The organism is Yersinia alsatica (assembly GCF_902170305.1).
Lineage (GTDB): Bacteria > Pseudomonadota > Gammaproteobacteria > Enterobacterales > Enterobacteriaceae > Yersinia > Yersinia alsatica.
On sequence record NZ_CABHWW010000009.1, the window covers coordinates 56,901 to 113,771 of the forward strand.

Consider the following 56,871-nt stretch of genomic DNA (forward strand, 5'->3'; position numbering starts at 1 on the left):
ATGTTTTTTTATAGCAAATCCTTGATTTATAGTCATCTCTGCTACAAAAAAACATACCGAAATCTCGCTTTGAATAAAGGGACTCGCTAGCTATGACATTAGCTATAGAAGACAAACGATTAATCGGTTTATCCCTATATTTATTACTGCTTAAAAATGCAGTAATGCTTTTCTGTTTTAGTAAAAAATTATTAACAAGCACGATTTTAGTATTGCTTGCGATAACTAAAAGCGGTAGAAAATACCTACCAAGAAAAATCATCATACAAATAAATCTAACTGGATAACGTTGTTACCCACTATTGCAGTTATCTGCTATGTGATGGGGGGCATGTCGTTTTCAGTCGGTTGTACGGCATTAAAGGTTACAGGATAAATATCTGGCAGCAGATTGATGGTAATTAAAATGTAAAATCAGAATTCGAATGAAGAATCTGGCAGGAATACAGGAGGATGCACTTAAATTCTGAAACACGCTAATTAACAGGCCAATGCCTATTTTTATCAGCAATAACAAGGGATAACGCTTTATAGACAAGTTATAGGGCTTATAGGTTGTTTTTCTTAATCTCACTTTCACTTTCTTAACCAGATACAGGAGGGCTTATGCAGCTCACCCCAAGAGAAGTTGAAAAGCTCATGATCTACACGCTGTCTGATGTGGCGTTCAAACGCAAAGCGCGTGGCTTGAAACTCAATTATCCGGAAGCCGTTTCTATTATTACAGTGACAGCAATGGAAGGGGCCAGAGATGGCAAATCCGTAGAAGATGTCATGAAAGAAGCCAGCAAAGTTCTCACTAAAGATGATGTGATGGACGGGGTAGCTGATCTGATTCCGAATGTTCAGGTTGAAGCAATTTTTACTGACGGTAGCCGTTTGGTCACGGTGCACGATCCCATTAAATAATTAATGGTAAGAGCAACGGCAGCATGCGAGTAAAACCTGAATTGAATATTGCAGAGGATTAAAGCATGAGCGCAAAGAAAGGCACTAGCACTAACCACACTAAAGGCATTAATACTGAAGGCACAACAGAAAAAAACACGCCCCTTGGGGGCTGCATTTTAGCTGATGCGCCGATTACCTTTAATGAGAATAAACCTGTTACCAAAGTGAAGGTCCGCAATACCGGTGACCGGCCCATTCAGATAGGTTCTCATTTTCACTTCTTTGAAGTTAACCGCGCACTTGAGTTTGATCGTACCGCAGCTTTTGGCAAAAGGCTGAATATCTCTTCGACGACGGCAATCCGTTTTGAACCCGGTGACGAAACTGAAGTTTCGCTAATTCCTTTCGGTGGTAAGCAAACACTGTATGGCTTTAACAATCTGGTCGATGGCTGGACCGGTGAAGGTGTGGTGCCAAATAGTGAGCGCCCGGATAAGCTAGAGGCTATCCGCCGTGCGGCTGCACGTGGTTTCAAGTCATCATCTAAATAACACCTTATCTCAATGAAACATCATCGAAATTCGCATACGTGTAATTAGGTAATCCATTACACGCACCGGAAAAAGAAAGGAGCGACAGATGCCTCAAATTTCTCGGCAAGAATACGCGGGTCTATTTGGCCCAACGACTGGCGATAAAATACGTTTGGGTGATACCAATCTGTTTATCGAAATCGAAAAAGACCTGCGTGGATATGGTGAAGAGTCGGTTTACGGTGGCGGTAAGTCACTGCGTGACGGGATGGGGGCGAATAACCATCTGACCCGCGACAACGGTGTACTGGATTTAGTGATAACCAACGTCACTATTGTTGATGCCCGCCTCGGGGTTATCAAAGCAGACGTGGGTATCCGTGATGGTAAAATTGCCGGTATCGGTAAAAGTGGTAACCCGGGCGTGATGGATGGTGTGACTCCGGGAATGGTGGTCGGGGTGAGTACCGATGCTATTTCAGGCGAGCATTTGATTCTCACCGCCGCCGGTATTGATACCCACATTCATTTGATCTCTCCGCAACAGGCATATCATGCTCTCTCCAATGGGGTTGCCACCTTCTTCGGTGGGGGGATTGGCCCAACGGATGGCACTAACGGCACAACCGTAACCCCTGGCCCATGGAACATCCGCCAGATGCTGCGTTCAATCGAAGGTTTACCGGTTAACGTGGGTATTCTGGGTAAAGGTAACTCTTACGGACGTGGCCCTCTGTTAGAACAGGCGATAGCCGGTGTTGTGGGCTATAAAGTCCACGAAGACTGGGGTGCGACTGCCAACGCCTTGCGCCATTCACTACGAATGGCGGATGAAATGGATATTCAGGTTTCCGTGCATACCGACAGTTTGAACGAATGCGGGTATGTGGAAGATACCATTGATGCATTTGAAGGCCGCACTATTCATACCTTCCATACCGAAGGTGCGGGTGGGGGTCATGCGCCGGATATCATCCGAGTCGCCAGCCAACCTAACGTGCTACCAAGTTCCACTAACCCAACCCTGCCATACGGTGTTAACAGTCAGGCTGAACTGTTCGACATGATTATGGTGTGCCATAACCTTAACCCGAATGTGCCAGCTGACGTCTCCTTCGCTGAAAGCCGCGTCCGTCCAGAAACCATTGCGGCAGAAAACGTACTGCACGATATGGGGGTTATCTCCATGTTCTCCAGTGACTCACAAGCCATGGGACGTGTTGGGGAAAACTGGCTGCGGGTGATGCAAACAGCGAATGCGATGAAAGCATCGCGCGGTAAATTGCCAGAAGATGCCGCGGGTAACGATAACTTCCGCGTCCTGCGCTATGTGGCAAAAATCACCATTAACCCAGCTATCGCACAAGGTGTCAGCCATGTTATTGGCTCCGTCGAAGTGGGTAAAATGGCCGACCTGGTGCTGTGGGATCCGCGCTTCTTCGGCGCTAAACCTAAGCTGGTTATCAAAGGCGGCATGATCAACTGGGCTGCGATGGGTGACCCTAACGCATCACTGCCAACGCCACAGCCAGTGTTCTATCGTCCAATGTTTGGGGCGATGGGCAAAACCATGCAAGACACTTGCGTCACCTTCGTTTCTCAGGCTGCACTTGATGATGGTGTGAAAGAGAAAGCTGGGTTGGATCGTCAGGTTATTGCGGTTAAAAACTGCCGTACCATTTCTAAACATGATTTGGTGCGTAATGACCAAACACCACACATTGAAGTGGACCCAGAAACCTTTGCGGTGAAAGTGGATGGCGTACATGCCACCTGTGAGCCAATTGAAACAGCGTCAATGAACCAGCGCTACTTCTTTGGCTAATGGATGAGTCTGGACGCAAATCCAGTTTATATAAGCATTCAGCTTGCCCATGGTAACTGTCATCTGGCTCTTGGATGGGGCGATCAACAATTGCTGGGATGAATGACACAGAAAGGGATTTCATTACTGTGGGCAACTGACAGACGCAAGGAGTCAATAACATGATTTTGATAGAGCACATTCTTGGCAATGTGAAAAAAGATCCGGTTTGGCAGGCGAAGCTCAAAGATGCCACTTTCGATCTTTTGGTCTTGGATCAGCGGGAAGCGCAAAAAAGCCGCTGCCGTAAACTCAGTACCCAAGGTCTGGATCTCGGTATTTCTCTCGACCGACACGTTGTTCTTGCTGATGGTGATGTGCTGGCATGGGATGAAAAAACCAATGTCGCGGTAGTGGTACAAATCAATTTGCGCGATGTGATGGTGATTGACTTAAGCGAGTTGAAAAGCCGTTCACCGGATGAGCTGATTAAAACCTGTTTTGAGCTTGGACACGCGCTGGGTAACCAGCACTGGAAAGCGGTCACTAAAAATAATGAGGTTTATGTGCCTCTGACTGTTGCCACCACCATGATGGACTCTGTCATGAGAACTCATGGCTTCCAACATTTGCCTTTCCGTTTTGTCAAAGGGGCGGAGATTCTGCCATTGCTCAGTAATTCTGAGGCCCGACTACTGTTTGGCGGCGCAGAAGACACCGACACCCATGTTCATGTCGCCAGTCCTCTGGATGAACCACATGGTTCCGGTTTACATATTCACGGCATTCATTCTCACGGTGATGGGCATTCGCATAGCCATGATAGCCATTCGCATAGCCATGATAGTGACCACGGTCATAGCCATAGCCACGGCGATCACGACCACGATCATAAACACTGATCCGGCAGGGAGGCACCGCAATGAATGCATCAGATCTCATTCGTATCATGCAATTTGGTGATTCCGTACTGCCGGTCGGGGCCTTTACGTTTTCCAATGGTGTGGAATCGGCTATCCAGACCGGTGTCGTGCATGACGTGCCGACACTAAAAGGCTTTGTGCTGACGGCGTTAAAGCAGGCCGCGAGCTGTGATGGTATGGGGGTGGTTGCTGCTCATCGAGCCGTAGTCGCCGATGATCGTGACGGCATTATCCGAGCTGATTGGGCGGTGAATAACCGCAAGTTAAATGAAGAAAGCCGCTTGATGGCAACCCGAATGGGGAAAAAATTGGCTGAGATGTCCATTCATGTGGTGGAGCATCCACTGATTAGCTGGTGGCTGGAGCAGATAAAAAGTGGCAATACCGCCGGGACTTACCCCGTGACGCAGGCGGTGGTCATGGCAGCGCAAGGGATTGGGCAGCGGGAAGTGGTCGTGATGCATCAATATGGCGTGGCGATGACGATATTAAGTGCGGCTATGCGCTTGATGCGCGTGACCCATTTCGACACTCAGCATATTTTATTTGAATTAAATCATGATATTGAGAAGTTCTGTGATATTGCCGAAATTGGCGATATTGACCAGATGTCTTCTTATGTCCCTATTGTGGATGTTTTGGCGGCGGTGCATGTGAAAGCGCACGTTCGCTTATTTAGTAATTAACCAGAATGAATTCTGAGTACTGGGTTTTTCTGCCGACCGAGTACAGACCAACATCAGATTAAAATAAAGAGGATTATCCCGTGAATAGCCATTCAACCGACAAACGCAAAAAGATAACCCGTATTGGTATTGGTGGCCCGGTAGGTTCAGGTAAAACCGCCATTATTGAAGTGATTACCCCTATTTTGATTAAACGGGGTATTAAGCCACTGATTATTACCAATGACATCGTGACGACTGAAGATGCCAAACAGGTGAAACGTACACTGAAAGGTATTCTGGATGAAGAGAAGATCCTTGGGGTGGAAACGGGCGCTTGCCCGCATACTGCGGTGCGTGAAGACCCGAGCATGAATATTGCTGCGGTTGAAGAGATGGAAGAGCGCTTCCCTGAAAGCGACCTGATTATGATTGAAAGTGGCGGCGATAACCTGACACTGACCTTCAGCCCGGCACTGGCCGACTTCTATATCTATGTTATTGACGTGGCTGAAGGTGAAAAAATTCCGCGTAAAAATGGCCCAGGTTTGGTGCAAGCCGACATTCTGGTCATCAATAAAATTGACCTCGCCCCTTATGTCGGTGCCAGTCTGGATGTGATGGAGAGTGACACTAAAGTGGTGCGCGGCGAACGTCCTTATATCCTCACCAACTGCAAAACCGGACAAGGTATTGAAGAGTTGGTGGATATGATTATGCGCGACTTCCTGTTTACTCACGTACAGCCGCAAGGAGAGCACGCATGACATCGCAGAGCCAGAATATCGTGGAAACTCCTTCACGGGTTCGTGCTCACGCATTAGGTGTTAACGCGCCGGAATTAGCGAAATATCAGGACGAACCGGCGCAAATGCGTAGCGGGGCAGTAGGGAAAAGCGGCTATCTCAAACTGAGATTTGCCAAACGTGAACATCGCAGTATTTTGGCGGAAATGGAAAGACGCGTGCCGTCGTTGGTGCAAAAGGCGTTGTACTGGGATGAAGAGATGCCGGAATTACCTTGTGTCACCATGATTTCCACGTCGGGCTGTATTTTGCAAGGCGACCGGCTGGCCACGGATGTGCTGGTGGAGGCGGGGGCTTGTGCTCATGTCACTACCCAGTCGGCAACCAAAGTTCACATGATGAATGCGAATTATGCTTCACAGATACAGAATTTCACGGTGGAAGAGGGGGGGTATCTGGAGTTTATGCCGGACCCACTCATCCCTCATCGTAATTCTCGCTTTATTACGGAGACCACGATTCATATTCATCCTACGGCGACAGCGATTTATTCAGAAGTGCTGATGTCCGGGCGTAAATATCATCATGAGGATGAGCGCTTTGGCTTTGATGTTTATTCATCGCGAGTCGCCGCACACAATCCGGCAGGTAAAGAGCTGTTTGTTGAGAAGTATGTATTGGAACCGAAGTCAGAAAGCCTTGATGCCATTGGCGTAATGCAATCATTTGATGCATTTGGCAATGTGATTTTATTAACACCTAAAGAGCACCATGACCGCATTCTGGCGCGAGTCCCGGCCCATTTCGATATCAAGGGTGGGATTGCCAGTGGGGCGACTCGCTTACCCAATGACTGCGGCATTGTGTTTAAAGCACTGGGTATCGACAGTGCCGGGGTTAAGGCTGAAATACGGCAGTTCTGGAAAATAGCGCGTGAGGAAATTCTCGGCATTACATTGCCGGAAAAATTCTTATGGCGCTAAGGTGCCACCTAATATCACTTACTGTTGTAGTAAACCATCGCGACATCAGTAAGTGATTCGGGGAACGAGAGCAGCGAACACCGCTGCGGCTTCAAGTAAGAAGGGGTTACCCAAAGTAATTGAAGTTGCAGCAAGGCAGCAAACGAGAGACTCCCGATGAGCTTACATCAGTAAGTGATTCGGGGAACGAGAGCAGCGAACACCGCTGCGGCTTCAAGTAAGAAGGGTAAAATAATGAATGCGAAAACGGGCAATCAAACCGGCTGGGCACAACTCAGTGCTTCAAATGTTTTCATTGAATTTATCGATACAACGCTGCGCGGCTGTGCTCAGGTTATGTTCCAGAATAACCCGCTGACGGGGCTATTCTTCTTCATTGCGATATTTGTCGGCGCTTATGGCGAGGGTAATCCGGCGGTGGCCTATGGCTGTGTGCTGGGGACGGTGGTTGCAACATTTACCGGGCTAACTATGCGCGACCGTAAATCATGGCGCTCGGGGCTATATGGTTATAACGGGTGCCTGGTCGGCGCGGCATTACCTACATTTTTGGTTGCCACACCGGTTGTTTGGGCTTGTATTGTCTTGGGCAGTATCGTGTCAGTGATTGTAATGGCTTGTATCGCTGATATTTTAAAAACCTGGAAAGTAGCGGCGTTAACTGCACCTTTTGTTCTCACCACCTGGATAATATTACTGGCCAGCTACGCCTTTGCCGGTCTCCATAGTAGTGGGTTGCCGACACCAGCGCTGCCGCATGAATTTGTTTTAGATGCTGGAGCACCCGCGGCGGGCAATATTTTCGTCAGTATGTTTAATGGCATCTCTGAAGTCTTCTTATTAAGTAGTTTGATTGGCGGCATTATTTTTGTCATCGGGTTGGCTGTCGAATCACTCTGGGCCGCAGTGTTTGCTCTAGGTGGATCACTACTGGCACTCTTCACCGCCATATTCCTTGGTGCCGATCCCGCCAGTATTGATACCGGGCTTTATGCTTTCAGTGCCGTGTTAACGGCTATCGCGTTAGGTTCGACTTTTAATAAACCCAGTTGGCGAGTTTTGGCTTATACCATTATCGGCGTTATTTTTACGGTGATCGTGCAGGGCGCTCTAAACATCTTATTGTCACCTATCGGTATTCCTACCTTGACGATGCCTTTTGTTCTGGCTTCGTGGTTATTCCTGGTACCGAATAAAGATGTTATGCCAGCACATAGACAATAGCGTTTTATTCTGGAGTACGTATATGACGACTGGAATAGAGAAACGTAGTGCCTTCGGTGATCCGCAAACTAAACGGCGTGCAATCTATTTGCTGATCGGCTTATTAGTAGTTAACGGGTTGGCATGGATTTGGGCCTTTACGGAATTTAATAATAACGCGGTATTGATGGGCATGGCATTTCTGGCTTATAGCTTTGGCTTGCGCCATGCAGTCGATGCTGATCATATCGCTGCTATTGATAACGTGACTCGCAAACTGATGCAGCAGGGGAAAACACCGATTGCGGTCGGGACGTTTTTCTCTCTCGGTCATTCAACTATCGTGATATTAGCATCATTGGCCATTGCTGCGACGGCGATGGCATTTAAGAATAATATGGAGTGGTTCCATGAAACTGGGGGATTGATCGGCACCCTGGTTTCATCGGTATTCTTGTTACTGTTTGCCTTTCTGAATTTAACCATCCTGATTTCAGTGTATAAAAAGTTCAAACAGGTCAAAGCGGGCCATGTGTATAAAGATGACGAACTTGACCTACTGGTGACCAACAATGGTGGTTTGCTCGCCCGTATTTTCAGGCGAGTGTTTAATATGGTCAATAAAAGCTGGCATATGTATCCGGTTGGTTTTTTATTTGGCTTAGGTTTTGATACGGCTACGGAAATTGGTGTATTAGGGCTCTCCGCCGCGAGCGCAAGTCACGGCATAAATTTGTGGTCAATAATGGTTTTCCCGATTTTATTTGCTGCTGGCATGGCTTTAATCGACTCACTCGATAATTTTGTGATGATTGGTGCTTATGGTTGGGCTTTTTCTAAACCGGTACGAAAACTGTATTACAATATTACTATCACGGCAGCCTCGGTTATCATTGCTTTCTTTATCGGCGGTATTGAAGCTTTGGGATTAATTGCAGACAAACTTAATTTAACCGGAGGAATTTGGACGCCAATTAATAATATCAGTGATAATTTAGGTGAAATAGGTTACTGGATTATTGGGATGTTTATACTGTGTTGGTTAATTTCCGCCATTAATTACTATGTTCGTGGTTATGATAAGCTGAGTATTAGTGGTTAATTTTTCATTGCAAAAAATAAGGCACTCATTAATGAGTGCCTTATTCGTCATATCTAATTTTTCAGATTACATATGATGTTTCTTAGCGAAATTTAAAATATCTTGTTTCATTTCGGACAGTTTACTTTCAGGGGACTTTTTACACACTTCGACTACTTTCGGTGTCACGATAGTGTCTGTCTCGTGAAAATCAACATAATCGCCTTTCTTATATTGAGTATCATCATTTAGTACCCAATAGACTACCGGAGTAAATGACTTAGGATTCAGATCCAGGAATTCTTTGCAGGTCATATCACTCGGGGTAGTAGCCGTTGCGCTAGTAGTTGTCGGAGTTGCTGCAAAAGTAGTGGCGGCAGCGGAAAGCAATAAACCAGTCAATGCAATATTACGAAGTGATTTGTAGGACATGCTTACTTCCTTATTTGTCTGTTAGAAATCCACAGAATTAAACTAAGGGTGATAAATATCACTCAGATATGATGACTCCGGCGTTATTATTTGCTGGAGTGCAGATATATTATTAGTTATAAGTGGATATAATGCCAATAATTAAATTCATTATCTGACTCATGATTCAGTATGCATAACTTTACAGGCTGTAAAAATAGCTTTAAACAGTATCTTTTTACGATAATAATTATAACCTTTCAGTTTAATTACGTTACGTTAATATTAGATGACTATAAGTGTAAATATCCCTATATATTCGATGAGTTTATCATTTGATTTTTATCAAAAATAACTGAGTTTGACCATGAATTATCTGAATTTTTATCTATACTTGATTTACCTATAACAATTTTAGTCACTCTATTGATGAAAATATTACAGGAAATTAAATCTAGGTTCTCGATACCACATTGCCTGGCTATCCTGGTGGCAATTAATGGATATCTGGTTTTAAGCCCAGTACTTTTCCGGGCTATCGCCCATTTTTCTGGAGTAACAAATGAGTTCAGTACTTGGAAGGAGGCGCTGAGTTTTCTTGAATTGTTTGAAATTCCAAGATTTATGATTGGTTTGGTACTGATATTGATGGCTATTGCTTTATCCATGAAAACCCGTATCGCCTGGTTTTTCACTGTATTGCTGTTATTTACCATTGTTTCTATCAATATCTTTATTCTAAAAGATCAAAATACACTGACGACTTATTCCATTGTGATTATTGTCGGCTTGCTCTTTTATTGGCGGAAGTTTAATTATCACAGCCTCGCCAGTGGGACGTTTTTTGCTATTGTGAGTATCGCTTCACTGATCGTTTATAGCATGCTGGGCACACTCTACATGGGCGATGAATTTGCGCCAGTAGTCACTGATTTACCGACAGCATTCTATTTCGCGATTGTTTGTATGTCTACGGTGGGGTTCGGGGATATTATCCCGCATACCACGTTGGCACGGATGTTTACGCTTACGGTGATTATTTCCGGTATTACTGTCTTTGCTGCTTCAGTTTCTTCTATTGCCGGGCCGATGATCAGTAATAATATCAAACGCATAGTTAAAGGTAGGGTTTCTGACGTGGAACGTAAAAATCATTTTATTATCGTGGGCACCAGCTCTCTGGCACTGAATGTGTATAACGGTCTACGAGATCGCGGTGATGAAGTTACGGTGGTGTGTGCTGTAGGTAGCCAACATAATTATCCATCTGATGCGGATATTATCGAGGGCGACCCTTCTTCAGTTGCAACATTGAAATTAGCCGGGGCCGACAAAGCAAAATATATTATCGCGCTGTGTGATAGTGATGCCGATAATGCCTTTACCATTCTGGCTGCTAAAGAAATCGCCGGTGAATCCACCAAAACCTTGGCATTGGTGAATGAAACCGAGAATATGAAGAAAGTTAAACGGGTTGAACCTAGCATGGTCTTCTCTCTGCCATTATTAGGCAGTGAGCTGCTGGTGAGAACCCTGAATGGCGATACCATTAATAATGAACTGATTACCGAGATGTTCTTTGGTAACTGCCAGAAGTTAGATTAATTTTATACTGACTGAGCCGCATCAGTATTCTTGTCATAATGTATAAAACACCCTCTATATGAGGGTGTTTTCATCTCTATTTCTCGCTAGGATAAAGCTATTCAGCCGCGGTTTGCGGCGCTTTTGGCTTCTCTTTTGGCCCCACCATCAAGCCCAATTCGACAGCGATAAAACCAACAATCAGACTGGCGACTAAATAGCAGATTGAGACAAAAACTTCACTCGGGGTTTTCATCATTTCGACGGCACCAAATACAAAACTGGAAAATGTCGAAAGTCCGCCCATTATCCCTGTTCCCACCATTAAGTGTACGTATTGGTTAATTTTACCGTTTTTAAAGCACGAGGTGGTTAGCCCTAATAAAAATGCAGCGATGATATTGGCGACAAAGATATCCATGGGGAAACCATCGGCCAGTCTTGGTACTGACATCATGATTAATTCACGACACATGGCGCCAAAAGCGCCACCAACAAAAACTAAAATAATAAGATTCGGCATAATCATTATCTCCGATTAATAAATCGTTTCTGCTCAATAAGCCAGCCAGGCACCGAATGCCGCTGCGGCCAGACCGACCAATACAGAAATAATCAGATATCCGGCAGCCATTGCTCTGCCGCGCGCTGTAGCAAGTTTTGCCGCATCTAATTGCATGCTACTAAAGGTGGTATAGCCCCCTAAAATACCGGTCAACACTGCAGCATTCATTAAATCGCCATAACGATCACGCCAGTCAATACTGAAAAGAATACTCAGATAGCCAATAACAAATGCTCCTGAAATATTGATGAGAAAAGTACCGAGGGGGAGATTACCTTTATATATCTTGCCAACACCGAGTCCTAGCCACCATCGTAAAAGTGAACCGATGCCGCCACCAAACCCTACCCACATTATGTCAATTGCAGTCATAACAAAGCCCTCAATGGCTATTCGTCAGAGTAGATATAATTGTAGTACAAATAATTTTAGAAATGTTCGAAGAGATCACTTTCATGGGCTGAAGATGGCGCTAAAATAGAAATGCCGTTTCAAAAATACGATAAATGGAGACAGAAGCCATCATGCCTTACAACGCAGATCCTTCCCGCTACAACCAAATGCAATATCGTTTTTGTGGAAAAAGTGGCTTGCAACTTCCCGCATTATCGCTTGGGCTTTGGCATAACTTTAGTTTTAACAATACATTAGAATCGCAACGAACGTTACTGCGCAAAGCTTTTGATCTGGGAATTACCCACTTCGATTTAGCCAATAACTATGGTCCACCGCCGGGTTCAGCTGAGCAGAATTTTGGTAAGTTGTTGCAAGACGACTTTAAGCCTTATCGTGACGAATTAATCATCTCGACCAAAGCTGGTTATAACATGTGGCCTGGCCCTTATGGTGCCGGGAGCTCACGAAAATATCTGCTGGCTAGCTTAGATCAAAGCCTAAAACGTATGGGGCTGGATTATGTGGATATTTTCTATTCCCACCGCGTTGATGAAAACACGCCAATGGAAGAAACTGCATCGGCTTTAGCTCAGGCAGTGCAAAGCGGCAAAGCACTGTATGTCGGCATTTCATCCTACTCTACTGAGCGCACCGCCAAAATGGTGGAATTATTGCAAGAGTGGAAAATCCCATTACTGATCCATCAGCCTTCCTACAATATTCTTAACCGTTGGGTTGAGCAGACGAATCTATTAGATACCCTGGATAAGCACGGTGTGGGGTGTATTGCCTTCACACCACTGGCGCAAGGGTTGTTAACTGGGAAATACCTCAATGGTATCCCGGATGATTCGCGGATGAAAAAAGAAGCCGGCGGCTCGCTGAAAGAAAACATGCTGTCCGCAGCAAATCTGCACAGCATCAAGTTGTTGAATGAATTAGCTGAACAGCGTGGGCAATCATTGGCACAAATGGCATTGAGCTGGTTACTGAAAGATAGCCGCGTGACGTCCGTTTTGATTGGTGCCAGTCGGCCTGAACAACTTGAGGAAAATTGTGCTGCACTGAATAATCTTACATTCACAGCGGCAGAGTTAACCGCTATTGATCAGCATGTTACCGACGGTCAGCTAAATCTGTGGCAAGCTTCATCAGACCGGTAATTTGAGGTTACAGAGTCTGTATTGGGAGTAATGCAAAAGCCGGAAAGTTTCTCCGGCTTTTTGTTGTCAGCAGCAGACTTACTATGGGGTCGTTGCGAGACCGACTTGCAGAAGTTTACCGTTGCTCTCATCGGTTAACAGATAAACATAACCGTCGGGCCCGACGCGCACGTCACGGATGCGTTCACCACGATCTCCTAGCAGGCGCTCCTCGGAAATCACTTTATCGTCATCGAGTTGCAAGCGAATTAACTCTTTCTGAGCCAATGCGCCAATAAACAACGAATGTTGCCAACTGGGGAAGCGAGCGGCATCATAAAATGCCATGCCACTGATACCTGGAGATTTTTCCCAATAGTATGCGGGCTGTTCGGTGCCATCGACATGAGTGCCTTTGGCCTCAGGGATGGCGAGGCCGGAATAGTTCACTCCGTGAGTTGCCAATGGCCAGCCATAGTTTTTCCCGGCTATCAGGATATTAATCTCATCACCGCCTTTAGGCCCATGTTCATTGGACCACATCACTCCACTCCATGGGTTAAGCGCCAACCCTTGCGGATTACGATGACCATAGGACCAGATCTCTGGCCTTGCGGGAGACTTATTAGCAAATGGATTATCTTTTGGTACCTTACCGTCAAGGGTTAGACGCACAGCTTTACCCTGATGTAAGCTCAGATCCTGGGCGGTAGGGCGCTGATTATTCTCACCCAAGGTAATAAAAATATGCTCTTGCTCATCAAAGGCCAATTTTCCACCGAAGTGATTGCCCGTCGATAATTTGGGCTGTTGGCGGAAAAATACCTTGAAGTTTTCAATCGCTGTGCCTTGAGGATTAAGGCGGCCATAGCCCACTGCGGTACCGGCTTTTCCCTCTTTCCCCTCCTCAGCGAAACTGAGGTATACGCGGCGATCTTGAGTAAATTTCGGTGATAAGGCCACTTCGAATAGGCCGCCTTGCCCCTTGGCATAAACTGCGGGCACCCCTTGCAACGGGGCTGATAATGGCTTTCCTGGCTGCCATAAACGCAATTGCCCGGCGCGTTCAGTAATGAGAATTCCGCCGTTATCAGGCAAGAATGCCAGTGACCAGGGATGATCAAGCCCATCTTGTAATTCAGTGACTGTTACTGTGGGAGAAGGGGCGGCTAACACGGGCGTCGAGATAAACACACTGAGCAAGAGCAATCTAACTAATTGCCAGCTCAGGCGATAGGTCGGTGTTCTATTTCCAAATAACGTCATCACTCACTCCATAAATGTGCAAACACCTGTTAACTTTAGAGTATTAATAGAAAATCGGCTATTTCGAATCAAAAACCTGTGATGCTGAACAGCAGATTAGCGGCGCAGTGATAGTTAAAATAGTGGCATGGACTTCGCTTCACGAATAAAGCCGTCAGCAAAAACTGCGATAAAAAGTGGAAAAGTTTGGATGAAACGATTATCAAACCAATAAGATTCCCTAATTTATCCTTTCAGATGTTTCAATTCATTTTTACTGTTTTATTTTGTTGCTTATCAATAGGCAAATAAAAACTAACCATATGAAATACAAATGAATTAAACTTAATTCGCCGAGCAAAAAAATAATCATTTTGCGATGAGCATCACATTGTAATCGCTGAGAAATGTGAAGAGCATCAATATGAAAAGTCAATTAGAGACGATTATAGTGATGCTCGAATTACTGGCTTGTATGTCAACTCCGTATACTGCCGACAACCAGAAACAATGGAGCTGGGCAAGGGGCACGATAGAGTACAGATAAAGGGAATTCACCATTGCACTGGCATATGAATAACTTGTGTCTTTTGAACCTCAAAAGGTGTTGGGTATGGAAAAGAAAAAAATTTATCTATTTTGCTCAGCCGGTATGTCGACCTCGCTACTGGTTTCCAAAATGAAAGTACAAGCAGAGAAGTATGAAGTGCCAGTGGTTATCAATGCTTACCCGGAAGCGCTGGCAGCACAACATGGTAAAGAAGCAGATGTCATCCTATTAGGGCCGCAGATTGCTTACATGTTGCCAGAAGTCACCAAAATGTTCCCTAACAAACCCGTTGAAGTGATTGACTCGATCCTTTACGGCAAAGTCGATGGTTTAGGGGTATTAAAAGCTGCTGTTGCCGCAATAAAAAAAGCAAAACAATAAGGGGAGCACTGTGAGCGCATTTATTAATTCTCTGGAAAGGGTCATATTGCCCTTCGCCATTAAGATTGGCAAACAGCAACATATTAATGCTATCAAGAATGGGTTTATTCGGCTGATGCCATTAACTCTGACGGGTGCAATGTTCGTTCTTATCAATAACGTGTTCTTAAGCTTTGGCGAAGGGTCGTTTTTCTTCTCGATGGGCATCCGTTTGGATGCCGATACCATTACCACCCTCAATGGTTTTAAAGCAATTGGCGGCAACGTCTATAACGGTACGCTCGGCATCATGTCATTAATGACGCCATTCTTTATCAGTATGGCCTTGGCCGAAGAGAAAAGAGTCGATCCGCTGGCTTCGGCTCTGTTGGCCATCGCGGCCTTTATGACCGTAACACCTTACAGTGTTGGCGATGCTTATGCCGTCGGTGCCAACTGGTTGGGTGGCGCGAATATTATCTCGGGTATCATCATCGGCTTGGTAGTGGCAGAGGTCTTTGCCTTTATCGTGCGACGTAACTGGGTTATCCGCTTGCCAGACAGTGTGCCGACTTCTGTTGCCCGCTCGTTCTCTGCGCTGATTCCTGGCTTTATCATTCTTTCCATTATGGGCGTCATTGCTTATTCCCTTGGATTGCATGGCACTAACTTCCACCAGATCATCATGGACACCATTTCAGCGCCGCTGTCGAAAATGGGCAGTGTGGTAGGTTGGGTGTATGTCATGTGCTCTTCACTGTTGTGGTTCTTCGGCATACACGGTGCGATGGCCTTATCGGCACTGGAAAGTGGCATCATGATGCCGTTTGCCTTGGAAAACGTAGCGACTTATACCCAATATGGTTCGGTCGCAGCGGCAGTAGCGGCGGGTAAAGAGTTCCATATGTGGGCCAAACCTTTCGTTGACTCCTATATCTTCCTGGGCGGCACCGGGGCAACACTTGGGCTGGTTATTGCTATCTTTATCGGCTCCCGCCGTGAAGATTATCGTCAGGTAGCAAAACTGGGTGCGCCAGCGAGTGTGTTCCAGATTAACGAACCTATCTTGTTCGGCTTGCCAGTCATTATGAACCCGCTGTTCTTTATTCCGTTTATCTTGGTTCAGCCGGTCTTGGCAATTATTACCTCAATCGCGTATTACACAGGTTTTATTCCGCCAATCACCAACATTGCACCTTGGACCATGCCGGTCGGCTTGGGAGCATTCTTTAATACCAACGGCAGTATTGCTGCGATGCTGTTAAGTCTGTTCAACCTCGGGGTTGCCACCATGATTTATCTGCCGTTTGTGATTATTGCTAACAAAGCACAGAACGAGATAGACCGTGAAGTTCAAAGCGAAGAAGAGATAGCTGATAGCTTGAAATTTTAATCAGTAACCCTATTGAATGTACAAGGCTGGAGGCTGGAATGAAATATCAATTTCCCGATGATTTCTGGTGGGGTAGTGCCACTTCTGCAACCCAATCTGAAGGGGCGTCATTGCAGGATGGCAAGAGCAAGAATATCTTCGATTATTGGTATGACATTGCACCAGAACGTTTTCATGACCAGATTGGCCCGGAAAACACCTCCAGCTTTTACGATAATTATCAGCAGGATATCCTGTTGTTAAAACAGCTGGGACATAATACTTTCAGGACATCGATTTCATGGTCGAGGCTGATCCCGAACGGTGACGGCGAGCTTAACCCTAAAGCCGTCACCTTCTATAACGCGGTAATTGATTCCTTATTGGCGCAGGGCATCACGCCCTTTATCAACCTCTACCATTTTGATATGCCACTGTGTATGCAAGAGAAGGGAGGCTGGGAAAGCCGCGCAGTAGTTGATGCTTATGCACGCTATGCCAAAATCTGTTTTACTCTGTTTGGTGATCGGGTAAAACACTGGTTTACCTTCAATGAGCCGATTGTGCCGGTTGAAGCGGGTTATCTCAATGACCTACATTACCCTTGTGTGGTTGATTTTAAACGGGCCGTAACTGTGGCCTATCACACGCTACTGGCGCATGCCAAAGCGGTGGAAAACTACCGGGAACTGAAGCAAGGTGGTGAGATTGGTATCATTTTGAACCTTACTCCCACATACCCTCGTTCCGACAGTGAACCAGACTTGGTTGCCGCCAACTATGCAGATTTACTGCTTAATCGCAGTTTCCTCGACCCGGTGACTAAAGGTGTTTATCCCGAGGAGCTTATCGCGCTACTGCGCGAGCATGACTTGCTCCCACAGATTGAATCCGCTGATTGCCAACTTATTGCCGCTGGCGTCATCGACTTATTAGGGGTTAACTATTACCAACCAAGAAGGGTTCAGGCGCAAGATATTCCAACCCCGCGGGATCAGGTAAAAACACCAGAAGATTTATTTAGTTTCTACTCAATGCCCGGGCGGAAAATTAACCCCCACCGCGGCTGGGAAATCTATGAGAAAGGGCTGTATGACATCCTGATCAATCTGAAACAGAACTATGGCAATATCCCCTGTTATATCTCCGAGAATGGCATGGGTGTTGAGGGGGAAGAGCAATTTCTCACCCCATCTGGCCGAGTTGACGATGATTACCGCATTGAGTTTATTCGCGACCACCTGCAATGGTTACATCAGGCATTGCAAGAGGGCAGTAACTGCAAAGGCTATCATTTGTGGACCTTTATTGATTGCTGGTCCTGGCTCAATGCTTATAAAAATCGTTATGGATTAGTCCGGTTGAATATTGCGGATCAGTCGCGAGTGATAAAGAAAAGTGGCTATTGGTTTGCGGATGTCGCAAGGCAAAAAGGCTTTAATTAATTGGAGCAATAGTATGTTTGATTTAGATAAAATCGTTGATGATGTGCAGCCGACTGATGAGCTGGAAGATGTGGTTATGGGGCTGATCATTAATGCCGGGCAAGCACGAAGCTTGGCTTACAAAGCATTAAAGCATGCCAAAACGGGCGACTTTGTCCAAGCCAGTGAGCTGATGGCACAATCACGCCTGGCACTGAATGAGGCGCATCTGGTTCAAACTAAGCTTATTGAAGCAGACCAAGGCGAGGGCAAAACCAGAGTCACTTTAGTTTTGGTCCATGCGCAGGATCATTTAATGAACGCAATGTTAGCCCGAGAGTTAATTGCCGAGTTGATCGAATTGCACCAGAAGATAGACTGATTCCCCAGCATTAATATTCGTTGTTTTAAATGAGTGAAGGTAAATAAGATGGAAGTCAGATTAGTACGTGAAAAAGACTTTTTTAACGGAAAAGAGTTCCATCTGTTTATTTATAACAAAACGGAGAGTGCGACCGGATTACATCAGCATGACTATTATGAGTATACCCTGATATTAACCGGTATGTGTTATCAGGAAATTAACGGTAAGCGGGTGTTTTTAGAACGCGGCGATTTCGTTTTTATTCCTATGGGTTCTCATCATAAAAGTTTCTATGACTTTGGTGCGACACGAATTTTAAACGTTGGGATCAGAAAGAGCTTCTTTGAAGAGCACTTTTCCCATCTGCTCTCAAGGCCTATTGTCGCCTCGCAAGCTTATCGCCTAAAAGGTGATTTTCTCTCTTATATTGAATCGGCTATTTCTGCACCGCACTTTAGAGAAGATGAACTTGCTGAGTTGGTTGAGCTGCTGACATTTTATGTCACTAACCGCATCAGCCATTACAAAGAGAGTGACGTCAACGACGATATTCCACAGTGGCTGAAAAATAGCATCGACAAAATGCATGATAAGTCGATGTTTGGTGAGAAAGCGCTGGTGAATATGATTGAGCTGTCCGGTAAAACACAAGAATATCTTACCCGTGCCACCCGGCGTTATTACCAAAAAACCCCGATGCAGATTATCAATGCAATCAGAATCAACTTCGCTAAAACCCAGCTTGAAATGACGAACTATTTTGTTTCCGACATTGCCTTTGAAGCAGGATACAGCGATACCACCTTATTTATCAAAAACTTCAAAAAACTGACCTCTTTCACACCTGGGAATTACCGCAAGAAATTCAACTGTGTCAGAGAGGGATTATCCGATTAGTTCTGGCTGAATATTCTCTGCCGGAATAGGCTTATAAGGCATCCTCGATGGAAAAGTTACTTATTGTTAATGCTGACGATTTTGGTTTATGCAAAGGCCAAAGTTTTGGCATTATTGAAGCATTCCGCAATGGTATTGTCTCCTCGACCACAGCAATGATGAATTGCGCGGCTATTTATCATGCGGCAGAACTCAGCAAACAAAATCCTGACTTACCGGTAGGAATGCATTTTGTTCTGACCTATGGCAAACCATTAACGGCCATGCCCTCTTTGGTTGATGCCAACGGGAAATTGGGTAAATGGCTGTGGCAGCGTGCCGAGGCTGGGGAGCTGAATTTAAATGAAATAGCTCAAGAATTGGCGGCGCAGTTTGATAAATTTGTTGCTGTGTTTGGCCGTTTGCCCACCCATATCGACAGCCATCACCATGTTCATATGTTGCCACAGATTTATCCGCTGATTGAGTCTTTCGCCCGCGAGAAAGGGGTTGCGCTGCGCATTGACCGCAACGAAGCACAACAGCAGGGAATTTTGCTCAATAAGCCGCGCAGTACCGAATGGTTTGATGCCGGTTTTTATGGTGAGCAACTCTCGGAGCAATCATTTTTACAACTACTGGATCATGCAGACCAACAGGGGATTAATTCACTTGAAGTTATGTGTCATCCGGCGTTTGTCGATAAAATCCTAATGACCAGTGGCTATTGTTACCCACGACTAACCGAATTAGATATTCTCACCTCGCCGACGTTAAAACAGACTATTGAACAGCGCGGCTATAGATTGGGATCGTATTTAGATTGTTGATTTGGGTTGGGTCATCCGCCAACTGAAATAGTAAATATCAGCTACATTATTAATGTCATGTCTGCTGATGCCGATAACCATGGTGCGTACTTAACGTTGTGATAAGGATTGGTCCAATGGTTATAAATGCAAGCTTGCCAACATCGGCCGCTGCAACAAATGGCAGTAAAAATACAGCAAGTGCAGGTAACTCTCTGGCATCTCAGATAAAAGATGTTATGGCAAAAATCGTTGAGGTAACTCAAAAACTCAAGGATGGCATCAACATGTCTGAAGACCAGCGGAAAAGCATCCAGACACAATTAACGATGCTACAGCAGCAATTAGCGGAATTACTGCGCCGTCAGGCACAGCAAGAGGAAGCAGAGAGCAGCAATATGGTCGATAAAACAGATAAGAACAAAGTAAAGGAATCAAATATAGATATTTATATTTGATTAGCCGACGATAGATAAATTAGACGCAATCTCCTAATTTCTGGGCCTCTTTTAAGAGGCCTTTTCTATAGAATAATCATGTCTCTTAAGCTTGGATTACTTTTCTTATTACATAGCGACTAAACCAACTTGCTCGGACTACTACAGACACAAAAAAGCCCGCGACCTAGGATGGATGCGGGCTTTTTGTACTCTAACCGGACTTATCTGGTAATAACCGGTTTAACATTTGGTGGAGCTGGGGGGATTTGAACCCCCGTCCGAAATTACTACACCGTCGGCACTACATGCTTAGTCCAATCATTACATTCGCCGGCCAGCTGCGGATGGACACGCTACTGACAAACTATCCTGATTAGTTTTAATGCTTCCACCCCAGGCAAGGTTTCCACACGAGCTCTTTTAGGTTTGACCTCTCTTGATCCCCGTCCTAAGAGCGGAGGCTAGGGAGAGAGGGCTCTAAGCAGGGTATTAAGCTGCTAGTGCGTAGTTTTCGTCGTTTGCGACTATTTTTTTGCGGTTTTTTACGAGGCCACCGCACCTCGGCATGCACCTTGGGTTTCGCGAATCCCGTCGAATCCAGAATCAGCCCCAAAGAACTTCGCTAGTATAACAGAACTATGTCCTGCTAAGCCAGTGACTTAACGATTTGCGTGCTTCATGATGCGCGCTTTGTCCAACTTCCACTCGCGATCACGAATATCATCGCGTTTGTCGTTGTCTTTCTTACCTTTGGCCACACCGATTTTAATCTTCGTCCATGCATTTTTCCAATACATGGAGAGTGCGACCACAGTATAACCTTCACGATTGACCCGCCCAAACAGGGAGTCCAATTCGCGCTTGTTTAGTAGCAGTTTACGAGTACGCATTGGCTCGCAGACAACATGAGTCGACGCCACGTTCAACGGCGTAATAGTGGCACCAAACAAGAATGCCTCACCGTTTTTAAACATAACATAGCTGTCACTGATGTTAGCTTTGCCCGCACGCAGTGATTTTACTTCCCAACCTTGCAATGCAAGACCCGCTTCGAATTCCTCTTCAATGAAGTATTCATGGCGGGCACGTTTATTTTGCGCAATGGTTGCGGAACCGGGTTTGTATGCTTTTTTCTTTGTCATAGTGTTGATCATTATACTGTATGCGCGGGCGAATGAAATCCTTTACCGCAGGATGCCAGTGCATTTTGTCTCATTTGTTGCATGGAATGCCTAGCAGATTTTTTGTATGGCGGTGGATAAATGGTATTATCAGTGCGTTTTATGTCTCACAGGAAATGTTATGCCACAGATTAGCCGCTCTGCGTTGGTCCCATTTAGCGTAGAACAGATGTATCAACTGGTTAATGATGTTCGCTCTTACCCAGAATTTTTACCTGGTTGTACCGGAAGCCGGGTTCTTGATGCCACTGAAAATGAAATGACGGCCGCCGTCGATGTTGCTAAGGCCGGGATCAGTAAAACGTTCACAACACGCAATACATTAACTGATAACCAGAGTATTGATATGCAACTGGTTGATGGGCCGTTTCGTAAATTGATGGGGGGATGGCACTTTACCCCATTGAGTGCAGATGCCTGTAAAGTTGAGTTGCACCTCGATTTTGAATTTACCAATAAGCTGATTGAGTTAGCTTTTGGTAAGATCTTCAAAGAATTAGCTGGGAATATGGTGCAAGCGTTCACCCAGCGAGCTAAAGAGGTTTACAGTGCCTGATATTCGCGTTGAGGTAGTTTATGCCTTACCTGAACGCCAATACTTGCGCACGGTTTCCCTTGCTGCGGGAAGTACGGTTGAGGATGCTATCAATGCATCTGGTTTGCTTGAATTGCGGTCAGATATTGATCTGACAGAGAATAAAGTGGGTGTTTACAGCCGTCCGGTAAAGCTTGGCGATAAAGTTAATGATGGTGATCGCGTTGAAATATACCGTCCATTAATTGCAGATCCCAAGGAATTGCGTCGGCAGCGCGCTGAACAAGCAAAAAAATAAGGCACAATCTGCGCCTTATTTTTTGTTGTAGCCCTGGACTGCTATTGAAGAAAAATGAGCGCCATCACGTGGCGATATAAACAGTAATAGACTTAGCGCCTAAAACCATCATTAACATTCATTTCCTCAATCTGCTCTGCAATCTTCGGATAAATTAACTTCCTGCTAATGTTGGATCATTTTTGATATCAGTCAGCACACCACTGCTATCGAAGGTCAACGTTAGTGTTTGTTGGGTGACTTTCTCGTGGCCAGGTTGCTGGCGGAATACATAGAACCAGGTTTTTGTACCAAACGGGTCCTGTAACATTGGGGTGCCTAAGGTATATGCCACTTGTTGCTGAGTCATACCCTTATGAATTTTGGACGCGTCATTAGGTGATAAATAGTTACCCTGATTAATATCAGGCCGGTAGACCACCTTCTCCAGCGTTGAACAACCCGCAGTAAGCATTGCAAGCATCACAGCGGCGGCAGTCAGCATTTTACAGCGCATAGTAATCACATTCCTTTAGGGCGTAGGATGACGATGATAATAGACCTTGCAGCAGTTGGAAACCTTTACAGGGCACCTGTATGACCTCTGGAAAGGAAAAAAGTTAATCTTTTCTACGCTGCGAGCAATTCTTTTGCATTTGCCAAGGTGTTTTTCGTCACTTCACTACCGCCCAGAAGGCGCGCCAACTCTTGCAAGCGGGCTTTTTTATCCAGTCGATGCATATGTGTTTCGGTTTCAGTGCCATCAGTTTGTTTACTCACAAAGAAATGTTGATGACCACAACCTGCAACTTGTGGAAGGTGAGTCACACACATAACTTGAGTTGATTCACCTAGCTGGCGCAATAGGCGGCCCACTATGGCTGCCGTTGGTCCACTGATACCCACATCAACTTCATCAAAGATAAGTGCAGGAGTGTCCATTTTACGCGCTGTAATGACCTGAATAGCCAATGCGATGCGAGAAAGCTCACCACCTGAGGCCACTTTAGCTAGCGGTTGCAATGGCTGACCCGGGTTGGTCGTCACACAGAATTCTATGCGAGTTGCCCCTTCAGCACTGAGGTGCTCAGGTTCAAATTGAGTTTCTATTGTAAATCTACCGTGTGGCATAGACAGCTCATGCATGCTTTCGGTAATCAGTGCCGCCAATTCATTAGCATAATGTTGACGTTCTTCATGCAGCCGTTTAGCTATGGCTAATGCATGCTGATAGTGAGTATTGACCGCATGGCTGAGTTGCTCATGATCATTTTCTTGCTGTGAGAGTTGTTCTTGCTCATCCAGCAGTTGTTGGTGGAACTGTGGCAGCTCTTCCGGTGCAACATGATGCTTGCGGGCCAAGTTTAGTTGGCGAGATAACCGCTGTTCCAGTTCATACAGACGATTAGGGTCCATATCAAATTGTTCAGCATAGTGGCGCAATTCATCACTAGCCTCACTGATTTGGATGGAAGCCTCTTCCAGCATATTCAGCAGATTGTTAAATTGCTCGTCCATTCCCACCAGTTCAGTTAATTGATGTTTGGCTGAGTAAAGTTGACTGAGAATATTATTTTGCTCATCGTCTGATAGTAGCTGCAATGTCTGTTGGCTGAGTGACAACAACTGCCCGCTGTTTGCCAGGCGCTTATACTCAACATCAATTTGTTCATACTCCCCAGCTTGTGGGGCAAATGAATTGAGCTCTTTCAACTGATATTGTAGGAGTTCACGGCGAGCATTACGCTCCAGTGACTGTTGCTGATGCAGTGCTAGCGCGCGGCAGCTTTGATGCCAGATTTGATAGGCAGCTTTCATTTCAGCGAGCAAAGTAGATTGGTCTGCATAGGCATCTAACAGTTGCTTCTGATGGTCGGGTCTTAGCAATAACTGGTGGGCATGTTGGCCGTGAATTTGAATCAGATGCTGGCCCAGCTCTCGTAATTGGGACAGAGGAACGGCGGTTCCATTAATAAATCCTCTTGAGCGGCCATCGGTGCCAATAGCGCGCCGCAGCAGGCATTCATTGCTGTCGTCAAGATGATTATTTTCTAACCACTGGCGAGCTGATGGAGTGTCTGCCAGTGAGAAGCGCGCGCAGATATCGGCACGAGTTGCTCCTAAACGAACCATACTGCCATCTGATCGGCTGCCAAGACACAACCCCAATGCATCTATAGCGATGGATTTACCCGCCCCCGTTTCACCAGTAATTGCCGTCATTCCGGGTTGAAAATCAATTTCTAACTCACGCACAATAGCAAAATTACTGATAGTTAATTGGGCCAGCATGGTAAATCTCCTGTACATAAACACATGGCTGTATTCGAATACAGTATAAACTGGTTTTATATACAGTAAAGTCCTTGAGTCACTTTTTAGAATAATTTTTTTGACCAGCCCAGTTTTGTACTTAACGTATTGAAATAGCTGTAGTCCTTAGGGTGAATAAGATTTAGGTGAAAATCACTGCGGCGGATTAAAACCTCTTCCCCTTCCTGAATTGGCAGGGCTATTTGGCTGTCACAGCTGATTTCCAGGTCGCTGGTAATTTGAGAAAACTTTAAGCGGATGGTGCTGCTACTATTAATAACCAGTGGGCGAGCTGTCAGCGTATGAGGGAACATGGGAACCAAGACGATGGCATCCAATGTTGGTGTTAAAATTGGGCCGCCCGCGGAAAGTGAATAAGCCGTTGAGCCGGTGGGAGTGGCGATAATCAGGCCATCGGAACGCTGTGAGAATGCGAAGCGGTCATCAATATATACTTCGAATTCAATCATATGGGCCACTTTGCCAGGGTGCAAAACAACTTCATTGATTGCTGTGCTGATACGACTTTGCTGATGGGTTCGTGTCACTTGGGCTTCCAGCAAAAAACGTTGCTCGCTAAGGTATTCGCCCTCCAGCACGTCCGAAAGTTGTTGCTGAGCATTATCCGGGTCTAAATCGGTCAAAAAGCCGAGATTGCCTCGGTTGACACCAATGACTTTGATATCATAACGGGCAAGTACCCGAGCGGCACCGAGCATATTGCCATCGCCGCCGACCACCACAGCTAAATCGGCTTTTTGGCCGATATCAGCCAAACTACCGGTAACGGCGTCGGTTAAATTGAGATCTTTGGCAATCTGTTGTTCGACCATGACGTCATAGCCTCTGGCGTTTAGCCAGTGGTAGAGCATTTCATGGGTGGCAAGTGCGGCCGGGTGCCGTGGGTGACCGACAATACCAATACAATTGAATCTTTTATTATTCATTGCCGTGATTTTCCTCACTGGGGCATCTTTTACCCCACATTATGACCGGTTCCCTTGAATCCCCGGTTTTGATCCCCATAATAAGCCAAGTAGCGAGATTAATGCTAAAACGCGGAGATATCCATGAGTAGTAAAGAACAGAAAACACCAAACGAGCAAGTCTCGGAAGAAATGGAAAATGCAGCAGAGCAGCAAGTGGAAGCAACACAAGAGACGGGTGAAGGTGTAGAACCGCGTGTTGCCGAGCTTGAAGCGCAGTTGGCTGCAGCCATACAGCGTGAGCGCGAAAGCTTGCTACGCGCCAAGGCTGAAGTTGAGAATATCCGTCGTCGTACTGAATTGGATATAGAAAAAGCGCATAAGTTTGCTTTGGAACGATTCTCAGCTGAATTATTGCCAGTGATCGACAACTTAGAACGTGCGCTGGATACAGCCGATAAGAGCAATGCTGAGTTGACGTCGATGATTGAAGGTGTCGAGCTGACCCTAAAATCATTGCTTGATGCAGTCGGTAAATATGGTATTGAGGTGGTTGGTGACACTAATGTGCCGTTTAATCCCGAAGTTCATCAGGCGATGACAATGCTTGAATCTGCTGATCATGAGCCAAATCAGGTCATGATGGTTATGCAGAAAGGCTATACATTGAATGGTCGTCTATTACGCCCAGCAATGGTTGCGGTATCTAAAGCGAAAGCTTAAGGTGTCCTGACAGTAAAAAGGCACCTTTGTGGTGCCTTTTTTTATCTATTTTTTTGAGTAAACGGCGCTCTATTCTGACGCCGGCAGTTTAGGTTGCCAGTCAATCGGCGGCAAACCTTGCTGCTGTAATAGGTGATTAGCTTGTGAAAAGTGCTTACAGCCAAGAAAACCGCGGTGTGCGGACAGTGGTGACGGATGTGGGGCTTTCAAAATAAAGTGGCGCTGGGCATCAATGATGCGGCCTTTTTTCTGGGCATGAGCCCCCCACAGCATAAAAATCACACCATCACGATGCTCATTCAGCGCCGCAATAACTTTATCGGTGAAGGTCTCCCAGCCAAGATTGGCGTGAGAATGCGCGTTACCCGCTTCAACCGTAAGCACCGTATTCAACAGCAACACCCCTTGCTCGGCCCAGCTTTGTAAAAAGCCATGGTTGGGGCGCTGGAAGCCGGGAATGTCGGTCGCTAACTCTTTGTACATATTCACCAAAGAGGGCGGCGCGGGTACTCCGGGTAATACGGAAAATGATAGTCCGTGGGCTTGGTTAGGGCCGTGGTATGGGTCTTGCCCCAAAATAACCACTTTTACCTGATCTAATTCAGTTAGGCGAAATGCATTAAAGACATCCTTTTGTGCCGGATAGATGATTTTGCCAGCACTGCGTTCTGCGGCTACATAGGCCAGCGTATCTTTAAAGTATGGCTGTTCTTTTTCCTGGCCGATGACATCGTGCCAGCTAAGGGAGGCGGGCATAATCACTCTCCTTGTTTCTGTAAAGTATTGATGTGCGTTAGCTTACCGGTTCAATCCGGTGAGTGAAACTGTTAAACCTGACAGTGTGACTCTGATGATGTTTTTTTGACCACTTCATGTAAAGAATGTTGAAAATTTACAAAAATAATTGCTATAAGACAGATTGATAAAATTGATATAAAACATAAATTTGCCAGTGAGGTGATTGCCGTGGTGGTGAAAAGATTGATTTAAATCAAAGAATCGCGGCAGTCTGACTGGTATATAGAACAATAAGACAACAATGGTTTTACCAAATAACCAAGATAGTTTTTCTCCTTGGAATTTATAGCCGTATTATGGAGGCACCAAATGATTACTGGTATTCAAATTACTAAAGCTAACAATGAAGCCTTGCTGAACTCTTTCTGGCTGTTGGATGATGAAAAAGCTGAATTGCGCTGTGTTTGCGCTAAATCCGGCTATGCAGAAGATCAAATCGTTCCAGCAAGTGAGTTAGGCCAGATCGAATATCGTGAAGTTCCACTGGAACTGCAACCGACTGTGCGCGTTGAAGGTGGTCAGCATTTGAACGTAAACGTTCTGCGCCGTGAAACCTTGGAAGATGCAGTTAAGAATCCAGAGAAATATCCTCAGTTGACGATTCGTGTATCCGGCTATGCCGTACGTTTCAACTCACTGACACCTGAACAGCAACGTGATGTGATTACTCGTACTTTCACTGAAAGTCTGTAATTCTTGTCATAACAATTAAGTCTCAAAATGTTAAGGGAGCCGCTTTGGCTCCCTTTTTTGTATCTGTCATTTACTAAGCTAAAAGTTAGACTGCGATCACACCTTTCAATTTATATAAATAAATCTTACCTATTTTATTTAAGAACTCATCCGATGTGTCGATAAATAAGCCATTGAGCCTGACTCAATACTGGAATTATCTATCGACAAGGAGTTGGCATGAGTGTTTCTGTCAGTTTGGCCGGGCCTGTTTCATTAGCAGGATTGATGAGCCAAGTAAAACCATCGGAACAGGTACAGAAAGAGGATGCCCCGCCGCTCGCCACAGTAGCTAAGCCTAAAGTGGACATCGCTGCAGCCACTTTGGCAGGTAATGAACTTTATTACAGTATGTTGGCTAGCCTTAATTTACCCCGTAGCGAAGGTGCTACAGCGGCTAGTGGCCACCCCCCAATATCAAGTGGACAAGGATCACAGCAAGCAGACTATTCATTAGCATTGCTCGCTAAAGATGTTTACGCTCCAGTAACTGGCAGTATTGCTGGGTTTACTCGCCTGAATGACGCTGCATTACTCAGCGCCGGGATTGACCCTGCAAGTTTATCCGACAGTGCTTCTGGTTTTCAGGCGGGGATTTACAGCGATAACCAGCAGTATGTTTTATCCTTTGCTGGAACTAATGATATGCGCGATTGGCTCAGCAATATCCGACAAGCAACGGGTTATGAAGATATGCAATATAATCAGGCGGTTGCTTTGGCGAAAACGGCCAAGATGGCATTTGGTGATGCTATGGTGATTACCGGGCACTCACTCGGAGGTGGGTTGGCAACCACTGCGGCATTAGCCAGTGGAACCTTTGCCGTGACATTTAATGCTGCTGGAGTTTCGGATCACACCTTAAACCGGCTTGGCTTGGATCCAGCTCAGGCGCGACAGTCGGCTGAAAGTGGCGGTGTGCGGCGTTACAGTGAACAATATGACTTGCTGACAGAAACTCAGGAGTCTACCTCACTCATTCCTGATGCTATCGGTCATAAAATCACACTGGCAAATAACGATAAGCTCTCTGGGATAAGTGATTGGCTCCCACACAAGCACCTCGAGCGCAGCCTGGCGGCGCATGGTATTGATAAAGTGCTCAGTTCTATGAGTGAACAACAACCTTGGGAGCGGCAGTATGCCTGAGTCAACACTGGTTATGAGGGTAAAACGCCATTTGCGTTACGCCATCTACGGTGTTTTGATGCCATTAATAAGCTTTGAGGGGCAGGCAATGACAGATATTACTACTGCTTTTACTGATCCATCGGTAATGCCGATCGCTGATGCGATTGTTCATGGCGATGTGCAACAGATCCATCAGTTGGCAAACCCAGCATTGTTACAACAGCAAGGCGAGCAGTCAGTCACGTTGATGCAGTGGGCTATTCTCAATCAGCAACCCGAGAGTCTGGCGGCTTTATTGCAAGAGAATGCAGATCCTTTCCAGCCGGGGCTGCAGGGTGATACCGCATGGCATACTGCTGCTAGTGTGCAAGATGCGCATTACATGCAGATTCTACTGGAAAGTCGTACCCGACCAGATGCCCGCAACAGTGTGACATTAGCTACGCCCTTGGCTGCTGCGGTCATGGCTGGGCGCGAGATCCAACTGATCTTGTTGCTGGTTAGTGGCGTTGATCCCAATCTTGCGGATCGAATGGGGGATACACCGTTACATCTGGCGGGTAAAACTAATGCGCCGGATTTGGCATTGCGTTTACTTAAAGCTGGTGCCGATCCCGAGCTACGTAACAAGCAGGGGGCGACATTCCAGCAGTATTTAGCAATGACGCCATTAAATGTGCAAAGTGCTGAAATGCAGCAAAAATATCAGCAATTGAATGCTTGGCTTCGTGGCAAAAAATTGGCGGAGATTTATCAGTAACAGTTTTAAATTTGCCTGATAAATAAAAAAGCCGCTATTTATTAGCGGCTTTTCTTGTTGGTGTACTGAATGAGTCAGCACACTATTTGGTATCAGGTTTATCCTTTGGTTGGCGGCGTTTGCCAACATTCTTGGCATCACGATGACGAACCTTAACCTTTGCTTTCTCTTTACTGGTTTCTTTTAGCTCTTTGCGCTTCGCTAAAACTTTCTTCGACGGCTTACCCGTGGTTTTTTCGCTTGGTGCTTTGCTGGTTGGGCGTAACTCATCAACAACACGCGGCTTCAGTGGCTCTTTCAGATAACGGCCAATTTTGCCCAGCAACAAATGGTCATGCGCTTCAACCAGTGAGATAGCGACACCTTTACGCCCCGCACGGCCTGTACGACCAATACGGTGCAGATAGACGTCAGCGGTCAGCGGCAAATCAAAGTTGAATACGTGGCTGATATCATCGATATCCAAACCGCGTGACGCGACATCGGTCGCCACCAGGACGTTCACCCGGCCATCACTTAAACGTATAACGGCTTCGGTACGTTTAGCCTGGACCATCTCGCCTTCAAGGAACCAGGCGTTAATTCCGGCTTCACGTAGCCAACTGACCAGTTGGTGTACCTTTTCACGGGTACGGACAAAAATAATGGATTTTTGCACTTCTGGTTGCTTGAGCAGATGCACCAGCAAGGCGGTTTTGTGTTCAATATTGTCCGCGCGGTAATACCATTGCAAAATCTTTTTGCGTTCGCGGCGCGATGGGTCGGCTTCCAGCTCTACCGGCTCATTCAGAATGCGCTCGGCAAATTCACGGATAGCTTCACCTTCCAGCGTGGCAGAGAACAATAATGTCTGCTTACGCCAGCGAGTTTCTGCTGCAATGGTTTCAATATCCTGTGCGAAGCCCATATCCAGCATGCGGTCAGCTTCGTCCAGAATCAGGGTTTCTACAGCACGGCAGTCAAAGTTTTCTTCTTTGATGTATTGCAGTAAACGGCCAGTGGTCGCCACGACAATATCTTGATTCTCACTAAAGACTTCCGCGTGGTTCATATAAGCCACACCACCGGTAATCGTCGCGATATCCAGTTGCGTATGCTTAGCCAGTTCACGCGCCTGATCCGCAACCTGCATCGCCAATTCACGAGTTGGCGTCAGGATCAGAATACGTGGCGGGCCAGATTTTTTGCGTGGGAAATCCAGCAAATGCTGCAAGGCTGGCAGCAAAAAGGCGGCAGTTTTGCCCGTACCTGTTGGTGCCGAACCCAATACATCGCGCCCATCCATAGCTGGCGGAATAGCCGCAGCTTGAATGGCAGTTGGGCGCTCATAGCCTTTGTCGCGCAGTGCGTCAATCAGGCGTTCATCGAGATCGAGTTCGGAAAAATTGGTTACAGTCATGGTCTTCCTCTACTTGGGGCGCCGATTATAGACGGGTTAGCCGAATTCTTCACCTGTTTAAGCGGTAATGATGTCTTTTCCCTTCAATCATATTGTCCTATGCTACGCCGGTTATAGATTCTGGTGACTAATGTGGGCGAACAATTGAAAAAAAAACCGGCGTTGCGTGGTGGTGGTTTCACTTTTAAGCAGTTCTTTGTGGCGCATGATCGCTGTGCGATGAAAGTGGGCACTGATGGTGTTCTGCTGGGTGCCTGGGTACCGGTAGAAAAAGCCCGCAAAGTGCTGGATATTGGCTGTGGTAGTGGGCTTATTGCCCTGATGATTGCCCAGCGCTCTGCCCCAGAGGTCGAAATCGACGGGGTAGAACTGGAACCCGAGGCCGCACAGCAAGCAAGCAGCAATGCAGCGCAATCACCTTGGGCCGAGCGAGTTCATATTTACGCGCAAGATGTCCACCAGTTTGCTGAAAGCCATCCCCATCAGTATGACCTGATTGTCAGCAACCCACCTTACTTTGCTCCGGCGGTGGCTTGCCGCGATGAAGCCCGTGATACCGCACGTTACACCGGATCATTGACTCATGACGCCTTACTTAATTGCGCGGAGAAGCTTATCACAAAAGAGGGGATTTTTTGTGTGGTTTTGCCCCACGATTTGGGGGAGGAACTTGCTCGTCTTGCAGTGCAACAAGATTGGTTTGTTCACTGCCAGGTTGATATCAGAGATCGCCCCGGTAAGCCGCTACACCGCATGCTGCTAACTTTATCGCGCCAACCGGCAGAGACTCAATATCAGCATCTAGACTTGCGCCAATCAGAAGGGGTGTATTCGCCAGAGTTCTGTGCACTCATCAGCGAGTTTTATCTAAACTACTAGCCGGAGCCGTGGAGATAAGCTGCGAAGGTGAGTGAATAGGGCGCGAAACCCTGAACTAGAAAGATATCGCGCCCTGAGAAGCCATTACGGATGCAGAATAGTTGGCTTTGGATTCTCAATTTGCTCAGGGTAGTCAAGGGTATAGTGCAACCCTCGGCTCTCTTTACGGTCCATAGCACAACGCACGATTAACTCCGCGACCTGCACCAGATTACGTAATTCCAGCAGATTATTTGAGATGCGGAAATTGGCATAATATTCGTCAATTTCCTGCTGCAAGGTATTAATCCGGCGTAAGGCCCGCTCTAAGCGTTTGGTCGTGCGAACAATACCGACGTAGTCCCACATAAACAGACGCAATTCATGCCAGTTATGTTGAATGACAACTCGTTCATCTGAGTTATCAACACGGCTTTCATCCCAATCAGGCAAATGTTTAGCTAATTTGGCAGTCGGTAAGCGCGTCAGAATATCTTCGGCGGCAGACCAACCATAGACTAAACATTCCAGTAACGAGTTGGATGCCATACGGTTTGCACCGTGCAAGCCGGTATAGCTGACTTCGCCAATGGCATATAGCCCATCAAGATCCGTACGGCCATGTTGGTCTACCATCACACCACCGCAGGTATAATGAGCGGCGGGAACGATAGGAATGGCTTCTTTGGTCAGATCGATGCCCAATGACAGCAGTTTTTCATAGATCATTGGGAAGTGTTGCATCACGAAATCAGTGGGTTTATGACTGATATCCAGATACATACAATCAGCACCCAGACGTTTCATTTCATGGTCTATGGCACGCGCCACGATATCGCGAGGAGCGAGTTCGCCTCGAGGGTCAAAATCGAGCATGAAACGAGTGCCATCAGGGCGTTTAAGATAAGCGCCCTCACCACGCAAGGCTTCAGTCAGCAAAAAGTTACGCGCTTGCGGGTGGAACAGACAGGTCGGATGGAACTGGTTGAATTCCAGATTAGCGACCCGGCACCCGGCCCGCCACGCCATGGCAATACCATCGCCAGAGGAGATATCCGGGTTGGTGGTATATTGATAGACTTTAGCGGCTCCGCCAGTGGCTAAAACGACAGCTTTGGCGCGGAAGGTTTCAACTTTCTCAAGCTCTCGGTTCCAGATATAAGCACCGACAACGCGCTTAGTCCCCGCCAAACCAATTTTATTTGACGTGATAAGATCGACTGCATTGCAGCGCTCTTTAACTAAAATATTAGGATGAGTACTTGCTTTGCCTACGAGGGTGGTCTCTACTTCTTTACCTGTTGCATCCGCAGTATGTAGTATACGGCGGTGACTGTGGCCACCCTCACGGGTAAGGTGATAACGTTCTTCGCCGCTGGCATTGGTTTCGGTATCGAAAAGGACACCTTGATCAATCAGCCATTGCACGCAAGAGCGGGCGTTACTGGCGATAAACTCCACGGCATCTTTGTCGCAAAGCCCGGCCCCGGCAATCAGGGTGTCTTCGACATGTGAGCTGATGCTGTCAGTTTCATCAAAAACGGCAGCAATCCCTCCCTGAGCATAAAAAGTGGCACCTTCATTAAGTGGCCCTTTGCTCAGAACAGTTACTTTACAATGTGGCGCAAGACGTAAAGCCAGTGATAAACCGGCAGCGCCACTCCCGATGATCAATACATCGCTAACGTGTTCAGATGATGATTGCATATCGTATGATGTGTGCAGAAGAAGAGTGAAATTCATGTTAGCCTATCTGCCAGAGCAAAAGCTATGGCTATAAGATGTCTAAAGAATATTCAGACAAATAATCTGGCAACATGGAACTTTGCACTTTTTATAAACTCCAAGCGTGTGCTTGCTCAGGAAAATAAAGATATGGCTGGCAGTACAACTTTTAGCGTGGGGATAGATTTCGGGAGAGTTCACCTCGGATGAGCGAGCAGTTAACGGATCAGATGCTGGTTGAACGGGTCCAGAAAGGTGATCAGCAATCGTTCAATTTACTGGTAATTAGATACCAGCATAAGGTTGCGAGCCTCGTATCCCGATATGTGCCTCAAGGCGATGTTCCTGATGTAGTTCAGGAATCTTTTATCAAGGCATATCGCGCACTCGAGTCATTTCGTGGCGATAGTGCTTTTTATACTTGGCTGTACCGAATCGCTGTTAATACAGCAAAAAATTATTTAGTTGCTCAGGGGCGGCGCCCGCCATCCAGTGATGTGGATGCAAATGATGCTGAAAATTACGAAAATGCGGGTGCATTGAAAGAAATATCGAACCCTGAGAACTTAATGTTGTCTGAAGAATTGAGGCAGATAGTTTTCAAAACCATAGAGTCACTTCCTGAAGATCTCCGCATGGCGATTACACTCAGGGAGTTAGATGGTCTAAGCTATGAAGAGATAGCTGTAATTATGGACTGTCCGGTGGGTACTGTTCGTTCCCGTATCTTCCGCGCCAGAGAAGCTATCGATAACAAAGTTCAGCCGCTGATTCAGCGATAAGCGGACACATAAAGGGTATTTGGCATGCAGAAAGAAAAGCTTTCCGCTCTGATGGACGGAGAAACTCTTGATAGTGAGCTGATAGGGTCTTTATCGAAAGATAAAACCTTGCAGCAAAGCTGGCAGAGCTATCATTTAATCCGTGATACCCTGCGGGGGGACGTTGGTGAAGTCTTGCATCTGGATATCGCCAGCCGTGTCGCAGAGGCACTTAAAAATGAGCCTGCTCGTTTTGTTCCTATTGCTGTGCCTGAATCTCAGCCACAACCTCATGTCTGGCAGAAAATGCCTTTCTGGCAAAAAGTGCGCCCATGGGCCAGCCAGATTACTCAGGTTGGGGTTGCCGCGTGTGTTTCTCTCGCTGTAATTGTGGGGGTTCAGCAATATAACCAACCCGCATCCAGTAATTTACAGTCAGAAGCACCTGCATTTAATACATTGCCGATGATGGGTAAAGCATCACCAGTCAGTTTTGGTGTGCCTGCTGATGGTTCTTTCGGAACATCTCAACAGCATCAGGTTCAAGAGCAACGTCGCCGTGTCAACATGATGACTCAGTTGCAAGATTTTGAATTGCAACGTCGTTTGCCGCAAACTGGTGTGCTGCAGGAACCTACGTCATCGACACAAGCCGCTATTCAGGTCCCTGGAACTCAGTCCTTAGGAATGCAGCAGCAGTAATGAAGCAACTTTGGTTTTCCGTCTGTTTAATGGCGGGCAGCCTGCTTATGCCAACAATTGCATCGGCGGATACCCCGCCGATAGCAATGTTGCAAGAAATGAGCAGTGCCAGCCAGTCGCTCAACTATGAGCTATCGTACATCAACGTAAATAAGCAAGGGATTGATTCTCTTCGCTATCGTCATGCTATCCAAGATAAAAAAACACTAGCGCAGTTATTGCGTATGGATGGCCCGCGAACTGAGATTATTCAACGTGGCAATGAGATAAGTTATTTCGAGCCAGGTTTTGATTCTTTCACGTTGAGCGGTGAGCACATTGTTGATGCCCTACCTTCTGTTGTATTCCCCGATTTTGAAAAACTGTCAAAATACTATAACTATATTGCTTTAGGTCGCGCCCGTGTAGCCGACCGGCCATGTCAGGTTATTAGAGTTGTTCCCCGTGACAGCTCACGCTACAGCTATATCATTTGGATGGATGAAGCAACAAAACTCCCTATGCGGATAGATCTTTTAGATCGCGATGGTGAAACACTTGAGCAATTTCGGGTGATCTCTTTTGCGGTCGGTGAACCTATTCAAGAGATTCTGCAAGGCGTGTTAAAACTGTCTTTGCCGCCATTACTTGCTTTACCTGCCAAAACTAAAGTGGACTTTAGTTGGGCTCCGCGTTGGTTACCGGAAGGGGTGACTGAAGTTTCACGTAGCCGCCGTACGTTACCTAACATGGATACGCCAACTGAGTCACGGCTCTATACTGATGGCCTGTTTAGTTTCTCAATTAATGTTAATCCGATTGAGAAAGATACCCCCTCAGAGCAATCTTTACGTCAAGGGCGTCGTACGGTTCATACTGAAGCGCGTAATAATGTAGAAATCACAGTAGTAGGTGAACTGCCTCCTTCAACTGCGAAACGTATTGCCGATAGTATCGTTTTGGATCCTGCAAAATGATGAAAGAATGGGCGACAGTTATCTCGTGGCAAAATGGGGTGGCGCTTTTGCGCTGTGAACCTCATTCTGGCTGCGGGAGCTGTAATGCGCGTTCGGGCTGCGGCAGCCATCTGTTGAATGAATTAGGGCCAGAATCTGAGCACCAATTAACAGTCGCAATTTCGCAACCACTTGAACCAGGGCAAAAGGTTGAAGTTGGGATCAGCGAAGGTAGTTTATTGCGTTCAGCTTCTTTGGTCTATTTAACACCATTAGCCGGGCTAATTACTGGTGGGGCGCTATTTCAGGCTTTATTTATTACTGATGCTTTTACTGCTCTCGGTGCTCTTTCTGGTGCGGGTTTGGGTTTTTTATTGGCTCGAACATTAGCGGCCAAGATTGAAGGGAAGAGTGATTATCAACCCACGGTCTTGCAGATTGGTTTGCCACCAACAGCGATACGTATCCAGCAAGAGTGATTTTAGCCATAGTAGGCTGGAATTCGGTTTTGTATCATATGCTCCAGTAGTGCAATAAAAAGATCCGCGCTAATGAGAGATGAATAATCTACTGAAAAAAGAACGTTACCCTTGGCGTCAAATAAACGTATTTTGTCATGACGAGCTTCACGTAATGTCTCGATACGTAAAATATCTTCAATATTGATTGTACCTTTTGTTGTAATTAATGACTGAGCACTGAGTGACAGTGGGTTGGTATCCATCTGAATTTTCTTCATCTTCATGAAATCAAAAGTAATAAATTTCAAATAGTTATCATTATTCTTTACTATATCGAATATGATGGTTTTTCCTCGAGATAACGTATCTAAACTTATTAATCCGACATGCATAACTTGTTGGTGAATTATTGTGTTTATGAGTGGGTAAGCATTGGCTATATTATTAACGATGATATTCCAGGGCTGATTTTTTGATGTGCGAAATGCCATGGCGTTGATGTGGCCGTTAGGGTTTATTCCTGTGTGGTATTTATAAATATATTCTATTTTATTAAATGAAATAAAATAAACATTCCCATTGTGATGATTGAAAACACGAACACCTTTTTCATATAAAAAATAGGTAAACATTGGGCTGTAGTACAAACGTGAATAGAGTAATAAACTCAACGAGATGCCGGCGATGGCTACGCACAATATAGAAAGAATTGAAGGTGTTAAAAAAATAGATGTCGTTATTGATAATATAATAGCTAAGAAACTTAATGCTAATATAAATAATATCACAGCAATATTTAGCTTTGAATTTTTATTTCTTAATTCATGGCGGCTCAGTATTTTCCCTTCGTCGATCATAATATTCTCCATCTGGCCGCCAAGAGGATATTTCGCTTGGTTTTGATTAAACAATATTAATACTCTAAGTTATTTGTTCATGGGGTAAATGAGCTTTTTCCTAAAGTGATTTAGTAGATATTCAGCCTGAAATAGCAACATCAGAGTCACTGGGGTCAGCCCAGCCGATGACGGCAAACAGAAAGGCGCAGATACATTTTAACAGGATAAATCAGGCAACAAGCTAAGTGTGATGCCTTTCACGAGGCTAACTTACAGTGTAAGATGCGTGCATATTTATGTGGGTAGTTTTGGGTTCGAGTCCATCGCTGTGTCCACCAATAATTAATTAAAGACAACGACTAGAGAAAAATTCATATAAATGAAGCACATAAGAAACTTTTCTATTATTGCCCATATTGACCACGGTAAATCGACACTGTCGGACCGTATTATTCAGATCTGTGGCGGTTTATCTGAGCGTGAAATGGCCGCTCAAGTACTGGATTCCATGGATCTGGAGCGTGAGCGCGGCATCACCATCAAGGCACAGAGTGTGACACTTGATTACCACGCTAAAGATGGTCAAACCTATCAACTTAACTTTATCGATACCCCTGGCCACGTTGACTTCTCTTATGAAGTTTCCCGCTCATTGGCGGCTTGTGAAGGGGCTTTATTGGTGGTTGATGCAGGGCAGGGCGTTGAAGCACAAACGCTGGCGAACTGCTACACCGCGATGGAAATGAATCTGGAAGTCGTTCCAGTTCTGAATAAAATCGACTTGCCAGCAGCCGACCCTGAGCGTGTTGCTGAAGAAATTGAAGATATCGTCGGTATTGATGCGACCGATGCCGTCCGCTGCTCGGCAAAAACTGGCGTGGGTGTTCCTGATATTCTCGAACGTTTAGTTCGTGATATTCCACCACCGCAAGGCGATCCAGACGGGCCATTGCAGGCACTGATTATTGACTCTTGGTTTGATAACTATCTGGGTGTGGTGTCATTAATCCGTATCAAGAATGGTTCGCTGCGCAAAGGCGATAAAGTTAAGGTGATGAGTACCGGCCAAAGCTATAACGCGGATCGCCTGGGTATCTTTACACCAAAACGTGTTGACCGTGATGTGCTGAATTGCGGTGAAGTAGGCTGGTTGGTCTGTGCGATAAAAGACATTCTGGGCGCACCAGTCGGCGATACGCTGACATTAGCCCGTAACCCGGCTGAAAAATCTTTACCTGGTTTTAAGAAAGTAAAACCACAGGTTTACGCGGGTCTGTTCCCCATTAGCTCAGATGATTATGAAGCTTTCCGTGATGCATTGGGCAAGTTGAGTCTTAATGACGCTTCTTTGTTCTATGAACCAGAGAGCTCGACTGCATTAGGCTTTGGTTTCCGCTGTGGTTTCCTTGGCTTGTTGCATATGGAAATCATTCAGGAGCGTTTGGAGCGTGAATACGATCTGGAGCTGATCACCACGGCACCCACAGTGGTGTATGAGGTGATTACAACAGCTCAGGAAACGGTTTATGTTGATAGCCCTTCTAAGCTGCCAGCCCTGAACAATATTGAAGAACTGCGCGAGCCTATTGCTGAATGTCATATGTTGTTGCCACAGGAATACCTCGGTAATGTCATAACATTGTGTATTGAAAAACGCGGTATGCAGACCAATATGGTTTACCACGGTAACCAAGTGGCACTGACGTATGAGATTCCGATGGCTGAAGTGGTGCTCGATTTCTTCGACCGCCTAAAATCGACATCTCGTGGTTATGCTTCACTGGATTACAATTTCAAACGCTTCCAGACTTCTGACATGGTGCGTGTTGATGTGTTAATCAACAATGAGCGCGTGGATGCACTGGCACTTATCACTCACCGTGATAATGCGCAGTACCGTGGGCGCGATTTGGTTGAAAAAATGAAAGAGCTGATCCCACGCCAGCAATTTGATATTGCGATTCAGGCGGCTATTGGCAATCACATCATTGCCCGCTCAACTGTGAAACAGTTACGTAAAAACGTACTGGCGAAGTGTTATGGCGGCGACGTTAGCCGTAAGAAGAAACTTCTGCAGAAACAGAAAGACGGTAAAAAGCGTATGAAGCAGGTCGGTAACGTTGAATTACCGCAAGAAGCTTTCCTGGCTATTCTGCACGTCGGAAAAGACAGTAAATAAGGAGTTTTAATGGCTAACATGTTTGCCTTGATTTTAGCGATAGCAACGCTGGTGACTGGGATTATTTGGTGCTTCGAGCGTTTTAAATGGGGCCCGGCCCGTCAGGCAAAAATTGCGGCTGTTAATGCGCAAACTGCGGCGATCAAGGCACAAACGGGTAGCGCTATAGATAACAAGACTCTGGCACCGGCAGCAAAACAGCCGGGCTGGATTGAAACTTGTGCCTCGGTGTTCCCGGTGTTAGCCCTGGTATTCATCGTGCGTTCGTTTATTTACGAACCTTTCCAGATTCCTTCTGGTTCGATGATGCCAACGCTATTGATCGGTGATTTCATTCTGGTTGAGAAGTTTGCTTACGGGATTAAAGACCCTATTACTCAGACCACGTTGATTCCTACGGGGCATCCTAAGCGCGGTGATATTGCGGTCTTTAAATATCCACTTGACCCGCGGTTGGACTATATCAAACGTGTGGTGGGTTTGCCGGGTGACCGGGTAAGTTATAATCCAATCAGCAAAGAAGTGACGGTTCAACCAGCCTGTAATACCGGAACTTCTTGTGACAGCGCACTGCCAATTACTTACAGTCCGTCTGAGCCAAGTGTTTTTGTACAGACATTCAGTTATAGCGGCAATGGCGAGGCTTCTGCCGGGTTCTTCCAGATCCCGACTAATCAGGCAGTGCCAGATGGTGGTGTACGCCTACGTCAGCGTACCGAGAGCCTTGGGCCGGTAGCACATCAAATTCTGACGGTCCCTGGGCGTCAGGAGCAGCTAGGCGCTTATTATCAGCAACCTAATCAGCCACTGGGAGTTTGGGTTGTTCCGGAAGGCCATTACTTTATGATGGGCGACAATCGGGATAATAGTGCAGATAGCCGTTACTGGGGTTTTGTGCCGGAACGTAATTTAGTGGGCAAAGCCACCGCTATTTGGATGAGTTTTGAAAAGCAAGAAGGTGAGTGGCCAACGGGAGTACGTTTAAGTCGGATTGGTGGAATTCATTAATTCCGGCTATACCCAAAGTTATTAACGTTACAGCCAGATAGCCAATAAACTACCCAATGAGCTGACAAAAGTCAGTGATTTGGGTGGGCAAGAGCAGCTAGCATCGCCGTAACTTTAAGTAAGCAGGGTATTACCCAAAGTAATTGATGTTACAGCTAGGCAGCCAGCGAGCACATCCCAATGAGCTGACAAAAGTCAGTGATTTGGGTGGGCAAGAGCAGCTAACACCGCTGTAACTTCAAGTACGCAGGGTATTTAAACGCAGCATTATATTTCCACTCGTTGTAGAATAACCTTTCGAGCGATAAGAGTTGGCTCTTTTATGGGGGCCACTGCAAACGAAACAGTTTTGTCTGGGTAATTTTGGCCAATCAGACCTGTTCCGTCTGCTGTAGTTTTTGACGCATTCTTGATCTATTGGTAACTCATGAACCCCATCGTAATAAATAGGCTACAGCGGAAGCTGGGCTACACTTTTCAACAGCAGGAGCTCTTGCTGCAAGCACTGACTCATCGTAGCGCCAGCAGCAAACACAATGAGCGTTTGGAGTTCCTGGGTGACTCTATATTAAGTTTTGTTATTGCCAATGAGTTGTACCGCCGTTTCCCTCGAGTCGATGAAGGGGATATGAGTCGGATGCGAGCAACATTGGTAAGAGGTAATACACTAGCCGAAATGGCCCGTGAGTTTGACCTCGGTGAATGTTTACGCCTTGGGCCGGGTGAATTGAAAAGTGGCGGTTTTCGTCGCGAATCAATTTTGGCGGATACCGTAGAAGCCTTAATTGGCGGTGTATTCCTAGATAGCGATATTCATACAATTGAACGGCTGATTCTCGACTGGTATCGCAGTCGCTTAGAGGAAATCAGCCCTGGTGATAAGCAGAAAGACCCAAAAACGCGCTTGCAAGAATATTTGCAGGGCCGTCATCTGCCATTGCCTTCTTATCTGGTTGTGCAGGTTCGTGGAGAAGCACATGATCAGGAATTTACTATCCACTGCCAGGTGAGTGGCTTGAATGAACCGGTAGTAGGTACCGGCTCAAGTCGCCGTAAGGCTGAGCAGGCGGCAGCGGAACAAGCGCTGAAACAGTTGGAGCTTGAATGAGCGAAGTAGAAAAAACGTATTGTGGTTTTATTGCAATTGTAGGTCGCCCAAATGTGGGTAAATCTACCTTGCTGAATGAATTGTTGGGGCAGAAAATCTCCATTACTTCACGTAAACCGCAAACCACACGCCACCGTATTATGGGCATTCATACTGAAGGGCCTTATCAGGCTATTTATGTTGATACCCCGGGGCTGCATATTGAAGAAAAACGTGCGATTAACCGTTTAATGAATCGCGCGGCAAGCAGCTCTATCGGTGATGTGGAATTAGTGATTTTTGTGGTTGAAGGAACAAACTGGACTGCTGATGACGAGATGGTAGTGAATAAGCTACGCAGTCTGAAGTGCCCGGTGTTACTGGCTATCAATAAAGTGGATAACGTGACGGATAAAACCAAACTGTTGCCACATATTCAGTTCCTTAGCCAGCAGATGAATTTCCTTGATGTTGTGCCAATTTCCGCCGAAAAAGGGATGAACGTAGATACTATTGCCAGCATCGTACGTAAGATTCTGCCAGAAGCTGGACATCATTTCCCGGAAGATTACATCACTGACCGCTCGCAGCGGTTTATGGCGTCAGAAATCATCCGTGAAAAACTGATGCGCTTCTTGGGTGAGGAATTACCTTACTCGGTGACGGTTGAAATAGAACAGTTCGTACCAAATGAGCGCGGTGGCTATAATATCCACGGGCTGATTTTGGTTGAGCGCGAAGGCCAGAAGAAAATGGTCATCGGCAATAAAGGTTCAAAAATCAAGACCATCGGTATCGAAGCTCGTCAGGACATGGAACAAATGTTCGACGCCAAGGTGCATCTTGAGCTGTGGGTGAAAGTGAAATCAGGCTGGGCAGATGACGAACGTGCATTGCGCAGCTTAGGCTATACCGACGACCTGAAATAAGGCTCGCCTATGGAAGGTTGGCAACGCGCATTTGTCCTGCATGGGCGACCTTACAGTGAAACCAGTTTAATGCTGGATTTGTTCACTGAAGGGGAAGGCCGCATGCGGGTATTAGCTAAAGGTGCGCGGGGTCGTCGCTCCAATTTAAAAGGCTGCTTGCAGCCTTTTACCCCCTTACTGGTTCGCTGGACGGGGCGTGGTGAAGTCAAAACGTTACGCAGTGCTGAGCCGGTATCCCTCGCTCTCCCATTGAGTGGCTCTATGTTGTACAGCGGCTTATATGTCAACGAGCTGCTCTCGCGTGTCTTGGAACATCAAACCAATTACTCCGCTTTATTCTTCGATTATCTGCACTGTTTACAATCATTAGCGGGTAGCGATGGCTCGCCTGAATATGCGTTACGCCAGTTTGAGTTGGCGATACTGGCCCATCTGGGGTATGGCGTTGATTTTCTCCATTGCGCCGGCAGCGGGCAGCCGGTATCAGACACCATGACCTACCGCTATCGGGAAGAGAAAGGATTTATTGCCAGTTTGGTGGTTGATCACTACAGTTTTACCGGCCGGCAGTTATTGGCCCTGGCAAATCGTGAATTCCCTGATGCTGATACATTGCGCGCAGCCAAGCGATTTACTCGTATTGCCCTGAAGCCTTATCTCGGCGGTAAGCCACTAAAAAGTCGCGAACTGTTTCGCCAATTTGTCATTAAACCACCCGCCGAACCCTTACCCTAGCGCCGGTATCCTCACGGTTTACACTGCCCATCTTCAACTTTCCCATCCTGTAACCTATCCGCTGGCACTCTACTCAGTGTAAACTGCGAGGCACTTATACCCGTCATCTTTCAAGATGTACCCCTATCTGGAGGGCTGTTATGGCTGATTTGTTGCTGGGCGTTAATATTGATCACATTGCGACGTTACGAAATGCACGTGGGACCATTTACCCCGATCCTGTTCAGGCCGCTTTTATCGCCGAACAAGCTGGTGCTGACGGTATTACGGTACATTTACGCGAAGACCGTCGTCATATCACTGATCGAGATGTGCGTATCTTGCGTCAAACCATCCAGACCCGCATGAATTTGGAAATGGCGGTAACCGATGAAATGGTGGATATCGCTTGCGAGTTGCAACCCCATTTTTGCTGTTTAGTGCCAGAAAAACGTCAGGAAGTGACGACCGAAGGTGGGCTGGATGTCGCTGGTCAAATTGATAAAATGACCATCGCAGTTAGCCGATTATCCGAGGCGGGTATTCTGGTTTCACTGTTTATTGATGCCGATATGCGCCAGATTGATGCCGCAGTGACTGTCGGAGCCCCTTATATTGAAATCCATACTGGCGCTTATGCAGATGCTCCCTCAGATTTGGCCCGTCAGGCCGAGTTAGTGCGGATCGCGAAAGCCGCAGCTTATGCTGCCGGTAAAGGGCTAAAAGTCAATGCGGGCCACGGTCTGACCTACCACAATGTGCAGCCGATAGCGGCCTTACCAGAAATGCATGAGCTAAATATTGGTCATGCAATCATTGGTCAGGCGGTCATGTCTGGTCTTGCCGCCGCGGTCACCGAGATGAAAGTCTTGATGCGGGAAGCGCGTCGTTAATGGCTATCCTGGGCTTAGGTACTGATATTGTTGAAATCTCTCGAATAGAAGCGGTGGTTGAGCGTACCGGGGAAAAACTGGCTCGGCGTATTCTCAGCCCATCTGAATGGCAACATTATCAGCAGCATCAGCAGCCGATTCGTTTTTTGGCTAAACGTTTTGCTGTTAAAGAAGCCGCCGCTAAAGCCTTTGGTACCGGTATCCGTAATGGCTTGGCATTTAATCAGTTCGAAGTGGTTAACGATGCATTGGGTAAGCCGACGCTACGTTTACATCAACGTGCGGCAGAATTGGCGGCTGAGCTGGGCGTCAAATCGTTGCATGTGACGCTGGCTGATGAGCGGCGTTATGCCTGTGCCACTGTCATTATTGAAAGCTAACGTTATTAACAACTGAAACGACCCATCGCGAGTAAAATAGCGCGTTTGGGAACAGAAGGGCGAGCATGAAAATGCCGCCCTTTTTTGTTGTTTACTCTCTCCTGCCATCGGTCCGCACTCTGTCACTGCTCTCTATTTTTCTACCCGTAAATGGCCTGATCTGCCCCTCGGCCATCAACAGAATCCCCGGAATAAATCTTAATTTTGCGATCTGTTCGACAAGTTGGTTAACCAATACTTCATTTGGTCGCCCAATTAATGCTACTTGTAATACCAAATAGTTAGGCGCAGTAAGCAATTTGTCCATGTAATTTCTAAATGAAAGTAAAAAGTGACGGTATTCAGGCGTTTTTTTTATCCACAAAAATCACTAGGTTTGGTCTGACCAATATAAGAACCGTGATGCTAGAAAAAATTGATTTTTAACTACTGGGGAAATAAAAGATGGAATGGATCAATATCCTTTGGGTGGTATTGGGCATTGGCTTAATGCTAGTGCTCAATATCCGCTATCAGATTAACTCAATGATTGCATTGCTGTTGGCGGCTCTGTTGGTGGGGACTCTCGCTGGCATGGACCTGCTCAAACTTCTGCATACCATTAAAGCGGGGTTTGGCGGCACGCTCGGTGAACTGGCAATAATCGTGGTGTTTGGTGCCGTCATCGGCAAGCTAATGGTCGATTCTGGTGCTGCTCATCAGATAGCTCAGACACTATTGCGCCGATTTGGGCTGAAATATGTTGAGTTTGCCGTCATCATCATCGGTCTGATCTTTGGTTTGGCAATGTTCTATGAAGTTGCCTTTATTATTTTAGCGCCACTGATCATCGCTATTGCGGTCGAAGCCAAGATCCCATTCCTCAAACTGGCCATTCCGGCCGTCGCTGCGGCCACTACCGCGCACTCACTTTTCCCGCCACAGCCGGGGCCTGTTGCTCTAGTTAGTGCCTATGGCGCTGATATGGGGATGGTTTATATCTACGGTGTTATGGTTGCCATTCCTTCCGTGATTTGTGCCGGTCTGATCTTGCCGAAATTCCTGGGTAATTTAGAGCGGCCAATCCCGACCTTCTTGAAGTCGGATGATCCTCTTGATGAAAATAATTTGCCGTCATTCGGCACCTCAATTTTAGTACCGTTAATCCCTGCTTTTATTATGATTTTTACCACCATTGCCAATATCTGGCTGGTGAAAGGGACGACGTCGTACACCCTCCTCAACTTCGTAGGATCATCGCCGATTGCCATGTTTATCGCGATGCTGGTGGCCTTTGTTCTTTTTGGCACCGGGCGTGGTCATAAGATGGAATGGGTCATGCACTCATTCGAAGGGGCGGTCAAAGGGATAGCCATGGTCATCTTGATCATTGGTGCTGGTGGTGCGCTGAAACAAGTCATCATTGATACCGGGATTGGTGACACTATTGGTATGCTGATGTCTGCCGGTGGCGTGTCGCCCTATATCATGGCCTGGCTGATTACTGTGCTTATCCGCTTGTCTACCGGGCAGGGCGTGGTGTCGGCAATGACCGCCGCGGGGATTATTGGTGCTGCAGTTATGGACCCAGTGACCCATACCATTACGTCAGTGGATCCGGCATTGTTAGTTCTGGCGACAGCCGCCGGTTCTAATACCTTTACCCATATCAATGACGCATCATTCTGGTTGTTCAAAGGTTATTTCGATTTGTCGATTAAAGACACGCTGAAAACCTGGGGCTTGCTTGAGTTGACTAACTCGGTGGTAGGTTTGGCGATGGTGCTGTTGATCAGTTTGTTTATCTAGCAGTGAATTGATTATTAAGTGAGTTTTATTATCAGTGCTTCAGCAGAGGCACTGATAATTTGCTTGATAGGAAAGTGGCAGAGATTACAGACGATCGGCGTGGTGCAGTTGGACGAACTTATCCCACAGCTGTTCGTTGGTTTCAACCCAGGCAGGATCGATGGTAATGGTATTGTCGATGGGGCAAACCAACTGGCAAGTCGGGGTTTCGTAATGGCCGACGCACTCTGTGCAGCGTGTTGGGTCAATCTCATAGATTTCCGCACCCATGGAAATTGCCTCATTAGGACATTCCGGCTCGCACATGTCGCAATTGATGCATTTACGAGTGATCAACAGGGCCATAATTTCTCTTACCTTAAGCTTGAGTATTCTCAACAGCGCAGGATTATACCCCTCTGAAGTCCTTAGACCAGTTTTTTCACCAGCGCTTCACTGTGTTTAATATGATCCTGAGCACTTTCAAGATTTTGCTGGATCATTGCCATAAACAGCAGATCGGTCAGTGCATACTGCGCCGTACTGGAAGAAATAGCGGCACTACGGATCGCCGGCTCTTCTGAGATGGTATACAAACAGTGGTCCGCGCGTTGCTGCAAGCTATTTGGCGTAAAGCTGGTCAGTGCCAGCACCTTAGCACCGCAGCGCTGGGCTTCTTCTGCTGCCAGATTGATCTCACGGCGCTCGCCGCTAAATGAAATAGCCAGCAGCAAATCCCGCGTATCCAGTGCCTGTACTGCGGCCAATTGCGCATGCATATCGGTTTCAGAAACCGCCATCACCCCAATTTTCAATAGCTTATAGGCAAGGTCTTTTGCTACTAATCCAGAGGCACCAAGGCCCGTTAAAATCACCCTTTGTGCACCTTTTAACATCTCCAGAGCTTGGGCCAGGCGCTGTTCACTATTGATATCCAGAGTCGCGCGTAGTGCGGCGGTCTTCTCGCTAAGTAGCTTTTCGCCGACTATTTTTAAGCTGTCGGTACTCAATATTTGGTTGTGAAGAGTCACTGCTTGCTCGGGAACCGCGACAATTTCACTGAGCGCCTGCTTAAGTGCCGGGAAGCCCTTATAGCCTAATTTCTGGGCGAATTTGACCACCGCCGATTGGCTGACACCAGTCTCTTGCGCCAGTTTTTGTGAACTGAGGTGGCGGGCTTGCTCGGGATTGGTCAGCAGAAAATCAGCTAACTTGCGGTCATTTTGTGCCAGTGTTGGATAGAGCTGACGGATGCGAAGAAGACTGCTCATAAATCAGTTCCTGAATGGGGAAGTTATTCTGCCAAGTTGGTTAATAATCCCCATAAATAATTAAGTCAAAGACCAAGCTATAGAGCATAGCACTCTTTTTTTATGTGAATCCGATGACTGGAACAAGAAAATAGGTGTTTTTGATCCCTTTCAATGACAACTAAATTATGATGAGTTAAAAATCCAATGAGGAAAAAATCATGAATTTGGGCGCTTTGATTTCTGAAAGTCGCAATCCGGCTACGATGGAGCTGGATAAACTCTCTACATTGGAGATGTTGGCCTGCATTAATGATGAGGACCGCAAAGTACCTGAAGCGATTCGTTTGGTGATCCCGGCCATTGCTCAGGCCGTCGATCTTGCTGCTGCGGCCTTAAAACAAGGTGGGCGGCTCATTTATCTTGGTGCGGGAACCAGTGGGCGGCTTGGGGTGTTGGATGCATCGGAGTGTCCACCAACCTTTGGTGTCCCTCATTGTATGGTCATTGGGTTGATTGCGGGTGGCCCCGGCGCTTTGCTCAAAGCGGTAGAAGGCGCTGAAGATGACATGTCGCTCGGCGAGCGGGATTTGCAAAATTTAAAACTGACACCAACAGATATGGTGGTTGGATTGGCGGCCTCGGGTCGCACTCCTTATGTCATTGGCGCGCTACGTTATGCCCGCCAACTCGGTTGCCCAACGGCGGCGATTTCCTGTAATCCGGATTCCCCTATTGCACAAGAAGCCCAGGTGGCGATTTCGCCAGTTGTTGGGCCCGAGGCGCTTACCGGCTCTACTCGCATGAAGTCAGGGACTGCCCAAAAATTAGTGCTAAATATGTTATCCACTGGCGCAATGGTTAAGCTGGGTAAGGTCTATCAAAATTTGATGGTTGATGTGAAAGCGACCAATGTAAAATTAGTCGACCGCGCTTGCCGCATTGTGGTTGAAGCCACGGGGGCCAGCCGCACTGAAGCTGAAAATGCATTGTCGCAAACTGAATTTGAAGTAAAACCGGCTATTTTAATGATCTTAAAAGGCGTCACTGCCGAGCAAGCACGTCAGAGTTTACAGCAGCATAATGGTTATCTGCGCGCAGCATTGTAAGATTCACATGAGATTCAAAAATAGGAGTTACGTTTTGAGCGCAAAGCACGCCACATCGGCCTTTGAGCAAGCGGCAGCGTCGCAGTCGGAAAGTTCCCAGCGTGTAGTCTTCTTTGATTTAGATGGCACTTTGCATCAACAGGATATGTTTGGCAGTTTTTTGCGTTTTTTGTTGCGCCATTTGCCCCTGAATCTACTGTTGGTTATCCCGTTATTACCGGTGATTGGCTTGGGACTATTGGCTGGAGGGCGCTGTGCCCGGTGGCCAGTAAGCTTGTTGCTGTGGGCGATAACTTTTGGGCGCTCGGAAGCACATCTGAAAGATTTAGAATTACGCTTTGTGAATGATTTTCGGCAGAAAGTGACGGAATTTCCGGTAGTTATGATGCGTTTACGCCAATATCTGGACAGCAATGATGCTCAGGTATGGTTGATCACCGGATCACCACAGCAGTTGGTTGAACAGGTTTATCACGATGCAGAATTTATTCACCGCCTGCGGCTGGTCGGGAGCCGTATGGCGCGGCGCAATGGCGGCTGGGTATTGCCACTGCGTTGTTTAGGGCCAGAGAAAGTGGTGCAGTTGGAACAGCGCTTGGGGTCGCCATTGAAGCTCTACAGTGGATACAGTGACAGTAAGCAGGATAATCCGCTGTTGAAGTTTTGCGAGCACCGTTGGCGGGTGAGTAAGTCGGGTGAGTTGCAGCAGTTGGAGTGACCCTTACTCCTTGAAGTTGCAGGGGATACTTATCCAAATCACTGATTTTGTATATTCGCGAGTTAATAGCCAAAGTCATTGGAGTTGCAGGTAGGCAGCCAGCGAACCCCCCTGCAGCTTCAAAGACCAAGGGTATATCCGTCAATGAGTGACATCATCCTCATGATGCCCTAACCGCCATATCCGCTCGGCATGCCTACCGAGCAACCATAAACTGATGCCCAGCAGCAAGAAGAAAATGGTCTTGGGCATCGCGTCCCAAAAGAACTCAAAAAAGCGGGTATAGAGGTTGATGGCGAGGAATGTCAGGCCAAAACCCCGCAGCATGGCATCATCTCGTTTTAACCCTAGCCAGATAGCCACACCAGCCGCGATCGCAAACAAGAAGCTCCAATGAAGCAGCTCAATTTGGCGCACCTGATACCAATGGTCTATATCGCCGTAATTGCCAAAAATAGACAGCAACCACAGGGCGATAAACAAGTAAAGCAGCCCCATTGCCTGTGAGACTCGATCTAGCCGGCGAGCCGCCAGTTGCGGTTGCAATGCCAGTGCCGAGGCACAAATCAGCAAACCGAAGGCAATAAAGCGAATAGGGTAGCTCATGCCCAGCCAGTAAGCGCCCCAGCCAGACAGATAGCCAGTTTCTGCACCAAAGGCATTTCCCAACGAGAGTAAGGCAAACAGCCATACCAGGGGTGAGCGGCCAAACCAGCCAACCAGCGCGTAGATGACCGTGCCGAGCAGCAATAGCACCGAGACTCGGCCACTGCCATTATCCAGCCACATACCAAGTTGAGCGATGGCGGCGGCAGTCATAATCACGCCAAGAAATAATACCGCTTCATTACTATAGATCTTGCTGGCGTCTTGCCGACGGCGGTAAAAGCCCCAGCCGTAAAAAGCGGCGGCCAACAGGCCAGTAACCACCACTCGCACTGGCGGATCAAAGCGGAAGAACTGGCTAATCCAGGCTAATAAGAAGGTATCCGCCATTAAGCTGCCAATAGCGATGACCAGTGACGCCAATGCCGCAAGAAAGGCATAACCCGCTAGTCGCCGCCAGTCAAAAGGCTGGACATCAATATTGGCCAATAGGCGCTGATGTTCTTCCTGCTCAATGACCCCTTCATTGGCCCAGCCATTGAGGGCTTTGCGCACAATAGCGGCATTCTTTTTACTGAGTTTCATTTGTCTGGCTTCCCTTAGCACGAATGATTGCTGTCCTGTCGAAACATTAGCTGATCATTATGTGCTGAGCTACTTTATATTGGTTAGACGCGGCGAGGGCTGTGTATAATGCACGCCGCAAAAGTGCCAGAGAGGTTAATGTGTCTACTGATAATAATTTGTCTTCTGAATGTAATTCGCCAACTGAATACAGTGATGAGTACTGGATGCAGCGAGCGTTGGCGTTAGCATTGCGCGCGCAAGAAGAGGGCGAAGTGCCGGTAGGGGCAATATTAGTGCTGGATAATCAGGTGATTGGCGAAGGTTGGAACCGGCCGATTCGTGATAATGACCCAACTGCACATGCGGAAATCATGGCACTACGTCAGGGTGGGCAGGCAGTACAAAATTATCGCCTGATAGATGCCACTTTATACGTCACGCTGGAACCTTGCGTGATGTGTGCCGGGGCCATGGTGCATAGCCGGATTCGCCGCTTAGTGTATGGCGCGAATGATCTGAAAACCGGTGCAGCCGGATCACTGGTGGATATCTTGCGCCATCCCGGGATGAATCATCAGATAGAGGTCTGCTCAGGGGTGCTAGCTGAAGCCTGCTCCCACCAGTTGAGCGCCTTCTTCCGCCAGCGCCGTGAACAGCAAAAAGCCTTGAAACGCGCCGTCACCGACAGTAAATGACTTAATTATTGATTGACCAGCCCGGCCCAACCACCGGGTAAGCTTTGCCCAGCTCAGCTTCAATCGCGGCATGTTGGGCAGCTTTCTTCTCTTTTTCCTGCAAGTATCCCACTAAACTGACCTGATAACGGCGAATGTTCTCGACATAGTTATAGGCTTCATGACCGCGAGCATAGCCATAAGTGGTGCTTGGGTAGTAGCGCTTTTGGCTCAACATCGGCAGCCGCATTTTGACATCGACCCAGCTATCTGGATTGCCATTCTGATTTTTGGTCAATCGACGGGCATCCAGCATGTGGCCATAACCGAGGTTATACGCCGCCAATGCGAACCAGATTCGCTCATCTTCCGGGATGGTATCCGGTACTTTCTGCATCAGGCGCTGCAAATAAACCGAGCCGCCTTTAATGCTCTCTTCTGGATCAACCCGATCTTTAACCCCCAGCCCACTGGCGGTGGCGCGGGTTAACATCATCAAACCTCGAACCCCGGTGGGTGAGGTTGCTTGCGGGTTCCAATGGGATTCCTGATAAGCAATCGCGGCCAGTAACTTCCAGTCAATTTCGCCCGCATGTTTTTCAAACAGGTGCTGGAAAGTGGGCAATACGTTATCGATGGCCGACAGGAAAGTTTTGGTATCGACATAATCAAAGCTGCCGACATGGCCCAGATACTTCTCCTCCAGACGCGCCAAACTGCCGTCTTCTACCATTTGGCTGTAGAAGTCGAGCATCGCCGCATACAGGCTGTCATCATTGCCTTGTGGGAAATACCAAGTCACTGGCTCTTCATCCGTGACGTCAAAAGCCACCGCCAATTGTGGATGGATACGTTGCAGCAGGGCAATAGTGACGGAGTCGCCAAGGGTATAGTCGAGCTTACCGTCGGCAACTTGCTCCAGTAGCTCTTTCCCGGAGCGGTCAATGGACGACCCCCAGTTAAGATCCGGATATTTGGTCTGTTTAAGCTGCTTCAATGTGGTCATATGGGCAGAACCAGAGGCCACAATCAACTGGCCTTTTAAATCACTGAATGATTTTGGTCGCGGTTGACCCAGTCGGTACACCAATTGCTGCGATACCGAATAGTAGGCAGGGCCGGTGCGCGCCCGGTTCAGGCGTTCACTATTATAAATCAGCCCGGCGGCCAGCATGTCAGCATCATCGCTATCTAAAGCATCAAACAAATCATTAATATTATGCTGTGGGGTCATCACCAGCTTAACCCCTAGATAGTCAGCAAAACGTTTTGCCAGCTCATAGTCGAGACCGGAAGGGCCATCCTTTCCGGTAGAGTAAATTAGCGGTGAACTTATTGTGCTAACTCGCAGTTCACCACGGGCTTTTATGCGGTCCAGTTGCCCCTCTTGGCCATTGCGCCAAGGAATATTGGGCCACAGCGCGAGGGCCAGAAGCATGGCAACTACACCGATAACAAAGTAATTTAATTTTATGCGCGTCAAATAGTTATCTCTCGGCAGCGCTCTTTATATGTGTGTCGTAAAGCAGAAATCGACATGGTTAAATCCCCAGTGGAGTGGCATTTTGCGCAACAAATCGTCAGTGTGCAACTTTATTGCGTGCTTATTTATCCGCTATTCAACGTATATCTCTGACAGAGGTTTCTTACGCAATTATTAATAATAGATACGCAAACGGTTTCGTCGGCGGCTTAGATTCACTATAATGGCGCGCGTTTTCCCCTGTTGCGCCCAATGAAGTGCTGTTCCAGTCGCTTCGAAGACGAGAGAAACTTAGATTATGGAAATACTGCGTGGTTCGCCCGCTTTGTCGGCTTTTCGCATTACCAAACTGCTGTCCCGTTGCCAGGACGCTAACCTGCCGGTTGATGATATTTACGCCGAATATGTTCACTTTGCCGATGTCAGCGCCCCACTGAGTGCTGATGAACACGCCAGACTCCAGCGGCTGCTTCAATATGGGCCATCTCTCCCTGAACATGCGCCACAAGGACGTTTATTACTGGTGACGCCAAGACCGGGGACAATTTCTCCGTGGTCGTCCAAAGCGACGGATATCGCGCACAACTGTGCTTTGCCACAGGTTCTGCGCTTGGAGCGCGGTCTGGCTTTCTATATCCAAGGCCCGAGCCTGAATGACAGCCAATGGCAACAATTATCGGCACTGCTGCATGACCGCATGATGGAAACGGTATTCACCGACTTGCAACAAGCTGAGCAACTGTTCTCTCATCACCAGCCCGCCCCGGTACAACGGGTGGATATTTTGGCTCAAGGTCGCAGTGCACTGGAGCAGGCCAACGCTAAATTGGGTCTGGCACTGGCACCGGATGAAATCGATTATCTGCTGGCAGCCTTTACTGGCCTTGGGCGCAACCCAACAGATATCGAGCTGTATATGTTTGCTCAGGCCAACTCTGAGCATTGCCGCCATAAGATTTTTAATGCGGATTGGATAATTGACGGTGTGGCTCAGCCTAAGACACTGTTTAAAATGATTAAAAATACCTTTGAACACACACCGGATTACGTGTTGTCTGCTTATAAAGACAATGCGGCGGTGATGGAAGGTTCTCAGGTTGGGCGCTTCTTTGCGGCACCAGAAAACGGTGTTTATGGCTACCATCAGGAAGCGGCACATATCCTGATGAAAGTTGAAACCCATAACCATCCAACGGCGATTTCACCGTGGCCGGGTGCTGCTACTGGTTCTGGTGGTGAAATTCGTGATGAGGGTGCCACCGGGCGTGGTGCTAAACCTAAAGCTGGCTTGGTGGGCTTCTCGGTTTCTAACTTGCGTATCCCGGGTTTTGAACAGCCATGGGAAGAGAATTTCGGCAAGCCAGATCGCATTGTTACTGCGCTGGATATCATGACCGAAGGCCCATTGGGCGGCGCGGCATTTAATAACGAATTTGGTCGTCCGGCGCTGCTGGGCTACTTCCGTACCTATGAAGAGCGCGTCAACAGCCATAACGGCACTGAGTTACGTGGCTACCATAAGCCCATCATGCTGGCCGGTGGGATAGGTAATATCCGCGCTGACCATGTGCAAAAAGGCGAGATAGTTGTCGGTGCCAAACTGGTGGTGCTTGGTGGCCCGGCGATGAATATCGGTTTGGGCGGCGGTGCTGCCTCTTCTATGGCCTCTGGTCAATCCGATGCGGATCTGGATTTTGCTTCGGTACAGCGCGATAACCCAGAAATGGAACGTCGTTGTCAGGAAGTGATCGACCGCTGCTGGCAGTTAGGTGACCACAACCCGATTCTGTTTATTCATGACGTCGGCGCGGGCGGCTTATCTAATGCCATGCCGGAGTTGGTCAGCGATGGTGGCCGTGGTGGTCGCTTTGAGCTACGCGACATCCTTAACGACGAGCCGGGCATGAGCCCGCTGGAAGTGTGGTGTAACGAATCTCAGGAACGTTATGTTCTGGCGGTTGCCCCGGCGCAGATGGCACAATTTGATGAAATTTGCCGCCGTGAACGCGCGCCATATGCAGTTATCGGTGAAGCTACCGAAGAGAAGCATCTGACCCTGAATGACCGTCATTTCGACAATCAGCCAATTGATATGCCGCTGGATGTGCTGTTAGGCAAAACCCCGAAAATGCTGCGTGATGTGACCCGCCTTCAGGCTCAGGGTGAGGCGCTGCAACGGGCTGAAATCAGCATTGCCGATGCCGTAAAACGTGTTATGCATCTGCCAGCGGTGGCGGAGAAAACCTTCTTGATCACCATTGGTGACCGTACTGTAACGGGCATGGTGACCCGGGATCAGATGGTCGGCCCATGGCAGATTCCGGTGGCTGACTGTGCCGTAACCAGTGCCAGTCTGGACAGTTACTATGGCGAAGCGATGTCATTGGGCGAACGTGCGCCAGTGGCCTTGCTGGACTTCGCTGCCTCTGCCCGTCTGGCGGTGGGTGAAGCACTGACGAATATTGCCGCGACCCAAATTGGTGAACTCAAGCGCATTAAACTGTCGGCTAACTGGATGTCCGCCGCTGGGCATCCGGGTGAAGATGCTGGCTTATATGAAGCAGTACGTGCCGTGGGTGAAGAGTTATGTCCGGCGCTGGAAATTACCATCCCGGTGGGCAAAGACTCTATGTCGATGAAAACCCGCTGGCAGGAAGGTGACGAGCAGCGCGAAATGACCTCGCCGTTATCATTGGTGATTACTGCTTTTGCTCGTGTCGAAGATGTCCGTCATACCGTCACACCGCAATTACGTACTGATAAGGGTGATAACGCGCTGCTGCTGATTGATTTAGGCGCAGGCCACAATGCCCTGGGTGCGACGGCACTGACTCAGGTTTATCGTCAGCTCGGGGATAAACCGGCTGATGTGCGCGATGTGCAGCAATTGGCCGGTTTCTTCAATGCGATGCAGCGCTTAGTGGCGGATCAGGCACTGTTGGCTTATCACGACCGCTCTGATGGTGGTTTGTTGGTGACACTGGCGGAAATGGCCTTTGCTGGTCATTGTGGTGTGCAGGCAGATATTCACGTCTTGGGCGATGATGCTCTGGCGGCGCTGTTTAACGAAGAGCTGGGTGCGGTGATTCAGGTGCGTGCCGAGCAACAAGCTGCGGTAGAAAAAGTTCTGGCAGATCATGGTTTGGCAAACTGTGTTCACTATCTGGGCCGTGCTGTTGCGGGTGATACCTTTGATATCCGCAGTGGCATTGAGATGGTATACAGCGAAAAACGCAGCACTCTGCGCTTGTGGTGGGCTGAAACCACTTGGCAGATGCAGCGCCTGCGCGATAACCCTGACTGCGCCGATCAGGAGCATCAAGCCAAACAGGATGAACGTGATCCTGGTTTAAATGTGAAACTGACCTTTGATCCGGCTGAAGATATTGCCGCACCTTATATCATCAAGCAGGCGCGACCAAAAGTGGCGGTGCTGCGTGAACAAGGGGTTAACTCCCATGTTGAGATGGCTGCTGCCTTCCACCGTGCCGGTTTTGATGCGATTGATGTGCATATGAGTGACTTGCTGGCGGGGCGCACAGACTTGCAATCCTTCCAGACTTTAGTGGCGTGTGGCGGTTTCTCTTATGGCGACGTACTGGGTGCCGGTGAAGGTTGGGCGAAGTCCATTCTGTTCAATAACCGCGTGCGCGATGAGTTCGAAGCTTTCTTCCATCGTCCTGAAACTCTGGCGCTGGGGGTTTGTAACGGTTGCCAGATGATGTCTAATCTGCGTGAGCTTATCCCCGGTGCTGAGCACTGGCCACGTTTTGTCCGTAACCTGTCCGATCGCTTTGAAGCGCGTTTCAGTCTGGTTGAAGTGGCCAATAGCCCATCACTGTTTATGCAGGATATGGCCGGTTCCCGTATGCCAATTGCTGTTTCACATGGTGAAGGGCGCGTGGAAGTGCGTGACGCGGCGCATTTGGCGACATTAGAACAGAGCAATTTGGTGGCATTGCGCTTTGTGAATAACCAAGGCGTGGTTACCGAGCAATACCCAGCTAACCCGAATGGTTCAGCGCAGGGTATTACGGCGGTGACCAGTGCCAGCGGCCGCGCAACGGTTATGATGCCGCATCCT

General features: G+C 47.3%; 58 protein-coding genes and 1 other RNA gene (1 of these 59 cut by a window edge). 41 read left to right on the forward strand and 18 right to left on the reverse strand.

Annotated elements, in window-relative coordinates; all coding sequences use genetic code 11:
- The first annotated feature begins 606 nt into the window (after positions 1–606).
- The 9 genes from FTA96_RS05005 (at position 607) to FTA96_RS05045 (ending at position 8,850) form a co-directional block, all read left to right on the forward strand.
- Positions 607–909 (forward strand): urease subunit gamma, encoded by a 303-nt coding sequence (locus FTA96_RS05005; protein ID WP_002215288.1) that lies wholly within the window; start codon positions 607–609, stop codon positions 907–909.
- 65 nt (positions 910–974) lie between these two features.
- Entirely contained in the window at positions 975–1,442 is a 468-nt protein-coding gene (gene ureB, locus FTA96_RS05010) for an urease subunit beta (RefSeq protein ID WP_050108257.1), read from the forward strand.
- 88 nt (positions 1,443–1,530) lie between these two features.
- The gene (locus tag FTA96_RS05015) at positions 1,531–3,249 is read left to right on the forward strand and encodes an urease subunit alpha (protein ID WP_050108256.1); all 1,719 of its coding nucleotides are present in this window, start codon (positions 1,531–1,533) and stop codon (positions 3,247–3,249) included.
- 161 nt (positions 3,250–3,410) lie between these two features.
- Complete coding sequence (gene ureE / locus FTA96_RS05020; RefSeq protein ID WP_050108253.1) at positions 3,411–4,130, forward strand: urease accessory protein UreE; 720 nt, start codon at positions 3,411–3,413, stop codon at positions 4,128–4,130.
- A 20-nt stretch (positions 4,131–4,150) separates the two neighbouring features.
- Positions 4,151–4,837, forward strand: a complete 687-nt coding sequence (locus FTA96_RS05025) for an urease accessory protein UreF (RefSeq protein WP_050108252.1) — start codon at positions 4,151–4,153, stop codon at positions 4,835–4,837.
- A gap of 80 nt (positions 4,838–4,917) precedes the next feature.
- Positions 4,918–5,583, forward strand: a complete 666-nt coding sequence (ureG, locus tag FTA96_RS05030; protein WP_050108250.1) for an urease accessory protein UreG — start codon at positions 4,918–4,920, stop codon at positions 5,581–5,583.
- Positions 5,580–6,545, forward strand: coding sequence for an urease accessory protein UreD (locus FTA96_RS05035; RefSeq protein WP_050108248.1), 966 nt, complete (start codon positions 5,580–5,582; stop codon positions 6,543–6,545). The genes ureG and FTA96_RS05035 overlap by 4 nt, the downstream gene beginning before the upstream one ends.
- Positions 6,546–6,779: 234 nt before the next feature.
- Positions 6,780–7,769 (forward strand): urea transporter, encoded by a 990-nt coding sequence (gene yut, locus FTA96_RS05040; protein ID WP_050108246.1) that lies wholly within the window; start codon positions 6,780–6,782, stop codon positions 7,767–7,769.
- Positions 7,770–7,791: 22 nt separating this feature from the next.
- Positions 7,792–8,850: a HoxN/HupN/NixA family nickel/cobalt transporter gene (locus FTA96_RS05045; RefSeq protein WP_050108245.1), complete on the forward strand. Its 1,059-nt coding sequence runs from the start codon at positions 7,792–7,794 to the stop codon at positions 8,848–8,850.
- Between the two features lie 66 nt (positions 8,851–8,916).
- Here the strand turns inward: FTA96_RS05045 and hdeB are convergent, their stop codons facing one another.
- Positions 8,917–9,261, reverse strand: coding sequence for an acid-activated periplasmic chaperone HdeB (gene hdeB, locus FTA96_RS05050; RefSeq protein ID WP_004711572.1), 345 nt, complete (start codon positions 9,259–9,261; stop codon positions 8,917–8,919).
- 408 nt (positions 9,262–9,669) lie between these two features.
- Between hdeB and kch the strand changes: the two genes are divergently transcribed.
- Positions 9,670–10,845: a voltage-gated potassium channel protein gene (kch, locus tag FTA96_RS05055; protein WP_050108243.1), complete on the forward strand. Its 1,176-nt coding sequence runs from the start codon at positions 9,670–9,672 to the stop codon at positions 10,843–10,845.
- Positions 10,846–10,942: 97 nt separating this feature from the next.
- Here the strand turns inward: kch and crcB are convergent, their stop codons facing one another.
- Both crcB and FTA96_RS05065 read right to left on the reverse strand, forming a co-directional pair.
- Positions 10,943–11,347: a fluoride efflux transporter CrcB gene (gene crcB / locus FTA96_RS05060; RefSeq protein WP_050108241.1), complete on the reverse strand. Its 405-nt coding sequence runs from the start codon at positions 11,345–11,347 to the stop codon at positions 10,943–10,945.
- Between the two features lie 33 nt (positions 11,348–11,380).
- Positions 11,381–11,761 carry a fluoride efflux transporter FluC gene (locus tag FTA96_RS05065; RefSeq protein WP_050151772.1) on the reverse strand — a complete coding sequence of 127 codons (381 nt, stop codon included), beginning with the start codon at positions 11,759–11,761 and terminating at the stop codon, positions 11,381–11,383.
- Positions 11,762–11,913: 152 nt separating this feature from the next.
- On the opposite strand from FTA96_RS05065, the gene mgrA reads away from it, so the two are divergent.
- A complete protein-coding gene (gene mgrA, locus FTA96_RS05070) occupies positions 11,914–12,948 on the forward strand; it encodes an L-glyceraldehyde 3-phosphate reductase (RefSeq protein WP_050123016.1) in 1,035 nt (344 codons plus the stop codon).
- 81 nt (positions 12,949–13,029) lie between these two features.
- On the opposite strand, the gene FTA96_RS05075 is transcribed toward mgrA, so the two are convergent.
- Positions 13,030–14,193, reverse strand: coding sequence for a PQQ-dependent sugar dehydrogenase (locus tag FTA96_RS05075; RefSeq protein ID WP_145529488.1), 1,164 nt, complete (start codon positions 14,191–14,193; stop codon positions 13,030–13,032).
- Between the two features lie 592 nt (positions 14,194–14,785).
- On the opposite strand from FTA96_RS05075, the gene FTA96_RS05080 reads away from it, so the two are divergent.
- The 7 genes from FTA96_RS05080 (at position 14,786) to FTA96_RS05110 (ending at position 20,385) form a co-directional block, all read left to right on the forward strand.
- Positions 14,786–15,103 carry a PTS sugar transporter subunit IIB gene (locus FTA96_RS05080; RefSeq protein WP_050100871.1) on the forward strand — a complete coding sequence of 106 codons (318 nt, stop codon included), beginning with the start codon at positions 14,786–14,788 and terminating at the stop codon, positions 15,101–15,103.
- A 10-nt stretch (positions 15,104–15,113) separates the two neighbouring features.
- Complete coding sequence (gene chbC, locus FTA96_RS05085) at positions 15,114–16,475, forward strand: PTS N,N'-diacetylchitobiose transporter subunit IIC (protein ID WP_050123009.1); 1,362 nt, start codon at positions 15,114–15,116, stop codon at positions 16,473–16,475.
- 38 nt (positions 16,476–16,513) lie between these two features.
- Positions 16,514–17,899: a glycoside hydrolase family 1 protein gene (locus FTA96_RS05090; protein ID WP_050123006.1), complete on the forward strand. Its 1,386-nt coding sequence runs from the start codon at positions 16,514–16,516 to the stop codon at positions 17,897–17,899.
- A 13-nt stretch (positions 17,900–17,912) separates the two neighbouring features.
- Positions 17,913–18,260 (forward strand): PTS N,N'-diacetylchitobiose transporter subunit IIA, encoded by a 348-nt coding sequence (gene chbA / locus FTA96_RS05095; RefSeq protein ID WP_050108229.1) that lies wholly within the window; start codon positions 17,913–17,915, stop codon positions 18,258–18,260.
- Positions 18,261–18,308: 48 nt separating this feature from the next.
- Complete coding sequence (gene chbR, locus FTA96_RS05100; RefSeq protein WP_050123005.1) at positions 18,309–19,139, forward strand: transcriptional regulator ChbR; 831 nt, start codon at positions 18,309–18,311, stop codon at positions 19,137–19,139.
- A 47-nt stretch (positions 19,140–19,186) separates the two neighbouring features.
- Positions 19,187–19,948 carry a chitin disaccharide deacetylase gene (chbG, locus tag FTA96_RS05105; protein ID WP_145573294.1) on the forward strand — a complete coding sequence of 254 codons (762 nt, stop codon included), beginning with the start codon at positions 19,187–19,189 and terminating at the stop codon, positions 19,946–19,948.
- A 116-nt stretch (positions 19,949–20,064) separates the two neighbouring features.
- The gene (locus FTA96_RS05110) at positions 20,065–20,385 is read left to right on the forward strand and encodes a FlxA-like family protein (protein WP_050123003.1); all 321 of its coding nucleotides are present in this window, start codon (positions 20,065–20,067) and stop codon (positions 20,383–20,385) included.
- A gap of 230 nt (positions 20,386–20,615) precedes the next feature.
- On the opposite strand, the gene ssrA is transcribed toward FTA96_RS05110, so the two are convergent.
- Together ssrA and smpB are read right to left on the reverse strand one after the other, a co-directional pair.
- Positions 20,616–20,978, reverse strand: a transfer-messenger RNA (tmRNA) gene (ssrA, locus tag FTA96_RS05115).
- Between the two features lie 48 nt (positions 20,979–21,026).
- Positions 21,027–21,509 (reverse strand): SsrA-binding protein SmpB, encoded by a 483-nt coding sequence (smpB, locus tag FTA96_RS05120; protein WP_032910756.1) that lies wholly within the window; start codon positions 21,507–21,509, stop codon positions 21,027–21,029.
- Between the two features lie 160 nt (positions 21,510–21,669).
- Here smpB and FTA96_RS05125 point away from each other — a divergent pair, with 160 nt between their 5' ends.
- Both FTA96_RS05125 and FTA96_RS05130 read left to right on the forward strand, forming a co-directional pair.
- Positions 21,670–22,104 carry a type II toxin-antitoxin system RatA family toxin gene (locus FTA96_RS05125; protein ID WP_032910744.1) on the forward strand — a complete coding sequence of 145 codons (435 nt, stop codon included), beginning with the start codon at positions 21,670–21,672 and terminating at the stop codon, positions 22,102–22,104.
- Positions 22,097–22,381 (forward strand): RnfH family protein, encoded by a 285-nt coding sequence (locus FTA96_RS05130; RefSeq protein ID WP_050123002.1) that lies wholly within the window; start codon positions 22,097–22,099, stop codon positions 22,379–22,381. The genes FTA96_RS05125 and FTA96_RS05130 overlap by 8 nt, the downstream gene beginning before the upstream one ends.
- A 154-nt stretch (positions 22,382–22,535) precedes the next feature.
- Here the strand turns inward: FTA96_RS05130 and bamE are convergent, their stop codons facing one another.
- The 3 genes from bamE to nadK all read right to left on the reverse strand — a co-directional run bounded on the left by bamE (position 22,536) and on the right by nadK (position 25,620).
- Complete coding sequence (gene bamE, locus FTA96_RS05135; protein ID WP_050108164.1) at positions 22,536–22,877, reverse strand: outer membrane protein assembly factor BamE; 342 nt, start codon at positions 22,875–22,877, stop codon at positions 22,536–22,538.
- Positions 22,878–22,990: 113 nt separating this feature from the next.
- Positions 22,991–24,652 (reverse strand): DNA repair protein RecN, encoded by a 1,662-nt coding sequence (recN, locus tag FTA96_RS05140; protein WP_186371140.1) that lies wholly within the window; start codon positions 24,650–24,652, stop codon positions 22,991–22,993.
- A gap of 86 nt (positions 24,653–24,738) precedes the next feature.
- Positions 24,739–25,620: an NAD(+) kinase gene (gene nadK, locus FTA96_RS05145; RefSeq protein WP_050108158.1), complete on the reverse strand. Its 882-nt coding sequence runs from the start codon at positions 25,618–25,620 to the stop codon at positions 24,739–24,741.
- Between the two features lie 123 nt (positions 25,621–25,743).
- On the opposite strand from nadK, the gene grpE reads away from it, so the two are divergent.
- Positions 25,744–26,322: a nucleotide exchange factor GrpE gene (grpE, locus tag FTA96_RS05150; RefSeq protein ID WP_050108155.1), complete on the forward strand. Its 579-nt coding sequence runs from the start codon at positions 25,744–25,746 to the stop codon at positions 26,320–26,322.
- 69 nt (positions 26,323–26,391) lie between these two features.
- Here the strand turns inward: grpE and ung are convergent, their stop codons facing one another.
- On the reverse strand, positions 26,392–27,078 hold the full coding sequence (ung, locus tag FTA96_RS05155) for a uracil-DNA glycosylase (protein ID WP_050108152.1): 687 nt from the start codon (positions 27,076–27,078) through the stop codon (positions 26,392–26,394).
- A 351-nt stretch (positions 27,079–27,429) separates the two neighbouring features.
- Here ung and grcA point away from each other — a divergent pair, with 351 nt between their 5' ends.
- From grcA to FTA96_RS05170, 3 genes are all read left to right on the forward strand, one after another.
- Positions 27,430–27,813 (forward strand): autonomous glycyl radical cofactor GrcA, encoded by a 384-nt coding sequence (gene grcA, locus FTA96_RS05160; protein WP_004703984.1) that lies wholly within the window; start codon positions 27,430–27,432, stop codon positions 27,811–27,813.
- Positions 27,814–28,032: 219 nt separating this feature from the next.
- Positions 28,033–29,001, forward strand: a complete 969-nt coding sequence (locus FTA96_RS05165) for a DUF2974 domain-containing protein (protein ID WP_050135055.1) — start codon at positions 28,033–28,035, stop codon at positions 28,999–29,001.
- Between the two features lie 88 nt (positions 29,002–29,089).
- On the forward strand, positions 29,090–29,743 hold the full coding sequence (locus FTA96_RS05170) for an ankyrin repeat domain-containing protein (RefSeq protein WP_050123129.1): 654 nt from the start codon (positions 29,090–29,092) through the stop codon (positions 29,741–29,743).
- Positions 29,744–29,825: 82 nt separating this feature from the next.
- Here the strand turns inward: FTA96_RS05170 and srmB are convergent, their stop codons facing one another.
- Positions 29,826–31,142: an ATP-dependent RNA helicase SrmB gene (srmB, locus tag FTA96_RS05175; protein WP_050108146.1), complete on the reverse strand. Its 1,317-nt coding sequence runs from the start codon at positions 31,140–31,142 to the stop codon at positions 29,826–29,828.
- Between the two features lie 132 nt (positions 31,143–31,274).
- On the opposite strand from srmB, the gene trmN reads away from it, so the two are divergent.
- A complete protein-coding gene (gene trmN / locus FTA96_RS05180) occupies positions 31,275–32,021 on the forward strand; it encodes a tRNA(1)(Val) (adenine(37)-N(6))-methyltransferase TrmN (protein WP_050146853.1) in 747 nt (248 codons plus the stop codon).
- Between the two features lie 84 nt (positions 32,022–32,105).
- On the opposite strand, the gene nadB is transcribed toward trmN, so the two are convergent.
- Positions 32,106–33,707 carry an L-aspartate oxidase gene (gene nadB, locus FTA96_RS05185; protein WP_172665454.1) on the reverse strand — a complete coding sequence of 534 codons (1,602 nt, stop codon included), beginning with the start codon at positions 33,705–33,707 and terminating at the stop codon, positions 32,106–32,108.
- A 224-nt stretch (positions 33,708–33,931) separates the two neighbouring features.
- Between nadB and rpoE the strand changes: the two genes are divergently transcribed.
- Genes rpoE through rseC form a run of 4 tightly spaced genes read left to right on the forward strand, consistent with a single transcriptional unit; the run spans position 33,932 to position 36,602 of the window.
- Complete coding sequence (gene rpoE / locus FTA96_RS05190) at positions 33,932–34,507, forward strand: RNA polymerase sigma factor RpoE (protein WP_005159396.1); 576 nt, start codon at positions 33,932–33,934, stop codon at positions 34,505–34,507.
- 24 nt (positions 34,508–34,531) lie between these two features.
- A complete protein-coding gene (gene rseA / locus FTA96_RS05195) occupies positions 34,532–35,188 on the forward strand; it encodes an anti-sigma-E factor RseA (protein ID WP_050108139.1) in 657 nt (218 codons plus the stop codon).
- A complete protein-coding gene (gene rseB / locus FTA96_RS05200; RefSeq protein WP_050108136.1) occupies positions 35,188–36,144 on the forward strand; it encodes a sigma-E factor regulatory protein RseB in 957 nt (318 codons plus the stop codon). Before rseA ends, rseB begins: the two co-directional genes overlap by 1 nt.
- Complete coding sequence (gene rseC, locus FTA96_RS05205) at positions 36,141–36,602, forward strand: SoxR-reducing system protein RseC (protein WP_050135057.1); 462 nt, start codon at positions 36,141–36,143, stop codon at positions 36,600–36,602. The genes rseB and rseC overlap by 4 nt, the downstream gene beginning before the upstream one ends.
- A gap of 2 nt (positions 36,603–36,604) precedes the next feature.
- Here the strand turns inward: rseC and FTA96_RS05210 are convergent, their stop codons facing one another.
- Positions 36,605–37,441 carry a hypothetical protein gene (locus FTA96_RS05210; protein ID WP_145573296.1) on the reverse strand — a complete coding sequence of 279 codons (837 nt, stop codon included), beginning with the start codon at positions 37,439–37,441 and terminating at the stop codon, positions 36,605–36,607.
- 361 nt (positions 37,442–37,802) lie between these two features.
- On the opposite strand from FTA96_RS05210, the gene lepA reads away from it, so the two are divergent.
- The 7 genes from lepA to acpS all read left to right on the forward strand — a co-directional run bounded on the left by lepA (position 37,803) and on the right by acpS (position 44,613).
- Entirely contained in the window at positions 37,803–39,602 is a 1,800-nt protein-coding gene (gene lepA, locus FTA96_RS05215) for a translation elongation factor 4 (RefSeq protein WP_004390512.1), read from the forward strand.
- A 9-nt stretch (positions 39,603–39,611) separates the two neighbouring features.
- Positions 39,612–40,610: a signal peptidase I gene (gene lepB / locus FTA96_RS05220; protein ID WP_145573297.1), complete on the forward strand. Its 999-nt coding sequence runs from the start codon at positions 39,612–39,614 to the stop codon at positions 40,608–40,610.
- 427 nt (positions 40,611–41,037) lie between these two features.
- Positions 41,038–41,718 carry a ribonuclease III gene (gene rnc / locus FTA96_RS05225; protein WP_050100841.1) on the forward strand — a complete coding sequence of 227 codons (681 nt, stop codon included), beginning with the start codon at positions 41,038–41,040 and terminating at the stop codon, positions 41,716–41,718.
- Positions 41,715–42,626, forward strand: a complete 912-nt coding sequence (gene era / locus FTA96_RS05230) for a GTPase Era (protein ID WP_032910736.1) — start codon at positions 41,715–41,717, stop codon at positions 42,624–42,626. The genes rnc and era overlap by 4 nt, the downstream gene beginning before the upstream one ends.
- A 9-nt stretch (positions 42,627–42,635) precedes the next feature.
- Positions 42,636–43,361: a DNA repair protein RecO gene (recO, locus tag FTA96_RS05235; protein ID WP_050108124.1), complete on the forward strand. Its 726-nt coding sequence runs from the start codon at positions 42,636–42,638 to the stop codon at positions 43,359–43,361.
- A 140-nt stretch (positions 43,362–43,501) separates the two neighbouring features.
- Entirely contained in the window at positions 43,502–44,233 is a 732-nt protein-coding gene (gene pdxJ / locus FTA96_RS05240; protein ID WP_050108121.1) for a pyridoxine 5'-phosphate synthase, read from the forward strand.
- On the forward strand, positions 44,233–44,613 hold the full coding sequence (acpS, locus tag FTA96_RS05245) for a holo-ACP synthase (protein WP_050108119.1): 381 nt from the start codon (positions 44,233–44,235) through the stop codon (positions 44,611–44,613). The genes pdxJ and acpS overlap by 1 nt, the downstream gene beginning before the upstream one ends.
- 91 nt (positions 44,614–44,704) lie before the next feature.
- Here the strand turns inward: acpS and FTA96_RS05250 are convergent, their stop codons facing one another.
- A complete protein-coding gene (locus tag FTA96_RS05250; RefSeq protein WP_050122995.1) occupies positions 44,705–44,920 on the reverse strand; it encodes a hypothetical protein in 216 nt (71 codons plus the stop codon).
- 137 nt (positions 44,921–45,057) lie between these two features.
- Between FTA96_RS05250 and gntP the strand changes: the two genes are divergently transcribed.
- The gene (gene gntP / locus FTA96_RS05255) at positions 45,058–46,401 is read left to right on the forward strand and encodes a gluconate permease GntP (protein ID WP_050151781.1); all 1,344 of its coding nucleotides are present in this window, start codon (positions 45,058–45,060) and stop codon (positions 46,399–46,401) included.
- Positions 46,402–46,485: 84 nt separating this feature from the next.
- On the opposite strand, the gene FTA96_RS05260 is transcribed toward gntP, so the two are convergent.
- Positions 46,486–46,746 carry a YfhL family 4Fe-4S dicluster ferredoxin gene (locus FTA96_RS05260; RefSeq protein WP_050108108.1) on the reverse strand — a complete coding sequence of 87 codons (261 nt, stop codon included), beginning with the start codon at positions 46,744–46,746 and terminating at the stop codon, positions 46,486–46,488.
- Between the two features lie 62 nt (positions 46,747–46,808).
- Positions 46,809–47,651 (reverse strand): MurR/RpiR family transcriptional regulator, encoded by an 843-nt coding sequence (locus FTA96_RS05265; protein ID WP_050108106.1) that lies wholly within the window; start codon positions 47,649–47,651, stop codon positions 46,809–46,811.
- Positions 47,652–47,848: 197 nt separating this feature from the next.
- Between FTA96_RS05265 and murQ the strand changes: the two genes are divergently transcribed.
- Together murQ and yfhb are read left to right on the forward strand one after the other, a co-directional pair.
- Positions 47,849–48,739: an N-acetylmuramic acid 6-phosphate etherase gene (murQ, locus tag FTA96_RS05270; protein WP_261172623.1), complete on the forward strand. Its 891-nt coding sequence runs from the start codon at positions 47,849–47,851 to the stop codon at positions 48,737–48,739.
- A gap of 34 nt (positions 48,740–48,773) precedes the next feature.
- Complete coding sequence (yfhb, locus tag FTA96_RS05275; RefSeq protein ID WP_050135068.1) at positions 48,774–49,457, forward strand: phosphatidylglycerophosphatase C; 684 nt, start codon at positions 48,774–48,776, stop codon at positions 49,455–49,457.
- A 141-nt stretch (positions 49,458–49,598) separates the two neighbouring features.
- Here yfhb and FTA96_RS05280 read toward each other — a convergent pair whose 3' ends face one another.
- Positions 49,599–50,648, reverse strand: a complete 1,050-nt coding sequence (locus FTA96_RS05280) for a DUF2339 domain-containing protein (protein ID WP_050122990.1) — start codon at positions 50,646–50,648, stop codon at positions 49,599–49,601.
- 101 nt (positions 50,649–50,749) lie between these two features.
- Here FTA96_RS05280 and tadA point away from each other — a divergent pair, with 101 nt between their 5' ends.
- Positions 50,750–51,325, forward strand: a complete 576-nt coding sequence (gene tadA / locus FTA96_RS05285; protein ID WP_050122988.1) for a tRNA adenosine(34) deaminase TadA — start codon at positions 50,750–50,752, stop codon at positions 51,323–51,325.
- A gap of 1 nt (position 51,326) precedes the next feature.
- On the opposite strand, the gene mltF is transcribed toward tadA, so the two are convergent.
- On the reverse strand, positions 51,327–52,787 hold the full coding sequence (gene mltF / locus FTA96_RS05290; protein WP_050122986.1) for a membrane-bound lytic murein transglycosylase MltF: 1,461 nt from the start codon (positions 52,785–52,787) through the stop codon (positions 51,327–51,329).
- 298 nt (positions 52,788–53,085) lie between these two features.
- Here mltF and purL point away from each other — a divergent pair, with 298 nt between their 5' ends.
- On the forward strand, positions 53,086–56,871 hold the 5' portion of the coding sequence (purL, locus tag FTA96_RS05295) for a phosphoribosylformylglycinamidine synthase (RefSeq protein WP_145573300.1). Its footprint extends 105 nt past the window's final position; only the first 3,786 of its 3,891 coding nucleotides appear in the window; its start codon is at positions 53,086–53,088; its stop codon lies off the right edge, out of view.

What these genes read in the sequence shown, in the direction of transcription:
- FTA96_RS05005 (WP_002215288.1), top strand. Translation starts at nt 607, where the DNA reads ATGCAGCTCACCCCAAGAGAAGTTGAAAAGCTCATGATCTACACGCTG.
- ureB (WP_050108257.1), top strand. Translation starts at nt 975, where the DNA reads ATGAGCGCAAAGAAAGGCACTAGCACTAACCACACTAAAGGCATTAAT.
- FTA96_RS05015 (WP_050108256.1), top strand. Translation starts at nt 1,531, where the DNA reads ATGCCTCAAATTTCTCGGCAAGAATACGCGGGTCTATTTGGCCCAACG.
- ureE (WP_050108253.1), top strand. Translation starts at nt 3,411, where the DNA reads ATGATTTTGATAGAGCACATTCTTGGCAATGTGAAAAAAGATCCGGTT.
- FTA96_RS05025 (WP_050108252.1), top strand. Translation starts at nt 4,151, where the DNA reads ATGAATGCATCAGATCTCATTCGTATCATGCAATTTGGTGATTCCGTA.
- FTA96_RS05035 (WP_050108248.1), top strand. Translation starts at nt 5,580, where the DNA reads ATGACATCGCAGAGCCAGAATATCGTGGAAACTCCTTCACGGGTTCGT.
- yut (WP_050108246.1), top strand. Translation starts at nt 6,780, where the DNA reads ATGAATGCGAAAACGGGCAATCAAACCGGCTGGGCACAACTCAGTGCT.
- FTA96_RS05045 (WP_050108245.1), top strand. Translation starts at nt 7,792, where the DNA reads ATGACGACTGGAATAGAGAAACGTAGTGCCTTCGGTGATCCGCAAACT.
- hdeB (WP_004711572.1), bottom strand. Translation starts at nt 9,261, where the DNA reads ATGTCCTACAAATCACTTCGTAATATTGCATTGACTGGTTTATTGCTT.
- kch (WP_050108243.1), top strand. Translation starts at nt 9,670, where the DNA reads ATGAAAATATTACAGGAAATTAAATCTAGGTTCTCGATACCACATTGC.
- crcB (WP_050108241.1), bottom strand. Translation starts at nt 11,347, where the DNA reads ATGCCGAATCTTATTATTTTAGTTTTTGTTGGTGGCGCTTTTGGCGCC.
- FTA96_RS05065 (WP_050151772.1), bottom strand. Translation starts at nt 11,761, where the DNA reads ATGACTGCAATTGACATAATGTGGGTAGGGTTTGGTGGCGGCATCGGT.
- mgrA (WP_050123016.1), top strand. Translation starts at nt 11,914, where the DNA reads ATGCCTTACAACGCAGATCCTTCCCGCTACAACCAAATGCAATATCGT.
- FTA96_RS05075 (WP_145529488.1), bottom strand. Translation starts at nt 14,193, where the DNA reads ATGACGTTATTTGGAAATAGAACACCGACCTATCGCCTGAGCTGGCAA.
- FTA96_RS05080 (WP_050100871.1), top strand. Translation starts at nt 14,786, where the DNA reads ATGGAAAAGAAAAAAATTTATCTATTTTGCTCAGCCGGTATGTCGACC.
- FTA96_RS05090 (WP_050123006.1), top strand. Translation starts at nt 16,514, where the DNA reads ATGAAATATCAATTTCCCGATGATTTCTGGTGGGGTAGTGCCACTTCT.
- chbA (WP_050108229.1), top strand. Translation starts at nt 17,913, where the DNA reads ATGTTTGATTTAGATAAAATCGTTGATGATGTGCAGCCGACTGATGAG.
- chbR (WP_050123005.1), top strand. Translation starts at nt 18,309, where the DNA reads ATGGAAGTCAGATTAGTACGTGAAAAAGACTTTTTTAACGGAAAAGAG.
- chbG (WP_145573294.1), top strand. Translation starts at nt 19,187, where the DNA reads ATGGAAAAGTTACTTATTGTTAATGCTGACGATTTTGGTTTATGCAAA.
- FTA96_RS05110 (WP_050123003.1), top strand. Translation starts at nt 20,065, where the DNA reads ATGGTTATAAATGCAAGCTTGCCAACATCGGCCGCTGCAACAAATGGC.
- smpB (WP_032910756.1), bottom strand. Translation starts at nt 21,509, where the DNA reads ATGACAAAGAAAAAAGCATACAAACCCGGTTCCGCAACCATTGCGCAA.
- FTA96_RS05125 (WP_032910744.1), top strand. Translation starts at nt 21,670, where the DNA reads ATGCCACAGATTAGCCGCTCTGCGTTGGTCCCATTTAGCGTAGAACAG.
- bamE (WP_050108164.1), bottom strand. Translation starts at nt 22,877, where the DNA reads ATGCGCTGTAAAATGCTGACTGCCGCCGCTGTGATGCTTGCAATGCTT.
- recN (WP_186371140.1), bottom strand. Translation starts at nt 24,652, where the DNA reads ATGCTGGCCCAATTAACTATCAGTAATTTTGCTATTGTGCGTGAGTTA.
- nadK (WP_050108158.1), bottom strand. Translation starts at nt 25,620, where the DNA reads ATGAATAATAAAAGATTCAATTGTATTGGTATTGTCGGTCACCCACGG.
- grpE (WP_050108155.1), top strand. Translation starts at nt 25,744, where the DNA reads ATGAGTAGTAAAGAACAGAAAACACCAAACGAGCAAGTCTCGGAAGAA.
- ung (WP_050108152.1), bottom strand. Translation starts at nt 27,078, where the DNA reads ATGCCCGCCTCCCTTAGCTGGCACGATGTCATCGGCCAGGAAAAAGAA.
- grcA (WP_004703984.1), top strand. Translation starts at nt 27,430, where the DNA reads ATGATTACTGGTATTCAAATTACTAAAGCTAACAATGAAGCCTTGCTG.
- FTA96_RS05165 (WP_050135055.1), top strand. Translation starts at nt 28,033, where the DNA reads ATGAGTGTTTCTGTCAGTTTGGCCGGGCCTGTTTCATTAGCAGGATTG.
- FTA96_RS05170 (WP_050123129.1), top strand. Translation starts at nt 29,090, where the DNA reads ATGACAGATATTACTACTGCTTTTACTGATCCATCGGTAATGCCGATC.
- srmB (WP_050108146.1), bottom strand. Translation starts at nt 31,142, where the DNA reads ATGACTGTAACCAATTTTTCCGAACTCGATCTCGATGAACGCCTGATT.
- nadB (WP_172665454.1), bottom strand. Translation starts at nt 33,707, where the DNA reads ATGCAATCATCATCTGAACACGTTAGCGATGTATTGATCATCGGGAGT.
- rpoE (WP_005159396.1), top strand. Translation starts at nt 33,932, where the DNA reads ATGAGCGAGCAGTTAACGGATCAGATGCTGGTTGAACGGGTCCAGAAA.
- rseA (WP_050108139.1), top strand. Translation starts at nt 34,532, where the DNA reads ATGCAGAAAGAAAAGCTTTCCGCTCTGATGGACGGAGAAACTCTTGAT.
- rseB (WP_050108136.1), top strand. Translation starts at nt 35,188, where the DNA reads ATGAAGCAACTTTGGTTTTCCGTCTGTTTAATGGCGGGCAGCCTGCTT.
- rseC (WP_050135057.1), top strand. Translation starts at nt 36,141, where the DNA reads ATGATGAAAGAATGGGCGACAGTTATCTCGTGGCAAAATGGGGTGGCG.
- FTA96_RS05210 (WP_145573296.1), bottom strand. Translation starts at nt 37,441, where the DNA reads ATGATCGACGAAGGGAAAATACTGAGCCGCCATGAATTAAGAAATAAA.
- lepA (WP_004390512.1), top strand. Translation starts at nt 37,803, where the DNA reads ATGAAGCACATAAGAAACTTTTCTATTATTGCCCATATTGACCACGGT.
- lepB (WP_145573297.1), top strand. Translation starts at nt 39,612, where the DNA reads ATGGCTAACATGTTTGCCTTGATTTTAGCGATAGCAACGCTGGTGACT.
- rnc (WP_050100841.1), top strand. Translation starts at nt 41,038, where the DNA reads ATGAACCCCATCGTAATAAATAGGCTACAGCGGAAGCTGGGCTACACT.
- era (WP_032910736.1), top strand. Translation starts at nt 41,715, where the DNA reads ATGAGCGAAGTAGAAAAAACGTATTGTGGTTTTATTGCAATTGTAGGT.
- recO (WP_050108124.1), top strand. Translation starts at nt 42,636, where the DNA reads ATGGAAGGTTGGCAACGCGCATTTGTCCTGCATGGGCGACCTTACAGT.
- pdxJ (WP_050108121.1), top strand. Translation starts at nt 43,502, where the DNA reads ATGGCTGATTTGTTGCTGGGCGTTAATATTGATCACATTGCGACGTTA.
- acpS (WP_050108119.1), top strand. Translation starts at nt 44,233, where the DNA reads ATGGCTATCCTGGGCTTAGGTACTGATATTGTTGAAATCTCTCGAATA.
- FTA96_RS05250 (WP_050122995.1), bottom strand. Translation starts at nt 44,920, where the DNA reads ATGGACAAATTGCTTACTGCGCCTAACTATTTGGTATTACAAGTAGCA.
- gntP (WP_050151781.1), top strand. Translation starts at nt 45,058, where the DNA reads ATGGAATGGATCAATATCCTTTGGGTGGTATTGGGCATTGGCTTAATG.
- FTA96_RS05260 (WP_050108108.1), bottom strand. Translation starts at nt 46,746, where the DNA reads ATGGCCCTGTTGATCACTCGTAAATGCATCAATTGCGACATGTGCGAG.
- FTA96_RS05265 (WP_050108106.1), bottom strand. Translation starts at nt 47,651, where the DNA reads ATGAGCAGTCTTCTTCGCATCCGTCAGCTCTATCCAACACTGGCACAA.
- FTA96_RS05280 (WP_050122990.1), bottom strand. Translation starts at nt 50,648, where the DNA reads ATGAAACTCAGTAAAAAGAATGCCGCTATTGTGCGCAAAGCCCTCAAT.